This window comes from Saccharopolyspora sp. NPDC049357, assembly GCF_040677225.1.
In the GTDB taxonomy this organism is placed as follows: Bacteria; Actinomycetota; Actinomycetes; order Mycobacteriales; family Pseudonocardiaceae; genus Saccharopolyspora.
This window is the reverse complement of record NZ_JBFAQJ010000003.1, coordinates 172,210-227,521: the sequence shown is the minus strand read 5'-3', so window position 1 is coordinate 227,521 and position 55,312 is coordinate 172,210. Positions and strand designations below refer to the sequence as shown.

Here is a 55,312-nt window from a genome sequence, read left to right as displayed (position 1 = left end):
CGCTGACCATCTTCGCCACCGCGCTGGTGGAGACCGGTTCGACCATGGACACGGTCATCTTCGAGGAGTTCAAGGGCACCGGTAACGCGGAGCTCAAGCTGGACCGCAAGCTCGCCGACAAGCGGCTGTTCCCGGCGGTCGACGTGGACTCCTCCAGCACCCGCAAGGACGAGATCCTGCTGTCCTCGGACGAGCTGGCCGTCACGCACAAGCTGCGCCGGGTGCTCTCCGCCCTCGACGCGCAGCAGGCTCTGGAACTCCTGCAGGACCGGTTGCGCAAGTCGCGCACCAACATCGAGTTCCTGATGCAGGTCGCCAAGACCACCCCGGGCAAGGACGACGACTGATCGTCCCCACCGGAAAGCAGGGCCCGCACCCGAGTGGTGCGGGCCCTGCTTTTTGCGTTGGGGGTGACAGGAAGGTTCCCGTGCTCAGCCCTGCTCAGCGGGGCGGTGACAGGAAGGTTCCCTTGCTCACCGGTGCCGCGCGCTCACGAGGTGAGGTAGTCGGCCTTGTCGCGCGTAGCGGCGTTGCGCATCAGCATCGCCGCGAGCAGGACCGCTGCGATCGGTCCGATGATCAGAGCGGCGCCGATCGGCAGCGTGAAGGCGTCCAGGGCGACCGCGCACGCGACCATCGCCAGCGGATAGGCGATGCGCAGGCTCAGCCGCTGCCAGCGGAAGCGCCACTGCACTTGGTCGGCGCTGAACAGCGCGAGCCCGGCGGCGAAGCCGAACAGCAGCGGAGCCGACAGCGACAGCTCGCTCTGCAGCGTCGGTTCGTTCTGTAACGCCAGCAGGTCGATCAGCGCGGCGACGCCGGTGGCGCTGCCCAAGAAGAGCAGAGGGAGGGACACCCACGACTTGATCGTGAGTTTCCCCAGCACAGCGCAGAACAACACGCGCAAATGATGAACGGTGTTCACGGGGTTGTGCATCTCGGGTGCGCCTGGTCTCGGCAGGCGGTTGCTCTGCTGCGCCGGGCGGTCGCACTGGTGCGACGAGCGGCTCCGGGAATACTGGCCCGAACACCTGCGTTGCAGGTCGCGTGCCGTGGTCTGGCACAATTGAAGGCTGGTTCCGGTCCCGGTTCACCACGCTGCGATGGGCGCGTGGACCCGGCGGCCAAGTTGAGAGGAAAAGCCGTTGAAGAGTGGCATTCACCCCGAGTACGTGGTGACGCAGGTCAACTGCGGTTGTGGCAACAGCTTCACCACCCACAGCACCCGCAAGAGCGGTCAGATCACCGTTGAGGTCTGCTCGAACTGCCACCCGTTCTACACGGGCAAGCAGAAGATCCTGGACACCGGTGGCCGCGTGGCCCGCTTCGAGGCCCGTTACGGCAAGCGCAAGAAGTAGCTGCGCCGACGGCGCCCGCTCTCCGCATCGCGCGTGAGGGCGGGCGCCGTCTTTGCGTGAGGGCCGTCTCGACCGGGGCGGCTTCGTCCCACTTCACAGCCGTCAGGAAAAGGGTCGCCCCGTGGAGACATCGAAGCTCGAAGGCCTGCTCGCCGAGTACGACGATCTGGAGAAGCGGCTGGCCGACCCGAGCGTGCACGTCGACCAGGCGAACGCCCGCAAGCTCGGCCGCCGCTACGCCGAGCTCACCCCCATCGTGCGCACCTCGCGCGAGCTGGACGAGGTTCGCTCCGACCTGGAGACCGCGCAGGAGCTCGCCACCGAGGACGAGGGGTTCGCCGAGGAGGCCGAGCGGCTCGCCGAGCGCATCCCCGAGCTGGAGGACAAGCTCACCGAGCTGCTGCTGCCGCGGGACCCGCACGACGGTTCCGACGTGGTGCTGGAGGTCAAGTCCGGTGAAGGTGGCGAGGAGTCCGCGCTGTTCGCCGGTGACCTGCTGCGCATGTACCTGCGCTTCGCCGAGCGCCGCGGCTGGCGCGCCGAGGTTCTCGACGCCACCGAATCCGATCTCGGCGGCTACAAGGACGCCACTGTCGCGCTCAAGGCCAAGTCCGGCGACAACAGCCCCGACGGCGTGTGGTCGAAGATGAAGTTCGAAGGTGGCGTGCACCGCGTGCAGCGCGTGCCGGTCACCGAGTCCCAGGGACGCGTGCACACCTCCGCGGCCGGTGTCCTGGTCTACCCCGAACCGGAAGAGGTCGAGGTCGAGGTCGACGAGAAGGACCTGCGCATCGACGTGTACCGGTCCTCCGGGCCGGGTGGGCAGAGCGTGAACACCACGGACTCCGCGGTGCGCATCACCCACCTGCCGACGGGCATCGTGGTGTCCTGCCAGAACGAGAAGTCGCAGCTGCAGAACAAGCTGCGCGCCATTCAGGTGCTCAAGGCCCGCTTGCAGGCGGCAGCCGAGGAAGAGGCGGAGCGCGAGGCGTCGGAGACCCGTCGCAGCCAGGTCCGCACGGTGGACCGCTCGGAGCGCATCCGCACCTACAACTTCCCGGAGAACCGGATCTCGGACCACCGGGTCAACTACAAGGCGTACAACCTCGACCACGTTCTCGACGGCGACCTGGACGCGGTGCTCGACGCGCTGCTCGCTGCCGATCGCAACGAGCGCCTTGCGCTCTAAGCTGATCGACGTGACCCGACAGCCACTGCGCTTGGCAATCCTGGAGGCCGAGCGCACTCTTGCGGCGGCGGGCGTGGGTAGTCCGCGCGCCGACGCCGAGCTGCTCGCCGCGCATCTGCTCGGCGTCGAGCGCACCAAGCTCATGATGGTTCCCCTGGTCGACCCGCCGGTCGTGGAGGCGCTGCAGGAACTGGTGGGCCGCCGCGCCGCGCGCGTCCCGCTGCAGCACCTGACCGGCCGCGCCCACCTGGGCGGCGTGGACCTGGAGGTCGGGCCCGGCGTGTTCGTGCCCCGCCCGGAGACCGAGCTGCTGGTCGAGTGGGGTGTCGGTGTCGTGGACGGCGTCGAGCGGCCCACGATCGTCGACCTGTGCTCGGGTTCGGGAGCGCTCGCCCTCGCCTTGGCGCACGTCCGCCCCGACGCGTGCGTGCACGCGGTCGAGAAGGACCCCGCCGCCCTGTCGTGGGCCCGCCGCAACGCCGGCCTGCGGTCGGAGGCGGGGGACACCCCGATCGGCCTCTACTCCGGCGACGTCACCGACCCGATGCTGTTCATGGAGTTGGAGGGCCTGGTCGATCTGGTCGTCTGCAATCCGCCGTACGTCCCCGACGGAACCCCGGTTCCGCCGGAGGTCCGCCACCACGACCCGCACGAGGCCGTCTTCGGCGGCCGGGACGGACTCGACGTCGTCCGCCACGTGGTGGCCTGCGCGGCCCGGCTGCTCAAACCGGGTGGCGGTGTGGCGATCGAGCACGACGACACCCACGGCGGCTCGGTGCCCGCGCTGCTGCGCGCCCGCAGGGTCCTGACCGAGGTCCAGGAGCACCCGGACCTCGCCGGCCGACCCCGTTTCGCCACCGCCCGCCGCACCCACCCGGAGTGACAGGAAGGTTCCCTTCCTCGCGATGAGAAGGGCCCCTGCCCGCCGGGGATCGGATTCCCGGTGATGGACAGGGGCCTCTGGTGAGCGGAAGGTCCCCTTGCTCAGGTCGCGGGCTTGTCGCCGGTGCCTGGGGAGTCGTCCTTCTTCGGCTTCTCGTCGTCTTCGGAGGTGCTGTCCGAGGGCTTCTCGGTGGGTTTCTCGGTTTCGGCTTCCGGCTCTTCTTCTGCTGCCGGGGTCGACGGTTCCGAGCCGACCTTCATGAAGCGGGTCGGTGCGTCGGTGGTCGCCTTCTGCTCAGCGTCGGCGGTCTCGGCGTTGTCGTCGGCAGGCTTCTCCGGGGACTCGGCGTCCGCGGCTTGCCTCTCCGCCGAGTCGCTTTCCGTCGACTCGGTCTTCTCGGCCGGTTTGGACTCCGCCGAATCGGATTCCTCGGCTGGCTCCGACTCCGCCGATTCCGTCTCCTCGGTCGTCTTCGACTCCGCCGATTCGGTTCCCTCCGGTTCCGCGGACTCGGTGGTTCCCGCGACGTCCTCGGTGGACTCGGCGGATTCAGGGGTGCTGCCGACCGGCCCGACCTTCAGCAGCTTGGTCGGGGAGTCCACGCCTTCGTCCTTCGCGGCGGGGGCGTGCGCTTCCTCGGTGCTGGCGGTGTCCGCCGGTTTCGCGGACTCGCCGGCCTTGGGGACCTTCAGCCGGTGCGTCGGGGCCTCCGCGCTCTCATCGCGCTTGGCCGGGCCGTTGGTCCCCTTCTGCGGGGCGATCGCCGGGGTGTTGACGGCGTTGACGAACTCGCGGAGCAGCGCGTTGAACTCGGTGGGGCGTTCGCGGTTGGGCCAGTGGCCCGCCTGCGGCATGACCCGCAGCTGCGCGCCCGGGATGGCGCCCGCCACTGCCTGGGCGGAGGCGACCGGGATCAGGGCGTCCTTCTCGCCGTGGATCACGGTGACGGGGCAGGTGATCCGGTTGAGCTGGGGCAGGTGGTTGATGGTCATCGAGCGGCGGTTGATCGCGTCGGCGTGCCAGTCGGCGAAGACCGAGCGGCGGACGGCGGCTTCGGCCCTGACCTCGTCGACGATGGAGTCCAGGTCCCGCACCGAGGAGGCGTCGGCGAAGAACACCTTGTTCAGCGCGAAGCGGGCCAGGGAGCGGTTGCTCCGCAGCAGCGTGGCGGCCATCCGCCCGCTGAACCCGGTGCGCATCAGCAGGTAGGTGGCCAGGTGGTGCGGCATGCGGTGCTGCACCCCGGTGCTGTCGACGAGCGCGAGCGCGCGCACCCGCTGCGGGTGGCGCAGCGTGAAACCGGTCGCGATGCTGCCGCCCATGGACAGGCCGACCAGGGTGGCCTGCGGGATCCTCCAGGCGTCGAGCAGCCAGCGCAGGACCTCTTCGAAGGTGCGCTGGTTGCCGCGTCCGCGCCACTCGGTGCTGCCGCCCTGGCCGGGCAGGTCGGGGGCGAAGACGCGGTGGTCGGCGGCCAGAACGCCGATGGTGTTCCGCCAGCTCAGCAGGGCGTTGTCGGGTCCGCCGCCGTGCAGCAGAACGATCGGTGGCCCGTCGGTCCCCGCCTTGTAGTAGCGGACCTTGCCGGCCGGGAATTCGATCTGGTCGACCTCGACACCCTGGGGTGGGGCGGTCATCAGTGTTCTCCTCATTTCCGTGCTTCGTCGGTGCCCGTGTTCGGCAGACGCGTGGGAGGTCGGGCTCGTTTCGTGTCCACGGCCACACCCGAATTGATCTCGGGCCGATGCCCCGGTGTTACTCGTAAGGATGCTCCTGGACGGTGATCCGCTGCACCACCTGAAGGGGTCTCGGCGTGGCGTGCCAGGATGCGAGGAGTGAGCACCGTTTTTGACTGCAGCAGTCCGGACAAGCGCAAGGCGGGATTGGCCGCCGCGGCGAACGCGGTCCGCGCCGGCGGGCTCGTCGTGCTGCCGACCGACACGGTCTACGGCATCGGCGCCGACGCCTTCGACGCCGAGGCCGTGCGTTCGCTCCTGGCGGCGAAGGGGCGGGGCCCGGACATGCCCGTTCCGGTCCTCGTGGGGTCCTGGTCCACTGTGGATGGGCTGGTGATGTCGGTTCCGGAGCAGGCTCGCGCGCTCATCGAGGCGTTCTGGCCGGGTGGCCTGTCCCTGGTTCTGCCGCAGGCACCGTCACTGAACTGGAACCTGGGCGAGACCCGGGGCACCGTGAACCTGCGGATGCCGCTGCACCCGGTCGCGCTGGACCTGTTGCGCGAGGTCGGCCCGATGGCCGTCTCCAGCGCCAACCACACTGGTCAGCCGCCCGCCACCAACGCCGAGGAAGCCGAGGCGCAGCTGGGTGACCGCGTGCAGGTGTACCTGGAGGGCGGTCCTTCGGGGGAGGCGGTGGCCTCGACCATCGTCGATCTGACCCAGGGGACCCCTCGGGTGCTGCGGGACGGCGCCGTGAGCAGGGCGGAGTTGTCCGACGTGCTGGGTGTGGAGATCGAAGCGGACCGGTGAGAAGTCCCAGCACCGGGATCGATAGCGTTACAGCGGACACAACGCGGACCAGTCGCCCCCGTCGGGGCGGGCGGCGGTCTCGCCGCTGGGCGCGGTGCGCCGCGGCGACGCCGTTCAGGGGCCGCGATTCTCAAGCGATGAGGAGCGCCGGGTTTGATTACTCCGTCCTGGGGGCTGGACTTCGACTTCGCGCCGCAGCGCGGGTGAGCCACCGGTATGGACTACGCACCCTTCGCCCCGGTCGGACTGCCCGCTCGTGAGTACCTGCTGGTCATGCTCACGGCGGCGGTCACCACGTTCCTGCTGACCGGCCTGGTCCGGTTGCTGGCCATCCGGGTGGGCGCGGTCGCCTACCCCCGTGTCCGCGACGTGCACGTCAAGCCGATGCCGCGGATGGGCGGCGTGGCGATGTACGGCGGTGTGCTGGCCGCGACGTTCCTGGCCGCCAACCTGCCCGCGCTGTCGCGCGGTTTCGCCTACTCCAAGGATTCGCTGGCCGTGCTCATCGCCGGCGGGCTGATCGTGCTGGTGGGCGCGCTCGACGACCGGTTCGAGCTGGATTCGCTGACGAAGCTGGCCGGGCAGGTCACCGCGGCCGGGATCCTGGTGCTCTCCGGTGTGCAGTGGTTCGTGTTCTGGGTGCCGTGGGGCGGCACGGACGGGCACGTCGGTCAGCTGCTGGTGCTGGGCAGCAACCAGGGTCAGCTGCTGACGGTGCTGCTGGTCGTGGCCATGATCAACGCGATGAACTTCGTCGACGGTCTGGACGGGCTGGCCTCGGGCATCGGGTTGATCTCGGCGGCCGCGACGTTCGTGTTCTGCCTGAGCGTGCTTGACCGGCAGAACGGCGACGTCAACGCCTACCCGCCGGCGCTGATCGCGGCGGCCATCGCCGGCGCGTGCCTGGGCTTCCTGCCGCACAACTTCCAGCCCGCGAAGATCTTCATGGGTGACTCGGGGTCGATGCTGATCGGCCTGATGCTGGCGACGGCGAGCACCTCGGCCTCGGGCCGGATCATCTACACCGGCTCCGGGCCGGGCGACACGATCGCGCTGCTCTCGCCGCTGCTGGTGGTCGCGGCGGTGCTGTTCGTCCCGCTGCTGGACCTGATCATGGCGGTGGTGCGGCGGACGAAGGCGGGCAAGAGCCCGTTCCACGCCGACAAGATGCACCTGCACCACCGGCTGCTGGAAATCGGGCACTCGCAGCGCCGCGCGGTGCTGCTGATGTACCTGTGGGCGGCGGTGATCGCCTTCGGCGCGGTGTCGTTGACGCTGTTCAACACGTGGGTCGTCGGCTGGGTCGTGGCCTTGACGGTGCTGTTGGCCGCTATCATTTCGTTGATTCCGCGCATGCGAACCCGAGTCGATCGAGAGTCCTGATGAGCGAAGCATCCGAGCCCGCCACCGGCGAGCGGGCCGAGCCGGAGAACCCGCACGCCGAGGTCGTGCGCAGGTTGGCCACGGCGATGCTGCGCACCGCGGTGTGGCCGGGCGTGGCCACCGTGGTCCTCGGGGCGATCGTGGCGACGGTCCTGGTCGGGGTTCCCGGGCTCGTGGGAGCGCTGATCGGTGGGGTCGTGGCCTTCGGGTCCTCGCTGCTGACCATTTGGCTGATGCGGTTCTCCGGGGGCATGAACCCGCAATTTGTGATGGTCATCGCACTCGGTGGTTATGTCGGCAAGATGCTGGTCCTGTTGGTGGTGATGACGTTGCTGGGAGGCATCGACGCCATCCACCGGGAGTCGTTGGCCTTCACGATGCTGGCAACGGTCATGGTGTGGGCGGGGGCTGAAGTGGTGGCCTTCAAACGCACCAAGATCCCGACCATCATTCCGAGTAACTGAACCGTTCTCACGGCGTAATCCGCACCTGCGGACGGGTGGAACCGCAGGTGTAGCCGACCAGCATGTCGGTAGGCTACTTACCCGCTGGTAAGGTCTCGGCCGAAAGCCTTCCCTGCACAGCGGGTTGAAGGGCACCAGAAGGTAGGCCTTCAGACACCACTGGGTGGGGAGGGCCCCTCCGCGTGCCGGATCGCGTATCAGGTACGTTAAGTGCAAAACGTGACGATTCCCCCGGAAGAGTGAAGTTCGGCCGGGAGAACCGGAAGGAGCCCAGTTGGGCGCGCTGATGCTGGCCGAAGGCGGAACATTCCAGCCGCCGGGCGCCGATAGCTTTTTCCTCCCGCCGATCGCCGGCGGAGTCACCAAGCCGATGGTTCTCGTCGTGGCTTCGGCGATCATCGTGGGCGCCTACTTCCTGATCGCCACCCGAAACCTGAAGCTGGTTCCGGGCAAGGGTCAGTTCGTGGCCGAGTTCGCCTACGAGTTCAGCCGGAACAAGATTGCCCGGGAGCAGATCGGTGCCAAGGACTTCCGTCCCTTCGTGCCGCTGATCTTCGCGCTGTTCACGTTCGTACTGGTGAACAACCTCTTCGGGATCATCCCGATCATCCAGTTCCCCACGATGTCCAAGATCGGTTTCCCGATCGCGCTGGCCGCCGTGGTCTACGTGGTGTTCCACGGGGTGGGCTTCGCCCGGCACGGCTTCCTGGGTTACTTCAAGCACATCATGTTCCCGCCCGGGGTTCCGAAGCCGATCTACCTCCTGCTGGCACCGATCGAGTTCCTGCAGAAGTTCGTCGCGCAGCCGGCCGCTCTCGCGGTCCGAGTGTTCGCCGCGATGTTCGCCGGACACCTCATCCTGCTGGTGTTCACGCTCGGCGGTGAGTACCTGCTCCTCGAGGCGAGCGTGGCGTTCAAGCCCATCTCCGTGGTGGCATTCGCCTTCGCTATCGCCCTGACCTTTGTCGAAGCCCTGATTCAGGTGCTTCAGGCCTACATCTTCGCCCTGCTGACCGCCAACTTCATCGGCGCAGCGCTGGCCGAAGGCCACTGAGGCCTGACACAAATAAAAACCGGGCGACGACAAAGACTTTCCGATCCGAAAAAAGGACCTGTCGATCCGCCCAGATAAAGCGGACCGAGTGAAAGGTAGTGAAAGTGAGCAACATCGTTCTCGCGCAGGCCGCTGAGGCTGCGGGCAGCATCAACCCCGGTCTCGCCGCGATCGGCTACGGCCTCGGCGCCGTCGGCCCGGGCATCGGCGTTGGTCTGATCTGGGCCGCCGTCATCAACGGCACCGCCCGCCAGCCGGAGGCCCAGGGCCAGCTGCAGGGCATCGCCTGGATCTCCTTCGTTCTGGTCGAGGTGCTCGCGCTGATCGGTCTGGTCGTCTACTTCATCGCGTCGGCTGCCTGATCATCTGACGGCTCAACGCGTTGGGAGACGTTGTGGTGAAGACCCAGATGCTGCTCGCCGCTGAAGGCGAGCACAACCCGATCGTCCCGGAGCCCGCGGAGATCGTGGTCGGTCTCGTCGCGTTCGGGCTGCTGCTGTTCGTGCTCTGGAAGTTCGCGGTCCCGCGCTTCGAGAAGATCTACGCGGAGCGCAGCGAGCGGATCGAGGGCGGTATCGCGAAGGCCGAGGCCGCGCAGGCCGAGGCGCAGCGGACCCTGGAGCAGTACAAGTCGCAGCTGGCCGAAGCTCGCGCCGAGGCCGCACGCATTCGCGACGACGCCCGTGCCGAGGGACAGCAGATCCTGGAGGAGATGCGGACCCAGGCTCAGACCGAGTCGGACCGCATCGTCAGCCAGGGCCAGTCCCAGCTGGCGCACCAGCGGGCTCAGATCGTCGCCGAACTGCGTTCCGACCTGGGACGTCAGGCGGTCGACCTGGCCAGCCGGGTGGTCGGCGAGTCCCTGGAGGACGAGGCGCGTCGTCGCGGCACCGTTGACCGGTTCCTCGACGAGCTGGACGCGACCTCGGCCCCGGCCGAGTCGGCCAAGCCCTGAACCTAGTGAAAGGCGCTGAGAGTTGAGCACCCTCGTGAACGCCGCGAGCCGTGAGGCAATGGCAGCGAGTCAGCTGCAGTTGCTGCAGGCCACTGACGGGGCTCAGGCTGCGGAGATCACCGGGCTCGCCGACGAGCTGTTCGGCGTGGCCGCTCTGCTGGGCCGCGAGTCCACGCTCCGTCGGGCGCTCGCCGACGCCTCCACCGACGCGCAGTCCAGGGAGAACCTGGCCCGCGGGTTGTTGGAGCCCAAGGTCGGCGCCCGGGCGCTGCCGGTGATCGTCGAAGCCGTCCGCGCACGCTGGTCCAGCCCGAGCGACCTGGTCGGCGGGCTCGAACAGCTCGCCCGCACCGCGCTGCTGGTGCAGGCCGAGCGGGCGGGTCGCCTCGACGCGGTCGAGGACGAGCTGTTCCGGCTGGGCCGCATCATCGGCTCCGAAGTGGACCTGGAGCGCTTGCTGTCCGATCCCTCCGGGGACCCGGCCAGCAAGACCGCCGTGCTGGACCGGCTCATCGAGGGCAAGGTCGAACCGGTGACCCTCGAACTGGTCCGGCAGCTCGTGGCCCGGCCGCGTGGCCGGCGGGTCAGCGAGGGGCTGGAAGAGCTGGCCGAGCTGTCGGCGAAGCGCCGGGAACGCTCGGTGGCGCACATCCGTTCCGCGTTCCCGCTCAGTGCGGAACAGCAGGACCGGTTGTCGCGCACCCTGCAGCGGATCTACGCCCGTCCCATCGCTCTGCACCTGGAGATCGATCCCGGTGTCGAGGGCGGGCTGCTGATCAAGGTCGGTGACGAGGTCATCGACGGCAGCGTGACGGGACGCCTGCAGACGCTGCGGCGCGACCTGGCCGACTGATGCCGACACCGCGCCCCGGCTTGAAACCGAGCCGGGCGCGCGGTGCGCAACACCAACTCCCTTCCAAGAACTAACCGAGGGCAGGAACGAGACATGGCGGAGCTGACGATCTCGTCGGACGAGATCCGCAGTGCGATCGAGAATTACGTCTCCAGCTACTCCCCGGAGGTCAGCCGCGAGGAGGTCGGGGTCGTCACCGATACCGGTGACGGCATCGCCCATGTCGAGGGCCTGCCTTCGGTGATGACCGAGGAACTGCTGGAGTTCCCCGGCGGCATCTACGGTGTCGCGATGAACCTTGAGGCTCAGGAGATCGGCGCGGTCATCCTGGGCGAGTCCGAGAAGATCGAGGAAGGCCAGGAGGTCAAGCGGACCGGCAAGGTCCTGTCGACCCCCGTTGGCGACAACTTCCTCGGTCGCGTGGTGAACCCGCTGGGTGAGCCCATCGACGGCCTCGGCGAGATCGTCGCCGAGGAGCAGCGCCCGCTGGAACTGCAGGCCGCCACGGTCGTGCAGCGCCAGGGCGTCGGCGAGCCGATGCAGACCGGCATCAAGGCCATCGACTCGATGACCCCGGTCGGCCGCGGTCAGCGTCAGCTGATCATCGGCGACCGCAAGACCGGCAAGACCACGGTCGCGGTCGACACGATCATCAACCAGAAGCAGAACTGGGAGTCGGGCGACCCGACCAAGCAGGTCCGCTGCATCTACGTCGCGATCGGCCAGAAGGGCTCCACGATCGCCGGTGTGAAGCGGTCCCTCGAGGACGCCGGCGCGATGGACTACACGACCATCGTCGCGGCCCCGGCCTCGGACTCCCCGGGTCTGAAGTGGCTGGCCCCCTACACCGGTTCGGCCATCGGTCAGCACTGGATGTACCAGGGCAAGCACGTCCTGATCATCTTCGACGACCTCACCAAGCAGGCCGAGGCCTACCGCGCGCTCTCGCTGCTGCTGCGTCGTCCGCCGGGCCGCGAGGCCTACCCGGGTGACGTCTTCTACCTGCACTCGCGTCTGCTGGAGCGCTGCGCGAAGCTGTCGGACGAGCTGGGCGCCGGTTCGATGACGGGTCTGCCGATCATCGAGACCAAGGCCAACGACGTGTCGGCCTACATCCCGACCAACGTCATCTCGATCACCGACGGTCAGTGCTTCCTGCAGTCGGACATGTTCAACGCCGGTCAGCGCCCGGCCATCGACGTCGGCATCTCGGTGTCCCGTGTCGGTGGTTCCGCGCAGATCAAGGCGATGAAGAGCGTCACCGGTTCGCTGCGTCTGGACCTGGCCCAGTACCGCGAGCTGGAGGCCTTCTCGGCCTTCGCCTCCGACCTGGACGCCGCTTCCAAGGCTCAGCTGGACCGCGGTGCCCGCCTGATGGAGATCCTCAAGCAGGGTCAGGGCGAGCCGCTTCCGGTCGAGGAAGAGGTCGTGTCGCTCTACATCTCCACCAAGGGTCACCTCGACTCGGTGGCGATCGCCGACGTGCGCCGCTTCGAGAGCGAGTTCCTCGCTCACATGCGTCGCTCGCACGAGACCACGCTCAAGGACATCGTCGAGACCGGCAAGCTGTCGGCCGACGGCGAGAAGGTCATCGTGGACGCGATCGAGGAGTTCAAGAAGAGCTTCACCGGTTCGGCCGGTTCCGCCGCGCCGAGCGGCCCGGACGCCGAGGCTCTGGCCGCCGACGAGGTCGGGCAGGAGACCGTGAAGGTCGCCAAGCCCGCCCCGAAGGAGTGACCAGATAAGCCATGGCCAACCTTCGGGAACTCCGGGATCGCATCCGGTCGGTGAAATCGACCCGGAAGATCACCAAGGCGCAGGAGCTGATCGCTACCTCGCGCATCACCAAGGCGCAGGCCAGGGTCGCGGCCTCGCGGCCGTACGCCGACGAGATCACCAACGTCCTGTCCGCGCTGGCTGACGTGAGCACGTTGGACCACCCGCTGCTGACCGAGCGCACCAACCCCAAGCGGGCTGGTGTGCTGGTCGTGACCAGTGACCGGGGTTTCTGCGGCGGCTACAACGCCAACGTCATCAAGGCGGCCGAGGAGCTGCAGTCGCTGCTCCGCGAGCAGGGCAAGCAGCCGGTGCTCTACGTCGTCGGCCGCAAGGGCGAGTCGTACTACCGGTTCCGGCAGCGCGAGATCGAGGCGAGCTGGTCCGGTTTCAGCGACCGGCCCGACTACGCCGACGCCTCCGAGGTCGGCGAGACCCTGGTCAAGGCGTTCCTGGCGGGTGCTGACGACTACCTCGACGACGGTGGTCCGGACGGTAAGCTGGGTGTGGACGAGCTCCACCTGGTGAGCACCGACTTCGTGTCGATGCTGACCCAGAAGCCGACGGTCAGGCGGATCGCTCCGCTGGAGGTCGAGTACACCGACGAGCGCAAGCTCAAGCCCGTCTACGAGTTCGAGCCGGACGCTGAGACGCTGTTCTCCGCCCTGCTGCCGAAGTACATCAAGACCCGGCTGTTCGCGGGTCTGCTGGACGCGGCGGCGTCGGAGCACGCGGCTCGCCGGACGGCGATGAAGTCGGCGACGGACAATGCGGACGAGTTGATCCGCAACCTAAGCCGCGAGGCCAACCAGGCCCGCCAGGCCCAGATCACCCAGGAAATCAGCGAGATCGTCGGCGGTGTCGAGGCGCTCTCGTCCGCAGGAAGTGAGTGACATGACTGCTGCTACTGCCACCAGCACTGGCACGGGCCGCGTCGTCCGGGTGCTCGGCCCGGTCGTGGACGTCGAGTTCCCGCGTGACCAGGTGCCGGACCTGAACAACGCTCTGACCGCCGAGATCACGGCCGAGAGCATGGCCAAGACGCTGACGCTCGAGGTCGCCCAGCACCTGGGTGACAGCGTCGTGCGCACGGTCTCCATGCAGCCCACCCAGGGCCTCGTCCGCGGCGTGAACGTCGTGGACAGCGGCTCGGCGATCTCCGTCCCGGTCGGCGACAAGGTCAAGGGCCACGTGTGGAACGCGCTGGGCCACTGCCTGGACGAGCCGGGCTACGGCTCGGACGCCGAGCGCTGGGAGATCCACCGCAAGGCCCCGGCCTTCGACCAGCTCGAGGGCAAGACCGAGGTGCTGGAGACCGGTATCAAGGTGATCGACCTGCTCACCCCGTACGTGCAGGGTGGCAAGATCGGTCTGTTCGGTGGTGCCGGTGTCGGCAAGACCGTTCTGATCCAGGAGATGATCCGCCGAGTCGCCAAGAACTTCGGTGGTACCTCCGTGTTCGCCGGTGTCGGCGAGCGCACCCGTGAGGGCAACGACCTCTGGGTGGAGATGGACGAGTCGGGCGTTCTGGCCGACACCGCGCTGGTGTTCGGTCAGATGGACGAGCCGCCGGGCACCCGTATGCGCGTGGCGCTGTCCGCTCTGACGATGGCGGAGTACTTCCGCGACGTCCAGAACCAGGACGTGCTGCTGTTCATCGACAACATCTTCCGGTTCACCCAGGCCGGCCAGGAGGTCTCGACCCTGCTGGGCCGCATGCCTTCGGCCGTGGGTTACCAGCCGACGCTGGCCGACGAGATGGGCGAGCTGCAGGAGCGCATCACCTCCACGCGTGGTCGTTCGATCACCTCGATGCAGGCGATCTACGTGCCGGCGGACGACTACACCGACCCGGCCCCGGCGACGACCTTCGCCCACCTGGACGCGACGACGGAGCTCTCCCGCCCGATCTCCCAGATGGGCATCTACCCGGCGGTCGACCCGCTGACCTCCAGCTCCACCATCCTCGACCCGTCGGTCGTGGGTGATGAGCACTACCGCGTGGCCCAGGAGGTCAAGCGGATCCTGCAGAAGTACAAGGAGCTGCAGGACATCATCGCCATCCTCGGTATGGACGAGCTGTCCGAAGAGGACAAGGTGACGGTGCAGCGGGCGCGTCGCATCCAGCGCTACCTGTCGCAGAACTTCTTCGTCGCGAAGCAGTTCACCGGCCAGGAGGGCTCCTTCGTTTCGGTGAAGGAGACCATCGAGGCCTTCGACAAGCTGTGCAAGGGCGACTTCGACCACTACCCGGAGCAGGCGTTCCTGTCCATCGGTGGTCTCGACGACCTCGAGCAGGCGTACAAGAAGCTCACCGAGCAGTGATCTGCCACCCCGCTTGCAAGCCTGGCGGGGTGTGGTGAAAACCGGCGAGCGGGGTCGGGGCCCGACGGGTCCCGACCCCCTTTGCCACTAGGCATTTTCAGCCCGGCCAGTCAAGATCGCCCTGGTGGCGTTGGCTAGACTGCGGGCACACCCGACAAAGGAGACGCGCGTGGCCAACATGTCCGTCCAACTGGTCGCCGTCGAGCGCCTGCTGTGGTCCGGGGAGGCGACCGCGGTCGTCGCGCAGACCACCGAGGGAGAGATCGGCATCCTGCCGGGCCACGAACCGCTGCTCGGTCAGCTGGTCGAGGGTGGCGTCGTGCGCATCACCACCACCGACAAGGAGACCGTGACCGCTGCGGTCCACGGTGGCTTCCTCTCGGTGACCGGTGCCGGCGTGAGCGTGCTCGCGGAGTCCGCGGAGCTGGCGCAGGAGATCGACGTGGCGCAGGCTCGCCAGGACGCCAAGAGCGACGACGAGCTGGCCAGAACGCAGGCGACAGCCCGATTGCGAGCAGCGGGCCACACGGACTGATCGGGCCAGCATGGGTTCGCCGGTCGTGTTGCTCGTCGTAGCGTTCGCGCTGCTGCTGCTCGCCGCTCTCGCGGTGGGGCTGCTGGCCTGGCGACGAGTGCGCGAACTGCGGGTCGGAGGCATCGACGTGGCGCTGCGCGCCACCGATGGCAAAGGACGCGGCTGGCAGCTGGGTGTGGCGCACTACCGGGGCGAGGAATTCGCCTGGTACCGCATCCTGAGCCTTCGCTCCGGCCCGAACTGGGTGATCAACCGGCGAACCGTGGACATCGCCCTGCGACGCGAACCCTCGGTCGCGGAGGCGTACGCGATGCCGAGCGGCTCCACGGTCCTGGACCTCACCGGACCGGACCTGGAGCTGGCGATGAACAGCGACGCGCTGACCGGCTTCCTGTCCTGGCTCGAATCGGCACCACCGGGACATTCGGTGCCGTGGGCGTCCTGAACGCCCGACGATCAACAGCGGGGTCCGACCACGGGCCCCGCTTTTTCGTGCCCTCGGGGCGGAACATGGGAACCTTCCTGCCACTTCTGCCGGACGTGGTGGCAGGAAGGTTCCCATGCTCGCGCGGGTGGCGTTGGACGGTTCGGGTTGCCGAGACTGGTTCCGTGACCGAGAACCTCACGATCAGGCCGGAACCCTTCGAGAGCTGTGATGCCCAGCGTGCGCTGGCTCAGTACGTCGCTGAGCTGGCGGAGCGCTTTCCGGAGGGATTCGATCCGGGTAGGGGCGTGCCGCCTGCTGAGGACGATTTCGCGCCGCCGAAGGGCGTGTTCCTGCTGGTGCGGTTCGCAGGCGAGGTCATGGGATGCGGTGGGCTGCGGACGGAGCCCGACGGCACCGGTGAGATCAAGCGGATGTGGATCTCGCCGGCCTTGCGGGGCAAGGGAGCCGGTCGCGCACTGCTGACCAGCCTGGAAGATCATGCGCGCCGCATGGGGTGCACGCGGGTGCGGTTGGACACCGCGGCCGAGCTGGGCGAGGCCCAGGCCATGTACGCCAAGGCCGGCTACGTCTCGATCCCGGCCTACAACGACAACCCCTACGCCGCGCACTGGTTCGAGAAAACCCTTCGATGACCAGGGGCGCAGCCGATTACGCTGCGAGCGTGCGCATCGAGACCGTCGGCTACGACCACCCCGATTCCCAGCGGCTGATCGAGGCTCTGCAGCAGGAGTACGTCGAGCGCTACGGGGAGCAGGACATGACGCCGGTCGACCCGGCGGAGTTCTCCCAGCCCCGCGGCCTGTTCCTGCTGGGTTACCTGGGCGAGGAGGCGGTGGCCTCCGGTGGTTGGCGGGTGCACGACACCGGTGAGGACGGATTGCGGGACGGCGACGCGGAACTCAAGCGCATGTACGTCGTGCCCGCTCAGCGCGGCAACGGACGGTCCCGGCGGATGCTCGCCGAGCTGGAGTCCACTGCCGCGCTGGCCGGCTGCAAGCGGTTGGTGCTGGAGACCGGCACCAAGCAGCCCGAAGCCATCGGGCTCTACCTCTCATGCGGGTACGAGCAGATCGAGAACTTCGGTGTCTACCGGTGCGACCCTCACAGCCGCTGCTACGGCAAGGAGCTCTAGGCGTTGCCGCCCGGCTTCCACAGCACGTCTCCGTCCGGGTTGGCGACCCTGGCCATGATGAACAGCAGGTCGGAGAGCCGGTTGAGGTACTTCGCGGGCAACGGTGACGTGCGCTCGGAGTCGGCGTCCTGCAGCGCCCAGGCGGAACGTTCGGCGCGGCGAGCCACGCAGCGCGCCTGGTGCAGCAGCGCGGCACCCGGGGTGCCGCCGGGCAGGATGAACGAGTCGAGCTTGCCCAGCCGGGCGTTGAACTCGTCGCACCAGCCTTCGAGCCGGTCGATGTAGGCCTGGGTGACGCGCAGCGGCGGGTACTCGGGATTCTCCACGACGGGTGTGGACAGGTCCGCGCCGACGTCGAACAGATCGTTCTGCACGGCGCGCAGCACGGTCACGACGTCGTCGGCGAGCTCAGCGGTGGCCAGGGCCACGCCCAGCACGGAGTTCGTCTCGTCCACGTCGGCGTAGGCGACCAGGCGCGGATCGGTCTTGTGAACCTTCGAGTTGTCCGACAACCGCGTGGTGCCCGCGTCCCCGGCCCGCGTGTAGATCTTCGTCAGGTGGACTGCCATGCCCACAGCCTAGGCGTGCCCGCCCTAGGCGGAAGCTGGCAGGAAGGTTCCCTCGCACCACATGCACCGCTGCGGCACCGCAGGTGACATGAAGGCTTCCCGCACGTCCACCCGGTGGGAGGAAGGTTCCCTCACGAGCTCGTGACCCGCCCCGATGCGCCATGGGCGGGGGCCGTAACCTCGATCCTCGTGAGTGAGCACTTCCGGGTACGCGGCGGAGCGCGCCTCGTCGGCGCGGTGGACGTGGTGGGGGCGAAGAACAGCGTCCTCAAGCTGATGGCCGCTGCGCTGCTTGCCGAAGGCACGACGACGATCGTGAACTGTCCCGAGATCTTGGACGTTCCGCTGATGGCCGACGTGCTGCGCAGCCTGGGCTGCGACGTGACCATCGACGGCGGCACGGCGCGCATCACCACGCCGTCGACGATCAGCCACGAGGCGATCTCGCCGTCGATGGGGAAGCTGCGCGCCTCGGTGTGCGTGCTGGGGCCGCTCGTGGCGCGCTGCCGCCGCGCCGTGGTGACCCTTCCCGGTGGTGACGCGATCGGTTCCCGTCCGCTGGACATGCACCAGAACGGGCTGCGCAAGCTGGGCGCGACCAGTCACATCGAGCACGGTGCGGTGGTCGCCGAGGCCGAAAACCTGCAGGGCGCGCAGATCTGGCTGGACTTCCCGAGCGTGGGGGCCACCGAGAACATCCTGATGGCCGCGGTGCTGGCCGAGGGAACCACGGTCATCGACAACGCGGCGCGCGAACCGGAGATCGTCGACCTCTGCGTGATGCTCCAGCAGATGGGCGCCAAGATCGAGGGCGCGGGAACCTCCACCTTGACCGTGCACGGCGTCACCGCGATGCGAGCCGTGGAGCACCGCGTGATCGGTGACCGGATCGTCGGTGCGACCTGGGCATTCGCCGCCGCTGCCACTCGTGGCGACATCACGGTCAACGGGGTCGACCCGCAGCACACCAACCTGATGCTGGAGAAGCTGCGCAGCGCGGGTGCGGAGGTGACCACCGGTGAGGAGAGCTTCCGGGTGGTCATGCCGGACCGCCCGAAGGCCGTCGACTACGTGACCTTGCCCTTCCCGGGCTTCCCGACGGACCTCCAGCCGATGGCGCTGGCCTTGTCCGCCGTCGCCGACGGCACTTCGATGATCACCGAGAACCTGTTCGAGTCGCGGTTCCGGTTCATCGAGGAACTGGTGCGGATGGGCGCGGACGCGCGCACCGACGGCCACCACGCGGTGGTGCGCGGTATGGAGCGGTTGTCCAGCGCGCCGGTGTGGGCGACGGACATCCGCGCCGGCGTGGGCCTCGTGCTGGCGGGGTTGTGCGCAGACGGCGACACCGAGGTGTGGGACGTCTTCCACATCGACCGCGGATACCCGAACTTCGTGGAGAACCTCCGCGGGCTGGGCGCCGACATCGAGCGCGTCGCGGACTGATCTTCGTCATCTGTGGCCGGTGGTCCCGATTCGTCCGGGGGCACCGGCCACAGATGTTCCCGGGGGCCGCGGAAGTGCCGGGGACCATGATCATCGGCGCCGGTCCGGGTGGCTAAAGTCCTTCGCGGACCAGGTGAGAATCCGGAAAGGGAACCGATGAGCACCACCACGCGGGTCGGCCGCATCATGACCTTCACCGCGAAACCCGGCCGGGGCGACGAACTCGCCACGATCATGATGCAGGTGGCCGAGGGCTTGCGCGGATCGCTGGGTTGCCAGCTCTACCTGGTCAGCCGTGACGTGGAAGCTCCCGACACGGTGCGCGTCGTCGAAGCGTGGACCGATTTCGCCAGTGCGGACGCGGCCCTGGCCACCACCGTGGCCACGCGACCCGACATCGACCTCAACGACGTGCTGGGCATGCTCGCCGAACCGCCGGAGCAGATCGACCTGAACGCTCTCGGCGGCGTCGGCCTGTGAGTCAGGTGCCGCGGCGTTCGCGCAGCAGGAGCAGGGCGTAGGCGGCGATGGACTGGGCGTCGGTGACCTCGCCGGCGGCGATCATCTTCTCGAACTCGGTTCGGCTGAACCACGCTGTGCGCATGTCCTGCTCCTCGTGCTCGCGTTCGTGCGTGCCCTCGGTGAGCCCGGTGGCGAGGAACACCCGCCCGCGCTGGCTGGACATGCCGGGCGCGACGTCGAGCAGCCCCAGGTCCAGCATGTTCGCCGCGCGCAGTCCCGTCTCCTCGCGCAGCTCGCGGGCGGCGAGCTCACCGGCCTCGACGTCGGCCCGGTCGGGCGCGGTGCCCTGCGGGAACTCCCAGCGGCGCATGCCCAGCGGGTAGCGGAACTGCTCGACGAGGTGCAGCCGATCGCCATCGAGGGGGATGACCAGGGCGTAGTCCGGTTTGTCGATGACCCCGTAGATCCCGGCGGTTCCGTCGTCGCGTCGGACACCGTCCTCGCGCACCGCCATCCACGGATTCGCGTACACCTCGCGGCTGCTGGTCTGCTCCATGCGCCCCATCCTGCCGCTCGGGGGCGCCGGAGGTGAGCATGGGAACCTTCCTGCCACGCCGAGCCCGCGCAGTGCCTGGTGAGGGCTTCGGCGGGTGAAAGGTTCCCCTACTCCGCGGAGCGGTTGAGCTGCGACTTCCGGCGGCCGTAGCCGAAGTACACGACGAGTCCGATGGCCGTCCAGATCGCGAAGGTCAGCCAGGTGACCGCGTCCAGACCGGTGATCAGGTACGCGCACAGCGCGAGGCCGAGCAGCGGGACGAACGGCATCAGCGGGGTGCGGAAGCTGCGCGGGAGCTCGGGACGGGTTCGCCGCAGCACCACGACGCCGATGTTGACCAGGCCGAACGCGACCAGGGTGCCGATGCTGGTGGCTTCGGCGAGCTGGTTGAGCGGCACCACGGCTGCCAGCAGTGCCACGAGGATTCCCACCAACGCGGTGTTGCGGGCCGGAACCGACCGGCGGTTGACCCGCGAGAGCATCCGCGGGACGAGACCGTCGCGCGACATGGCCACCAGGATCCGGGTCTGCCCGTAGAGCACGGTGAGCACGACCGAGGCGATCGCGATGACCGCTCCCAGCGCGAGCACGACCGCGGGCCAGCCCTGGCCGGTGACGGTGCGCAGCGCGGTGGCCAGCGACGCGTCGGACTCGCCCAGCGCGCCGGCTCCGACCGCTGCGACCGCGGCGAAGGCCACCAGCACGTAGATCGCGGTGACGATGATCAGCGACAGGATGATGGCCCTCGGCAGGTCGCGCTCGGGGTTGCGCGCCTCCTCACCTGCGGTGGAGGCGGCGTCGAAGCCGATGAAGGAGAAGAACACCGCGGAGGCGCCGACCGAGATGCCGGCGATCCCGGCGGGGGCGAACGGGGTCAGGTTCCCGGAGTTGAACGCGGTGAAGGCCACCGCCACGAAGAACACGAGCACGGCGATCTTGAGCACCGTGGTGACGGTCGTGGCCCAGGCGCTCTCGCGCACGCCGATCAGCAGCACTCCGGTGGCCAGCAGCACGACGACGGCGGCGGGCACGTTGACGACGCCGCCCTCACCTGGGGGCGCGGCGAGTGCCTCGGGGATGGTCACGCCGATCGTGCCCTGCAGGAACTCGTTGAGGTAGCCGCCCCAGCCGACCGCGACGGCGGCGACGGACACCCCGTACTCCAGCAGCAGGCACCAGCCGCAGATCCAGGCGATGAACTCGCCGAGGGTCGCGTAGGTGTAGGAGTAGGCGGATCCGGACACGGGGACGCTGCCCGCCAGTTCCGCGTAGGACAGCGCCGAGCACAGCGCGGCCAGCCCGGCCAGCACGAACGAGACCACGACAGCCGGACCGGCGGCCGGGGCAGCCTCGGCGAGCACCACGAAGATGCCGGTTCCCAGCGTCGCGCCCACCGACAGGGCCACCAGCGGCACCAGGCCGAGGGTGCGGTTCAGCTCGCTGTGCGATCCCTCGGTGGCGAGCCGTTCGGCGGGTTTGACGCGGAGCAGACTGCGGGCGAAAGACACGAGCGGTAACGGTAACTCCGGTGGTGGGAAGGGGTACGGCGCGGGTCCCGACCGGGTGCGGGTCGTTGATCACCCGTGGGGGTGCTCGACATCGATGGTCACGCCCGTACTCTGTGCCGGGTGCGACTTGTGATTGCCCGCTGCCAGGTGGACTACGTCGGTCGTCTCACCGCGCACCTGCCGATGGCGCAGCGACTGCTGCTGGTGAAGGCCGACGGTTCGGTGTCGGTGCACTCCGACGACCGCGCCTACAAGCCGTTGAACTGGATGAGCCCGCCGTGCTGGCTCATCGAGGACCCCGACGTGTGGACGGTGCAGAACAAGGCCGGCGAGAAGCTGGTGATCACGGTCGACGAGGTGCTGCACGACTCCAAGCACGAGCTGGGCGTCGAGCCGGGTTTGGTCAAGGACGGCGTCGAGGCGCACTTGCAGGAGCTGCTCGCCGAGCACGTGACGACCCTGGGCGAGGGCTGGTCGCTGGTTCGTCGCGAGTTCCCGACCGCGATCGGGCCGGTCGACCTGATGTGCCGGGATGACGGCGGGAAGAGCGTCGCGGTCGAGATCAAGCGTCGCGGTGAGATCGATGGTGTCGAGCAGCTGACGCGCTACCTGGAGCTGCTCAACCGCGATCCGCTGCTCGCCCCGGTCACGGGCGTGTTCGCGGCCCAGCAGATCAAACCGCAGGCGCGGACGCTGGCCGAGGACCGTGGTATCCGCTGCGTGGTCCTGGACTACGACAAGCTGCGCGGCATCGAGCCCGACGAGTACCGCCTGTTCTGAGCCCGGCGGTCACCTGGGATGACAGGAAGGTTCCCCGGCTCCGAAGGGGGCGGCCGCAGGCGGTTTTGCGCGTCCGCACCTGGCTTCCGGAATCCGGGCCGATGATTCCTGCCCGTGAACTGCGGTGATGGCCGAAGAATGTTCGGCGTCGCAGACGCATTCTGAGCATCACCGACCGTCGCCGACCATTGGTCGGTCTTGATCGGAATTGGATCGAATTGGGCGGTGACGGGAATGTTCCCACCATTCCGGTTCCCGTCGGCGTGAACACGCGGCGGTGAGTCCACGTCAGATGACGGGACGCTTTCGGCGGTCGGAGTGACAGAAAGGTTCCCGTGCGCGCGCGCGAGGGGTCAGCGGCGTGCGTGGCCGTTGCAGTCGCAGGGCTGCAGGCGGGGAGTGGACAGCGGCGCGAGCATCGCCGACAGCTGGTGGAGCAGTCCTTCGGGTCGGCGGTCCGCTGATGCCGCGTCCACGTCGGGGCTGGATTCGTCGATCGAGTCTTCCGCGAGTGCGGCGCTGATCGCCAGATCGATCCGGGCGTTCACGGTTCCTCCCCGCAGCGTCGCGAATGCATTCTGTGACCATACCGTCACGGTGCGTCGAAATAGCTGAGGAAGCGCGTATATCACTCGCTTGGACCCGCTCGCTCACGGGGTGCACACGCGTACGACCGGAAAGTCCCCTGCGTGACGCCAGTCGGCGGACGTTCCGTGATCGATTTAGTGTCTTCTCCAACGAATTGATATCGGCTTACGGCTGCCGCCTCATCTGTGCGGTACTGTCCGACCGCTATCGCGAATGTGGTGGTTCTCGTTTGACTTTGTTGGGTCTGTGGGAGGTGGGGCGGCAGTGCTGCTAGCCCAAGGTCAGCTACTCGACGCGAACGGCGTCGACTACGCGTTGTTGGCGCTGTATTTCGCGTTCGTACTGGGGATCGGCTGGCTGGCGAGGCGGGCCGTTTCAACCAGCCTGGACTTCTTCCTCTCCGGGCGCGCTCTGCCCGCATGGGTGACGGGTCTGGCGTTCATCTCGGCGAACCTCGGCGCGATCGAAATCATCGGCATGTCGGCCAACGGTGCCGAATACGGCATGCCGACGATGCACTACTTCTGGATCGGTGCGGTCCCGGCCATGCTGTTCCTCGGTGTGGTCATGATGCCGTTCTACTACGGCTCCAAGGTCCGAAGCGTTCCCGAATTCATGCTCCGGCGATTCGGCAAGGCCGCTCACCTGGTCAACGGCATTTCCTTCGCCCTGGCCCAGGTGCTCATCGCCGGTGTGAACCTGTACCTGCTGGCCAGCATCGTCAACGCGCTGCTGGGTTGGCCGCTGTGGGTGTCGGTGCTCGTCGCCGCGCTGATCGTGCTCTCCTACACCGCGCTGGGCGGTCTGTCCGCCGCCATCTACAACGAGGTGCTGCAGTTCTTCGTGATCGTCGCGGCACTGCTGCCGCTGACCATCGTCGGTCTGGTCAAGGTCGGCGGTGTGCAGGGCCTGGTCGACAAGGTCACCGCCAGCAAGGGTGGCGCCGAGCAGCTGACCGCCTGGCCGGGTGCTGAGCTGACCGGCTTCAGCAACCCCATCCTCAGCGTCATCGGCATGATCTTCGGTCTCGGCTTCGTGCTGTCCTTCGGTTACTGGACGACCAACTTCGTCGAGGTCCAGCGCGCGATGGCCTCCAAGTCGATGTCGGCCGCGCAGCGGACCCCGATCATCGGCGCCTTCCCGAAGATGTTCATCCCCTTCATCGTGATCATCCCCGGCATGATCGCCGCGGTGATCATCCCGGAGATGACCAACTACAAGCTCACCGAGCAGGGTCCGTACGACTACAACGACGCGATCCTGCTGATGATGCGAGACCTGCTGCCCAACGGCATCCTCGGCATCGCGCTGGCTGGTCTGCTCGCGTCCTTCATGGCCGGTATGGCCGCCAACCTGTCGTCGTTCAACACGGTGTTCACCTACGACATCTGGCAGGCGTACATCGTCAAGGACAAGCCGGACAACTACTACCTGCAGATGGGTCGCTGGGTCACCGTCGGCGCCACCCTCGCGGCCGTGGGCACGGCGTTCATCGCCTCCGGCTACGAGAACCTGATGGACTACCTCCAGCAGCTGTTCTCGTTCTTCAACGCACCGCTGTTCGCGACGTTCATCCTGGGCATGTTCTGGAAGCGGATGACCGCGCACGCCGGTTGGTCCGGTCTGGTGCTGGGTACGGCCTCGGCCATCACGGTCTACGCTCTGTCCGAGACCGGGGTGCTGGACCTGCCTGGTCAGGGTGCGAGCTTCGTCGGTGCCGGTGTTGCGTTCGTCGTCGACGTGATCGTCAGCGTCGTCGTCTCGCTGGCCACCAAGCCCAAGACCGATGAGCAGCTGGTCGGTCTGGTCTGGGGCCTGACGCCGAAGGAGGACCTGAAGGCGTCCACCACCGGTGAGGACTCCGGCTGGTACCGGCGTCCGGGCCTGCTGGCCGGTATCGCGCTGATCCTGATCATCGCCCTCAACATCATCTTCGGCTGAGCCAGGACTGGGAGGAAATCTCATGGCTAGTGGAGGTTCGGGGCACAGCGCTGGTGCCTTCGACATTCGCACGGTGATCGCGCTGCTGTTCGGCATCTACGGAGTCGTGCTCGTCGTGCTCGGCTTCATCCAGCCGCAGGCCGAGATCGACAAGGCCGCAGGACTCAACATCAACCTGTGGGCCGGCCTCGGCATGGTGGTGTTCGCGGCGGTGTTCGTCCTGTGGGCTCGCCTGCGTCCGATCACGGTTCCCGACGACGTCGAAGGCGGCACCGCCGCCGAGTGACGTGAGAATCGAACGGGACGGCGTCCGCACTTCACGGTGCGGGCGCCGTTTCGCATTTCGATACCGATTCTGCGGTTCCGGTCCCAGTTCCAAGATCGTCTGGCTACCGTGTCGGCAATGCGCAGCTGTCAAGTGGACCAGCGCGCAACGCTGCGTGTCCAGCACATGAGTCGGGCGGTACAGGACGGTTCTTTCCCGACTCGGTATTTCGTAGGCTGCACGTTGACAATGAACGTCGTAATGGTGGGAGGCCGGCCATGACCCAGACCGCCCGTGGGAACGTCGAAGAGATCGCCAGCGCGCGGTTCGAGACGTTCCAGTCGATCGACCCGCGCACCGGTGAGGTGGTGGGCGAGCATCCGATCCACGATGCGGAGGCGGTCGAGAACGAGGTCGCGGCGGCACGCGAGGCGCAGTCGGCGTGGGATGAGCTCGGCTTCTCCGGCCGCAGGCAGCATCTCGACCGCTGGCGGAAACTGCTGGTCAAACGCCTCGACGAGTTCGCGGGCGTGGTATGCGCGGAGACCGGCAAGCCGCTGGAGGACGCCAAGCTCGAACTCGTGCTGGTCATCGACCACCTCGCGTGGGCCACCTCCAACGCCGAGAAGGTCCTCAAGCGACGCAAGGTCTCGCCCGGCGTGCTGATGTCCAACCAGACCGCCACGGTCGAATACCTCCCCTACGGCGTCGTCGGCGTCATCGGCCCCTGGAACTACCCGGCCTTCACGCCGATGGGCTCGATCGCCTACGCGCTGGCCGCGGGCAACGCCGTGGTGTTCAAGCCCAGCGAACTCACCCCTGGAGTGGGGGAGTGGCTGGTCAAGAGCTTCGCCGAGGCCGTGCCGGAACACCCGGTGTTCCGCCTCGTGACCGGCTTCGGGCAGACCGGCGCCGCGCTGTGCCAGGCCGGTGTGAACAAGGTGGCCTTCACCGGATCCACCGCCACGGGCAAGCGCGTGATGGCCTCGTGCGCGGAGAACCTGGTCCCGGTGCTGGTCGAGTGCGGCGGCAAGGACGCCTTGATCGTCGACTCCGACGCGGACCTGGCCGCGGCCGCCGACGCCGCGGTGTGGGGCGCGATGTCCAACGCAGGTCAGACCTGCATCGGCGTGGAGCGCGTCTACGTGCACGACGCCGTTGCCGACCGGTTCCTGAAGATGGTCAGCGACCGCGCCGCCAAGCTGCGCCCGGGCGGCGAGCCGGGTGCCGACTTCGGTCCCATCACGATGGCCTCGCAGGTCAACATCATCCGTGACCACATCGACGACGCGATCAAGCGCGGCGGTCGTGCGGTGGTCGGCGGACGCGACTCGGTGCGCCCGCCGTTCGTCGAACCCGTGGTGATCGCCGACGTCCCCGAGGACTCGAACGCCATCACCGAGGAGACCTTCGGCCCGACCCTGGTCGTGCAGCGGGTCCGCGACGTGGACGAGGCCGTCGCCCACGCCAACGCCACCAAGTACGGGCTCGGCGCCACCGTGTTCTCCCGCGCCCGAGGCATGGAACTGGCCCGCCGGCTGCGCAGCGGCATGGTCGCGGTCAACTCGGTGATCGCCTTCGCCGGCGTGCCCGCTCTGCCGTTCGGCGGCGTCGGCGACTCGGGCTTCGGCCGGATCCACGGAGCCGATGGCCTGCGCGAGTTCGCCCGCCCGCAGTCGGTGACCCGCACCAAGTTCAAGATCCCGCTCAACCCGATGAGCTTCGCCCGCCCCAAGGGAACCGTTGGCACGGTCGTCAAGCTCATCAAGGTGATGCGCGGCCGCTGAGCGGATCCAGTCCACCACGGTCGGTGTTTTGGCTTGCGCCAGTGGTGACAGGAAGGTTCCCTTGCTCGCATCCCCCGGTGTTCGCCAGGGGGATGCGCGCGGGCGCACGTCCCGGGCAGAGTTGACCGCGCACGGTTGATCGCGTCGAGCCTTTTGGCTTCGGCGGCGGGAGCGCAGGCGAGGAGGCCAACGGGTGAAGAAGATCATCAACGAGCCGGCGGACGTGGTCGCCGAGGCGTTGCGGGGTGTGGCCGCGGCCCACCCGGAGCTGCTTCGGGTGCAGACCGATCCGGCGGTGATCGTCCGCGCTGACGCACCGGTGACCGGCAAGGTCGCGGTCGTCTCCGGCGGTGGGTCCGGCCACGAGCCGCTGCACGGCGGTTTCGTCGGCTCGGGAATGCTCGCCGCGGCCGTCCCGGGCGCGGTGTTCACCTCGCCCACTCCGGACGCGGTGCAGGCGGCCATCACGGCCACCCACGGTGGAGCCGGGGCGCTGCTGGTGGTCAAGAACTACACCGGCGACGTGCTGAACTTCGAGACCGCAGCCGAGCTCGCGGCCATCGAGGACGTCGACGTGCGCAGCGTGATCGTCGACGACGACGTCGCGGTCAAGGACTCCACGCACACCGCAGGTCGCCGCGGGGTGGGCGGCACCCTGATGGTGGAGAAGATCGTCGGTGCCGCCGCCGAGCGCGGAGCGAGCCTCGACGAGTGCGAGACGCTCGCCCGCAAGGTCGTCTCCCAGGTGCGTTCGATGGGCATGGCGCTGACCGCACCCACCGTTCCGCACGCCGGTCAGCCCAGCTTCGAACTCGCCCCCGACGAGATGGAGATCGGCATCGGCATCCACGGCGAGCCCGGCCGCGCCCGCGTGCCGATGGGCACCGCCGACGAGATCGTGGCGCAGCTGCTCGACCCGATCCTGGAAGACCTGCCCTTCGCCGAAGGCGACGACGTCCTGCTGTTCACCAACTCGATGGGCGGCACCCCGCAGCTGGAGCTCTACCTCGCGCACGGCATCGCCGAGCGGCTGCTGGCCGAACGCGGCATCACCGTCCGTCGGCGCCTCGTCGGACCGTACGTGACGAGCTTGGAGATGCAGGGGATGAGCCTGACGCTGCTGAAACTGGACGACGAGCTCACCGAGCTCTGGGACGCGCCGGTGCACACCGCCGCGCTGCACTGGTGAGGAGGAGTCCCGGAATGGGTTGCACCGCACAGGACATCATCGCCGCGCTCAGGGCGGGCGCCGCCGTGGTCGCCGAGCACCGCGACGAGCTGATCCAGCTGGACCGGGAGATCGGCGACGCCGACCACGGCGAGAACATGGACCGGGGATTCCGCGCCGTCATCGCGAAGATCGACACCTCGGAGCCCGAAACCCCGGCTGCCGCGCTGAAACTCGCCGCGACGGTTCTCATCTCGACGGTCGGTGGAGCATCCGGCCCCCTCTACGGCACGGCGTTCCTGCGCGCGGCGTCCGCGGTCGGTGACGAAGAGGAACTCGACGCGGGCGCTGTAGCGAAGGCCCTGCAGGCTGGAATGGAGGGCGTCGTCGCGCGGGGGCGCGCCGAGGTCGGCGACAAGACGATGATCGACGCCCTCTCACCCGCGGTTGACGCCGCCAAGAACACCGCCGAATCCGGGGGTGACAGCGCCAAGGTGCTGGCCGCGGCCGCCGAAGCCGCGCACCAGGGCGCGCAGGCGACCGAACCGCTCGTGGCCCGCAAGGGCCGCGCCTCGTACCTGGGCGAGCGCAGCGCCGGACACATCGACCCAGGTGCGCGTTCCACCGCGCTGCTGTTGACCGCATTCGCCGAAGCCGCAGGAGCCCGAGCATGAGCGTCGGACTGGTCATCGTTTCGCACAGCTCCGGTCTGGCCGAGGGGGTCGTCGAACTCGCCGCGCAGATGGCGCCCGAGGTGCGCATCGTCCCGGCGGGTGGCCTGCCGGACGGTGCGATCGGCACCGACTTCGAGAAGGTCTCGGCCGCGCTGTCCGACGCCGACTCCGGTGCGGGTGCGGTTGTGCTGTTCGACCTCGGCAGCGCGCAGATGGTCGCCGATCTTGCGGTGGAAACCCTCGGAGACCCCGACAGCGCTCTGGTCGTCGACGCCCCGCTGGTCGAGGGAGCCGTTGCCGCAGCGGTTTCGGCTCAAGGCGGCAACGACATGAAGACCGTGGCACAAGCGGCCGAAAGTGCCCGTGGCAGCGCGGAAGCACCGGCGGCTGAACCCGCCGGTGCTGAAACGGACTCGACCGACCAGGTCACCAGGGAACTGGAGCTGACCAACGACGTCGGACTGCACGCCCGTCCTGCCGCCCTGCTGTCCCGCAGCCTCACCGGTCTGCAGGCCACGGTCAAGGTCGCCTTGGGCGACAAGCAGGCCGATGCGTTCAGCGTCCTCGGCCTCATGGGGTTGGGTGCGCGCAAGGGCGACCGGATCACCCTGCTGGCCAACGGTCCCGACGCCGTCCAGGCCGTCGAGCGCATCATCGACCTGGCCGACCGAAACTTCGACGAATAGCCGCTGACCTGTGGAGGGGAACCTTCCTGCCACCGCTGGTGACAAAAAGGTTCCCCTCCGCGCAGGATCGAACGGTGTCGGTGACTGCGTTCCAAGGTCATCGGGGGCTAGGCTGAGTCGATGTCGCCGCGTCGCCTCCGAGGCATGCTGCTGCTCTTCGTGTGCTGGGTGCTGCTCGCCGGTTGCACCGCCCAGAACCCCACTCCGACCGGCGGATCCCAGCCGGCCGACACGAGCGCGCGCACGATGCTCGGCGACATTCGCACCCTCGACCCGTGCACGCTGACAGATCCCGCCGCCTTGCAGCGCTACGGCGTGGTGTCGGATGCCGGGACGGTGTCGCTGGACTACTGCCTGCTGCACCTCAAACCCGACGACCACACGCTCATCCAGCTCGCGGTCGGCGAACTGGTCGGCCCCGAGGCCATCGAGCCGGGGGAACCGGTCGTGCAGCACGGGGCTCTGCGCATCGCCCAGAGCGCTCCCGCCCCCGGGCATTGCACCCGTCGCGTCCAGTTCGGTGACGGCGTCTCGCTCCAGGTCAGTGCCGATCTGCTCAACGGTGATCCCGCCGCCGGGTTGTGCGGCATCGCCGACACCGGAGCGAAGGCCGCCGCCGACGCGGTTCAGCAGGGCCGCGCAGGGCACCGCGACTACCCGTCGAACTCGCTGGCGCTGCTGGACCCCTGCACCGTGCTGGACACCGAGGCGGTGAACCAGGTCCCAGGTTTGGAGGAGGCGCGGCCGCGCCCCGGCATCGCCGGCCACCAGTGCGCCTGGGGAGAGCCGTCCGCTGATGCTCCGCGCGTGCAGTTGCAGCACACCGCAGGGGAACCGCCCAAGCTCCTGCACGGTGCGGCCGTGGAGGAACCGGTGGACGGGCGTCGCACCGTGCTCAGCGTCGTGGGTGGTGATCCGGAGGTTCCCCTGTGCTCGGCGGAGACCGCCCACATCCCGTTCGGTGCCGTCGCCGGTCAGGTCGAGGTCGCCCAACTCGTGGTCGCGCTGCCCGGAATGACGGGTACGGATGCGTGCGACTACGCCCGAGGACTTGCCCGGTTGGCGTGGCCGAGCCTGCCGCCTGCGAATCCGTGAGCACCGAACCCGTTACCGTTGTCGACGTGCCTCGACGCAACCGACAGCAGCGCCAGAAGGGTCTCCGCGCGGACACCAGTCACCGCGGAGCCGGCACCGCCTACGGGGCTTCCCGCGTCGAGCCGGGACCGGACGGCAACTGGATGGTGCGCACCGTTCCCGCTGCTCAGGCCACCAAGGTCTACCGCTGTCCGGGGTGCGACCACGAGATCCAGACGGGCATCGCGCACGTGGTGGCCTGGCCCGAAGCGGAGCTCGGCGGTGTCGACGAGCGCAGGCACTGGCACACCGGGTGCTGGAAGGCCCGAGGCCGTCGCGGCCCCACCCGTCGCTGGTCGTAGCGCGCGTCACTGCTGCGCAGGTCACCACGAGCAGGTCACCCCTTCGTGGCAGGATCGGGTTCGATGAGCACCGAGATCCGCGCCAACACGATGCTGCCCGCCCGCCGGGAGCAGATCACCCTGCACACCGCCGACGGACTGGAACTGATCGGGGAGCTCGCGCTGCCCGAGTCGGGGAAGCTGCGGGCGACGCTGATCTGCCTGCACCCGCTGCCCACCCACGGCGGCATGATGGATTCGCACATCTACCGCAAGGCCGCGTTCCGGTTGCCGGCCCTGGCCGACATCGCGGTGCTGCGCTTCAACACCCGGGGCACCGCCAGCGAGGCGGGACGCAGCCAGGGCAGCTTCGACAACGGGGACTCCGAGCGCTTCGACGTCGCCGCGGCGCTCGAATACGCCGAGTTCAACGATCTGCCCAACGTGTGGCTGGTCGGCTGGTCCTTCGGCACCGACCTGACGCTGGTGCACGGACTGGACCCGCTGGTGGAGGGAGCGGTGCTGATCTCCCCGCCGCTGCGCTGGAGCACCGAGGACCACCTGCGCGCCTGGGGTGATTCGGGCAAACCCGTGCACGCCCTGATCCCCGAGTTCGACGACTACCTGCGCCCGCAGGAGGCCCGCGAGCGCTTCGCGCTCATCCCGCAGGCGAAGGTGACCGGCTTCGACGACACCAAGCACCTGTGGGTCGGCAAGGCGGAGGCGGCGCTGGACGCCATCGTGCAGACCATCACCCCTGATGTCGCGACGCCGCTTCCCCGCACCTGGGACGGCCCGTCGGAGACCCGTCAGGTCACCATCGTCAACTCGTGACCCCGGCCGGTAGGTGACAGGAAGGTTCCCGTGCTCACATCACGGGAGCCGTCGACCGGTACAGGACTTCCGGAACGCCTTCGTGGACTCGTTCCAGCACTCGTTCGAAGCCGAGCTTCTCGGCGACCCGAACCGCCGGAGCGTTGTGCGCGGCGGTGGCGATGACGACGGGGTGCGCGGGGCGGTTGCGATGTGCCCATCGAATGGCCGCGTGTCCCATCTCCGAGGCGTAGCCGTGGCCCCACGCGGCCGGGAGGAACCGGAAGTACAGGTTGAGGACGTTCTCGCCCTCGTCGACGGCGTGCCGGAGGCCTCCGAATCCCAGCACCGCGCGGGTGCTGGTGGCCAGAACGGTCCAGTAGCCGACACCGCAGGTGTCCCAGTCGAGTTGGAAGCGCTCCAGCAGTCGCAGCGACTCGGCCCGGTCACGTCGGCCGAATCCGGAGAGCACGTGCGTCTCCGCGCTGGTGTGCACCTCGACGAAGGCTTCGGTGTCGGCGGGCAGCGGGCGACGCAGCAGCAGTCGCCGGGTTCGTATCTCCGAGGGGTCGGACATCCCACGCACGCTAGCGGGGGCCGCAGCGGTCCGGCAGCCGAATTATCAGGTTGGCGTGCGCGGTGGTGACAGGAAGGTTCCCATGCTCGGCTCGGCCTGTTGCGTGCTGCGGGTGGGGCAGGTCCGGCAGGATGGTTCCCGTGCACTACATCGAATCCGGAGCAGGAACGCCCCTCGTGCTGCTGCACGCCTTCCCGGTGGATGCGCGCATGTGGAATCCGCTGCGCAGTCGGTTGGAGGAGCAGGCCCGGGTCATCACGCCCGATCAGCGCGGGTTGGGGGAGAGCTCCCTCGACGGGACCACGGCGCGGGGAATGATCGACCCACCGGCGGCGCCGCTGACGATCGATCGCCCCAGCGTCGATGTCGCCGCCGCCGACGTCCTGGAGCTGCTCGACCAGCTGGAGTTGTCGCGCGTGGTGCTGGGCGGTTGTTCGATGGGCGGCTACGTGGCCATGGCGGTGCTGCGAGCGGCTCCGCAGCGGGTGGCCGGACTTCTGCTGGTGGACACCAAGGCTCCCGCCGACACCGACGAGCAGCGCACCAACCGGCTCAACGTCGCCTCTCGGGCCGACCAGGAGGGCACTGCCGGCTGGCTCGCCGAGAACATGCTGCCGAACCTGCTGGGCTCGGCCACGCGCGAGAAGCGCCCGGAAGTTGTGGGGGACCTCCGGGCGCTGATCGAAGCGCAACCCGCCGATGGTGTGGCGTGGGCGCAGCGGGCGATGGCGGCCAGGCCCGACAGCCTCGAGACGCTGCGCGCCTTCGACGGGCCCGCGATGGTCGCCGTCGGTGCCGAGGACACCCTCACCCCGCCCGCGGCGGCCCGTGAGATGGCCGACGCGTTGCCGCGCGGTGAGCTCGTCGAGCTGGCCGGTTCAGGGCATCTGCCGTCGTTGGAGGCGCCGGACGCCTTGGCCGACGTGGTGAGGCCCTGGTTGGCCGGCATCGACGTGTGAGCGGCTACCCGTCCTCGCCGTTGTCCTCGTCGGTGGTGCGCTTCGTGGTTTCCGGCTCGTGCTCGTCTCGCCGGAAGCGCTCCGCGGTTTCGCTGGGCAGCAGGAAGTACCTGCCCGAGTCGCGTTGACCGCGTGCGCGGGCGTTCTCCCTGCCTGGGTCCCTGTCCGCCATTGACTGGTCCTCTCCTGGTGCGTCGGCTCGCGGCCGACCTCGTCACAAGAGACACCTCTGCCTGTGATCGATGACGCGGGTGCGGCTGACCAGCGTCGATGCGATCAGCGTTGCTGGTTGGCGTTCACCCGGGTGCTGTTCTGCGGGCGCTGCTCGGACTGCTGTTCACCGGGCACCGGGAGCTGGATCCGGCGGGTCGGCTCGTCCGTCGAGGCCTGCTTGCGCTGGATCTTGTCCGTCGGCTCGTCCACGGACTGCGAGCTGCCTCGTTCCTGACCCGGCGTGCGCTTGGGCAGCCCCGAGCTGGTGACGGCCTGCTCGGCGGGCCGCGAGTCCTTGTTGTTGTTCTCGCCGGTTTCGCGACCGTCGCGGGCGATGGCTTCTTCGGCGTCCTTGCGCGCCTGCTCGCGGGCCTCCACGGCGGCCTTGCGCAGCTTCTCCTCCTCGGCGTCCTCGAGGTCGAGGCGCTCCAGCAGCGGCGTGGTCTGGCCGAGCAGCTCGGCCGCGTCGCGCAGCTTCTTGGCGACGGTGTCGCGCAGCTCGGTGAGCGAGTGCACGTGCTCGTCGGCCTGGGTGAGCCGGCGCTGCACTTCCTCGGTGGTCGCCCCGAGCCTGCGCTGCGCGTCCGCGCGGGTGGCGGTGACCAGGCGCTTGGCCTCGCGGGTCGCGACGTCGATGCGCCTGGTGGCCTCTTCGGTGCACTCGCGGATCATCCGCTCGGACTTCTCGGTGGCCTCTTGGACGAGCCGTTCCGATTCCTGCTTGGCCTCCTGCAGTCGCCGCTGCGCGGCTTCCTTGCTGGAGGCCTCGCGGGCGTTGGCGGTCTCGGTGGATTCGCGTTCGAGCTTCTCGGCGGCCGCGGTGGACTCGCGCTCGAGCTTCTCGGCCTTGGCCGTGGCGTCGCTGACCAGGGTGTTCGCCTGGTCGGTGGCTTCCTGGACGCGGCGGTGGGCTTCGTTGGTGCCCTCGCGCAGCCTGCGGTTGGCCTCTTCGGTGGCTTCCCGAACGCGGCGTTCGGCCTCGGACTTGCTGGTGGCCTCCTGCTCGGCGAGGGTCCGCATGGCCTCGGTGCGGCGGGCCGACATCGCGATCTCGAAGTCCTCTTCCACCTGGGTGCGGTGGGCTTCGGACTCCTCGTCGGCGCGCTTGCGGTTCTCCTCGGCTTCGCGGGTGATGCGCTCGGCCTCGGTCTTGGCGCTGTCCATCAGCGAGCGGTGCTCGGTTTCCATCTCGCTGCGCCGGTGGTCGACCTCGCTGATCAGCCGCTCGTAGCGGGTGCGCAGGTTGACGGCCTCGGCTTCGGAGCGGGAGCGGATCTGCGCGGCGTCGGCCTCCGCGCGGGAGCGGATGTCGGAGGCCTCGTCCTGGGCCAGGCGGAGCATGCGCTGCAGGCGCTCGCTGAGACCTTCGAGTGTTGTCGGCGGCTTGGCCAGCCGGTCGACCTGGCCGCGCAGGCTCTCGATCTCAGAGCGGGCCGACTCGAGCTGCTTGGACAGATCGGCGGCCTGCGACACCGCGGCATCCCGATCCGAGGTCAGGATGCGGATGTCGGCGTCGAGGCGCTCTAGGTGCTCGTCGACCTGGGCGCGGTCGTAGCCGTTCTTACGAGCAAGATCGAATCCCGATCCCAGTGGCAGCAAATCGCGGTCGTCGGCAAGGCCCATGGAAACCAAGCTACCTGGAAGCGGACGTTGTTGTGGGAGGTGCGCCTGGGTCTGGGGAGGTTTTTGCTCACCTCGGTGAAGCCCATCTCGCGGCACCGCGAAGGCAGGTATTGACCGGCTGGCCAACCAAGGACGATGATGAAGTGGTCAAGTCGGACATAACGGAGGTGATCGACGTGGCCGGACGGTCGAGCGCTTCGGCTTCGAAGCCGTGGATTCGCTGGCAGGACTGGGCGGGCGTGGTTTTGGGCGCCTACCTCATCCTTGGCACGATGTGGACGCCGACGAACGGCGGCGCGATGTCGGCGATGATCGTGCTGGGTGCGCTACTGCTGATCGCGAGCGTGTGGTCGCTGGCGATGCCGGGATCGATGACCAGTGAGTACAGCCACATGCTGCTGGGTGTTCTGCTCTTCATCTCCCCGTGGGTCCTCGGCTACGCCGAGTTGATGGGCGCATCGTGGACCTCGTGGATCGCCGGCGTGCTGGCGGTGGTCGTCGGTGCGGCGGCCTTGCCCGAAGCCAACGCGGCGCACCGCGGGGGTGTTGCGGGGCAGCACTGAACCGGTCGAGCCGCTCGAGAGCCCGCGCGCCGCGAGCCTCCCGGGTGGGATGAGGAGGTCGCACTCCTCCCGCGATGTGTCCGATTTGCGCGGGCTCGACAGCGGTGATGACCAGGCAGTGCTCGGTTGCGACAATCGCGCGGTCCGGCGGTAACGTCCGGGCCGCGCTCTTAGTGTTGATCCCGCCATGAGGAGGCCGGGCAGATGTCGAACGAGCTGGGCGAGAAGGCCCGCCGACGCCCGACCACTTCGGATCCGGATGACGATCGCAGCGCCGGCACCAGTGCCAGGGAACGCATCCTGACCGCTGCCGGCGAGCTGTTCGCCGAGCACGGTTTCAACGCCACCCCGACGTCCCGCATCGCCGAACGCGCCGAGGTGCCCAAAGGGCTCATCCACTACTACTTCCGTCGCAAGCAGGACCTGCTGTCCGCGCTCGTGGAGCGGCTTCCCGAAGAGGAAGTGGAATCCGAAGGCCTCGTCGTGCGCGGCGACGTCGCGGGCAGTCTGCGACGCCTCGTCGGCGAACTCGACGCCCGGCTCGAATCGTCGATGCTGCTCAGCCACCTGCTGTGGCGGGAGGCCGACACTCACGACGCGGTCCGGCAGGCCATGCAGCAGCGGTTCGGGGTGGTCGTCGAGCAGATCCGGCGGGTCATCGAACTGGCCCTGCCGCCCGGCCTGGCCGGCTGTGACATCGAAGCGGCCGCCGTGCTGCTCGCCCGCGTGATCAACCACCGCCACTCCGTCGCCCGCCACCGCACCGAGGACGACGAGCTCGACCGCGAGATCGGTTTCATCGCCAGAGCGCTCGAACTGGGCGCGGGCTCGCGCGCCGTGAAACCCGCCTGAACGGACCCCGGCCTTGTGACTGCCGTGTTCGCCGCGCTAGAAACTCCCGCAGGCGATCACCGCGGAGGTTGGGGTGGGCATTGGGCGCGTTCGGTTATCCCGTCGGCAAGGGCTGCTGGCCACCGGCTTCGGCATCGCGGGAGCGGGTGCGATGACCTCGGTCGTCGACGCCTCACCGGACCCGGCGACCTATCCGGTCACCGGGCTCAACGACGAGGTCGAGCTGATCGAGGACCGCTACGGGATCCCGCACCTCTACGCCGACAGCGAGGACGACGTGTTCCTCGCGCAGGGCTTCAACGCGGCGAGGGAACGTCTCTTCCAGATCGACCTGTGGCGGCGACGCGGGCTCGGCCTGCTCTCCGAGGTCCTCGGCCCCGACTACGTCGAGCAGGATCGCGCCACCCGGCTGTTCCTCTACCGAGGTGACATGGATGCCGAGTGGACGCGCTACGCCGACGACGCGCAGCACATCGCCACCCAGTTCGCCCACGGCATCAACGCCTACCTCGACTGGCTCGACGCACACCCCGAGCGCATGCCCGAGGAGTTCGGCATCCTCGGCTACCGGCCGGCCCGCTGGGATCCGGCCGACGTGGTGCGCATCCGCAGCCACGGCCTGACCCGCAACCTGGAGAGCGAGGTCGAGCGAACGCGGGTGGTGTGCGCCGCGGGCGTGGAAGCCGACCTGATCCGCCAAGGGCTGGAACCCGATCACCGCACCGTCGTCCCGGACGGATTCGACCCGTGCGCGCTTCCCGCCAAGGTGCTCAAGGTCTTCGACCTGGCCACTCAGGACGTCGAGTTCAAGGAGAACTCCATCCGGCGCGTGCCGCGCGACGCGACCACCGAGGGCAGCAACAACTGGGTGGTGAGCGGGACACGCACCGCGACCGGGCGTCCGCTGCTGGCCAACGATCCGCACCGCGCCTATTCGGCTCCCTCGCTTCGCTACATCGCGCACCTGTCCGCGCCCGGCCTGGACGTGATCGGAGCCGGTGAACCCGCCCTGCCGGGAATTTCCATCGGGCACAACGGAACGGTCGCGTTCGGACTGACGATCTTCCCGATCGATCAGGAAGATCTCTACGTCTACCAACTCGACCCGGCCGACCCCAGCCGATACCGCTACGGCAGCGGCTGGGAGGAGATGACGGTGCTGCGCGAAGAGGTTCCGGTGCGCGGTGCGGCCGGACGCGAGGTGGAGCTGACCTTCACCCGGCACGGGCCGGTCATCCACGTCGACCGGACGCGCAACCTCGCCTACGCGGTGCGCACCGCCTGGCTGGAACCCGGGATGTCGCCCTACTTCGGCAGCATCGCCTACATGCGGGCCGAGAACTTCACCGAGTTCACCAGGGCCATGCGGAACTGGGGTGCCCCGACCGAGAACCAGGTCTACGCCGATGTGGAGGGCAACATCGGATGGGTTCCCGGTGGCCTGGCGCCCAAGCGGGTCGGCTACGACGGGTTGCTCCCCGTCCCCGGTGACGGCCGGTACGAGTGGGACGGTTTCCACTCAGGGGACGATCTGCCGAAGGTGTTCAACCCGGACGAGGGCTTCATCGCCACGGCGAACCAGTTCAACCTCCCGCCCGAGCACGAGCAGATGGGGCTCGGGTACGAGTGGACCAACCCGTTCCGGTACCAGCGGATCGTGGAAGTCCTCTCCCGGCAGCGCAAGCACACCATCCGGGACTCGGAGCTGCTGCAGACCGACCAGCTGTCCATCCCCGCTCGGCGACTCCAACACCTGCTGTCGCGGTTGGACAGCGGCGACGCCGACCTGCGGCGCGCGTTGCGGATGTTGCGCGACTGGGACGCCGTGCTGGGAGCGGATTCCAACGCCGCCGCGCTGTTCGAGGTGTGGTTGTCCAAGCACCTCGGACCCGGATTCGCGCGTGCAGCGGTGCCGAAGGCAGCCGAGCACATCGACACCGTCGACAACCTGGTCATGCTCACCGAGCTGGAGAACCCCGGTCGCTGGCTGCCGGACGCAGCGGCCCGCGATCGGCTGCTGCTGGACACCCTGCGCACGGCCTACGCCCAGGTGCAGGAGCTGCTCGGCCGAGGGGAATCGAGTTGGCGGTGGGGCCGGCTGCACCACAGCCTCTTCGAGCACCCGGCCTCCGACGCGCTCGACCCGGTCCAGCGCGAGCGTTTCGACGTCGGTCCGCTACCGCGCGGTGGTTCGTCGGCGACGGTGAACCAGTCGTCCTACCGCGTCAGCGACTTCCGCCAGACCAACGGTCCGTCGTTCCGGATGGTGCTCGACGTCGGCAACTGGGACTACTCGGTCGCGGTGAACACACCGGGTCAGTCCGGCAACCCGTCGGATCCGCACTACCGGGACCTCGCCGAGAGCTGGCGGGACGGAACCTACTTCCCCTTGGCCTACAGCCGCGAAGCCGTCGAGGAGATCGCCGAACGCCGAATCCTCCTGGTCCCGGCCTGAATCTTCCCGCGACGGCCGGGCCGGGAGTGGGAGAAAGGTTCCCATGCGCCCAACCGAGGTGACGAGCGACGGGTCCACATCGGACCCGTCGCTCGTTTCGTCAGTGGCCGTGAGGTGCCGGCTCGACCAGTTCGACGAGGACGCCACCGGCGTCCTTGGGGTGCACGAAGTTGATGCGGCTGTCCGCGGTGCCGCGGCGGGGCTGGTCGTAGAGCAGGCGCAGTCCCTTGGCGCGCAGCGCTTCCATCGCGGCCTCGACATCGGTGACCCGGTACGCGAGTTGCTGCAGGCCCGGGCCGTTCTTGTCGAGGAACTTGGCGATGGTGGAGTCCTCGCGCAGCGGTGCGAGCAGCTGGATCTGGGTGGCCCCGGTGGTGTCTCCGGGTGCGCGCAGCATCGCCTCGCGGACGCCCTGCTCCGCGTTCTCCTCGGAGTGGGCGACTTCCAGGCCGAAGGTGTCCCGCTGGAAGGCGATGGCCTCGTCGAGGTCGGGGACCGCGATGCCCACGTGATCGATTGCCGTGACCAGGTCGTTCAGTTCCGCTCGCATGGCCGCAGCGTAGTCGTAGCGGAAACGTTGGGAAAAGCGGCGAAATCGGCGGCCCGAATTGCCCCAACAGGCGGAGTCGAGTGATCTGTACCAGAGGCGAGCATGTGGCGAATTCACATGGAAGGGGCAGACATGGTCAAGGCGCAACGAAATCGCAGACTCGCCGTCGTCCTGGTCGCATTCGGGATCGCCGCTGGTACGGCCACGCCGGTCGCGCTCGCCGCAGGCGGCGACGGAACCATCAGCGGAGGTGGCGGTCCCAACCCCAACGCCGAGCGGATGAGCAGGGATCGCGGCTGGGTGGTTCCCTTCGCGCCGCTGCACTTCGGTGCCGCAGCCTACGAGGCGGTGAAGACCGCGGCCAGCACCGCGGCCGGGAAAGCCGACTGCGGCATCAGCGCTACCGCGGCCACCTACCTGACGTTGTCCCCGACCTGGCCCGAAGTGTCCCCGTCCGGCGCTTCGCCATCGCCGATGACGTTGTCCCGCTACGACGACCAGACCTCGCTCGCCGACCCCGAGCAGCGCGCCGAAGGTCTGTTCTTCAACCCCGGCGTCGGCATCTGGCAGCTCGACTCGGCGGGCCTCGGTGCGAAGGAGACGGCCGCCACCGCCATCGACAGCTCCACCGCCGCCGCGACGATGGCTCCCCACATGGTCGACGAGTACTGCTCGGCCATCAACAGCGGTTCCAGCGAAGCCCAGGCCCGCGCAGCTGCGTGGGGCCCTTGGAACGCGTGTGGCTCGGGTGCCTGCGAGGACGTCTACCAGCGGCTCGAGGCCGACGGAGTCACCAAGGACGCCGACGTCGACCGCTACGGCGGCGCCGAGAAGCGCACGTGCACCTTCGAAGGAGCCGAGTACGACTGCCTGTACGTCGACCCGAGCGCGGCGCAGGGCGAAGACGCCTGGACCGCCCCCGACTACGGCCCCGCGCCGCTCCCCGCGCCCTTCTACGCCTTCACCTACGAAGAAGGCGGCGTCGACTACGAGGTCAGGTACTGGATGAAGGGCGACTCCGGTGCCTCCACCGACGTGTCCGCGTCCCGGGAACTGGGCGTGGACGCGCGCAGCAAGCTGTCGTGGGCCGAGGAATCGACCCTGTGCGACACCACGACCGGCACCGGCAACTGCTGACGCCGCCCGGAGTTGGGCCGGTGTGAGCAAGGGAACCTCCCTGTCACCCCGGCCCGGTCGAAAACCGCAGGACGGGAACCTTCCGCTCACCGGCCCGCGCTGCTTATGGCGGTCGTCACAGCCGGTGCTCGCGACCTTCGCGGGTATGGTCCCGATGGCGTTCGCGGGTGATGATGGGTTGCGACGCCGATGACTTGGTGTGTCGACGATGACCGGGAGGCAGTCGTGGGTAGTTCTGTGATCGTTGCGGGCGCGCGAACCCCGATGGGGCGGTTGCTCGGTTCGCTCAAGGACTTCTCCGGTGCGCAGCTGGGTGGGGTCGCCATCAAGGCCGCGCTGGAGCGCGCGGGTGTCGCGCCCGATCAGGTGCAGTACACGATCATGGGTCAGGTGCTGACCGCCGGGGCCGGGCAGATCCCGGCCCGTCAGGCCGCCGTGGCCGCCGGTATTCCGATGGACGTGCCCGCGCTGACCATCAACAAGGTCTGCCTGTCCGGGCTCGACGCGATCGCGCTGGCCGATCAGCTCGTCCGAGCAGGTGAGTTCGACATCGTCGTGGCCGGTGGCCAGGAGTCGATGACCCAGGCGCCGCACCTGCTCACGGGATCGCGCGAGGGCTTCAAGTACGGCGACGTCAACATGCTCGACCACATGGCCCACGACGGGCTGTTCTGCGCGTTCGACCAGGTCGCGATGGGTGTCTCGACGGAGAAGTACAACTCCCGCTACGGCATCACCCGCGAGGAGCAGGACGCGTTCGCCGCTCGTTCCCACCAGCGCGCCGCCGCGGCGATCGAGTCCGGTGTGTTCGCCGAGGAGATCGCGCCGGTGGAGGTCCCGCAGCGCAAGGGCGACCCGGTGGTGGTCGGCACCGACGAGGGCGTGCGTGGCAACACCACCACCGAGACCCTGGGCAAGCTGCGCCCGGCCTTCTCCGCCGACGGCACGATCACCGCGGGCACGGCCTCGCAGATCTCCGACGGCGCCGCCGCGGTCGTGGTGATGAGCAAGGCCAAGGCCGACGAGCTGGGCCTGGACTACCTGGCCGAGATCGGCGCCCACGGCGTGGTCGCCGGCCCCGACGCCAGCCTGCACGAGCAGCCCTCGAACGCGATCACCAAGGCCTGCCAGAAGGCCGGCCTCGACGCCACCGGACTGGACCTGGTGGAGATCAACGAGGCCTTCGCGGCGGTCGGCATCGTCTCGACCCGCCAGCTCGGCATCGACGAGGACAAGGTCAACGTCAACGGCGGCGCCATCGCTCTCGGCCACCCGATCGGCATGTCCGGTGCCCGTCTCGCGCTGCACCTCGCCCTCGAACTCAAGCGCCGCGGTGGCGGCACGGGTGCCGCAGCGCTGTGCGGCGGTGGCGGGCAGGGAGACGCCCTGCTGCTCACGGTCCCCTCGGCCTGATCAGGGCATCCCCGAACAATCCCCGATAGGTACCCGGGGATTTGCCCACCTACATGATCAACTGTCTGGTTCGTGACTACCCTGGACCGCATGAAGTGGCTTCCAGGGGGATGGCAACGAGCTGACTGGAGCGAGCCGACGCGCACGATCCCGCGCGGCACCGCTCGATACACCTCGGGGCGCCAGGCGGCGGAACCTCATCCGCCGCCGGCCGGGGCACCCGCGCCCACGATGCTGGGTGCTGACGCCCACGACATCGACGTCAGCTCCGCGAGCTTCCGCTCGCTGCTGATCGGTGGCGGCATCAGCGGCCTGGGCACCGTGCTGATCGCGGCGGCGCTGGTCAACAACGGCAGCACCGCGGGCATGTGGTTCTGGCAGCTGGTCTTCGGCGTGGCGTTCCTGTGGTTCGTGATGGGTTCGCGCGGGATGCTGCGCGGCCGAGGGTTCCTGATCGACCGCAGCGGCTTCTACGCGCGCACCATGGGTGAGGTCGTCGGCGTCGACTGGCGTGAGATCAAGGCGGTCGGCATCGGCGCCCTGCCGTGGATCGAGAACAAGCGGCCGGTGAACCCGGAGCGCCGCCGCGCGCTGGAGATCTACCCGGCCGACGCTGGCTTCATGGACCGGCATCCCGAGCTGGACCGCTGGCTGGTGGAAGAACCGCCGACCGTCCAGGGCCTGCCGCCGGACCGCTACCGGTTCCACCTGCCGCCGTTCAGCCGCCTGCCGAAGGACCTGGAGGCCGCGGTCAAGGACATCGCGCCGCAGAAGTGGGTGGGCCAGTACCGGCGTCACCTACCGCGACCGCCGCAGGGCTGATCGGCTTCGAGCCCCAGGCTGTCGAGCGGGTCACCGGCGCTGAGCTGCGGATCGTCGACTGCGAAGGTCCGCGCCACGCCCCGGCCCGTCGCGGCGGTTTCGAAGCGGACGGTGACCCGGCCGTGCCCGGCGCCCTGCACCCAGCCGTGCCCGTGCTCGCTGTGCAGGACGTCGTCGCCCGCCCGCCACTGCCGTGACGACGGCTGCGCGGCTTCCGTCGATTCGGGCGTCTCCGGCTCGGGTTCCGGGTTCTCCTCCGGATCGGCGGGGTGGTCGAACAGCGACTCCTGCTCGGAGTTGGCCAGTCCCGAGTAGGAGACGCCGACCAGGCGCACGGGTGTTCCCGGCGGCACGGCGATCGGCAGGAGGCGGCGGGCCGCGGCCGCCAGGGTGTGCAGTTCGCTGGTGGCCGAGGAGAACGTCTCGGCCCGGCTGATCGTGGTGAAGTCCGAGTCGCGGACCTTGAGCGTCACGGTCCGCGCGGCACGGCCCGAGGACACCAGCCGCCGGTGCGCGTTCTCGGCCTGGCCCATCACCTCGCCCAGCAGCGTCCCGCGGTCGTTGATGTCGTGGTCGAAGGTCGTCTCGGCGCTGACCTGCTTGGCTTCGGCGCGCTCGGCGACGGGGTGGTCGTCGATGCCCTGCGCGAGCCGGTGCAGCTCGGCGCCGATCGCCTGGCCGAGCAAGGACGTCACGTCCTGCGGGTGCAGGGCGGCGAGCTCACCGATCGTGTTGACCCCGATGCGGTGCAGCTTGGATTCGGTGACCGGTCCGATCCCCCACATCTTGCGCACCGGAAGCGCCCACAGCAGTTCCAGCTGCTCATCGGGCGGCACGACCAGCATCCCGTCCGGTTTCGCCAATCCCGACGCGATCTTCGCGAGCTGCTTGCCCGGTCCTGCGCCGATGGAGGCCACCACCCCGACTTCCCCCAGCACCCGGGCTCGCAGCGCACCGGCGAACTCCTCGACGCGGTGCACGGAAGCACCGGCGAGTTCGGAGGGTTCCATGAACGCCTCGTCGACCGACACCTGCTGCACGACGTCGGAGACCTCGCGCACGATGCCCAGCACGTGCCGGCTCACCGCCTGGTAGACGCGGAAGCGCGGCGGCAGGACCACGGCCACCGGGCAGCGGCGGCGGGCCTCGGCCGTCGGCATCGCCGACTTCGCCCCGTACTCGCGGGCCTCGTAGCTGGCTCCGGCGACGGTGCCCCGCGGCCCGAGCCCGCCGACCAGCACCGGGCGACCCCGCACGGTGGGGCGGGTGAGCTGCTCCACGGACGCGAAGAACGCGTCCATGTCCATGTGCAGCACCCACCTCATGGGACTCATTGAACTCGAACTGGCCGACAACGGCCCGCAAGGCACGGTTGTGAGCGCCGTCTCCGTTGTGGTTCGTCCGGTGGGTGGGGTGAAGGTCGTCCTGCGGTCACCTCGTCCGGCGCTGGCCGGTGCAGGGGAACCTTCCTGTCACTCCCGGGCCGAGTTCAGCGCAGGCGGGACCAGGCGTAGGTGGTCATGGCGTCGCGGAGGTAGGAGGCCATGCCCTTGGGCTTGCGCCGTTCGATGCGGTGCCGGAACTTCGGCTGGTTGACGTACATCTCGGCCAGCCGCAGGTAGGAGGCGCGGTCGGGCGTCCAGAAGTGGCCGAGCCACTGGTAGTGCTCGTGAACGATCTGCTGGGTTCGGGGATCGTTGCTGGGCACGCCGGTGGCGAACAGCTCGGCGACGGCGGAGCTGATGCGCTGCCAGTCCTCGCCGATCTTGCGGGCCACGGCTTGCTTCTGCGCCGGGCTGAGGTTCCCGGCGCCTGCGGGGGTGAGGTTTCCGATCAGCGCGGTGCCGTCCTCGACGGCCTCGGTCTGTTCGAGAGCTGCGCTCCCGGACAGGTTGTTCGGCTGCACGGCATCCCCCTTGTTTCGATCACGCGCGCACAGCGCCTTCTGCCACGACCAACGGGCAGTGATGCATCAAGACTCTTTCGAGCGAAATGCGTCAACTGCCCGTGGCACAGTAGCGGAGACGAATGGCTGCGGTGCGTGATCTACCGGATCCGCGACCACTCTGTGATTGCGCTGCGGAATCTTCCGGGGGAGGGGACTTCACTCCGGCCGATCTTCGTCCGGTTCTTCCTTCGGGGCGGTTTCGCGCGGTGCGAGGAACACCACGCCCCGGTCCAGATCCAATGGACCACCCGGGTCGTGGTCACGGGACACGCCGTCCTGGTCGCCCTCGTGCTTGAGCTTGCGACCGGGGAACATCTCACCGATTGCGGCCATGACCCCACCGTAACCGCGACCTGCGGTGATGCACAGCGTTGAGCGAAAGGTTCCCATGCTCGCGGCCGCGCGGACGGCGCCGAAACGTCGGTGCCCGCCTCGTGTGGGACGAGACAGGCACCGATCGGTCACCGGTTCAGCACTGCGACTTGTAGAAGTACTGGGCCTGCTGGTCCAGGTTGTCGCGCGTGATGGAGATCATCTCGGTCTTCGTCTCCCGCTCCACGGGCTGGCCCTTGGTCGCCGCGATGGCGCGCTTGACGCCCTCCTGGCCGATCTTGCCCGGGTTCTGGGCGATGAGGGCCTGCACCCGACCGTTGCGCAGGTCGTCGACCTGCTTCGGGCTCGCGTCGAAGCCCACCAGCTGCACCTGACCGGACTTGCCCGCGTTGGACAGCGCCGTGCCCGCCCCCTCACCGGTGTTGAGGTTCGTGCCGAACACGCCCACCAGGTCGGGGTTGGCCGCCAGCGTCGAGGACACGATCTGCGCGGCCGTGGCCGGCTCGTTCTCGGTGTACTGGGTGGGCAGCAGCTTCAGGTTCGGGTGCTTGGCGATCTCCTCCTCGAAGCCCTTGGCGCGCTCGTCCGTCGTCGAGGTGCCCGCCTTGGTGTTGAGCGCCAGCACCGAGCCCGGCTTGCCGCCCAGCAGTTGCGCCAGGGTCTGCGCCGCCAGCTGCCCACCGGCGTAGTTGTCCGACGACAGCGACGTGACCGCGATGGAGCGGTCCTCCAGCGCGGTGTCGACCTCCACGACTTGGATGCCGTTGCCCTTCGCCTGCTGCAGCGGCGCGGCCAGGGCCTTGTCGTCGGTCGGCGCGATGATCACCGAACCCGGCTTGCCGGCGACGATGCCGCCGAGGATCTGCGACTGCTCCGCTTGCTCGAACTTCTCCGGAGCCTGCACGTTGAGCTGATAACCCTGCGCGGCGGCTTCCTGCTGCGCCGCGCATTCGATGGAGACGTAGAACGGCTCACCGCGCTGACCGGTGATCAGCGCAAGGTTCTTGTTGTTCGGGTCGGTCTGCCCGCCAGTGCCCCCGATCTGCCCGGAACCGCAGCCGGCCAGCAGCAGCGCCGCGGCGCCTAACGCCAACAGACCCTTGTGCGTTCTCATCGAAACAACCTCCACACGACTCTGTGTTGAAAAAGGCTTGGGTTTCAAAGGGTTCGGTTCAACGGTTGTTGCGGGCTCGACGCCGGCGCTGGTCCAGGTAGACCGCGACGACCAGGACCGCCCCGACGGCGATCGGCTGCCAGAACGGGCGAACACCGGCCATCACGAACCCGGCGTCGAGCACCGCCGGGATGAAAACGCCGATGACACTGCCCAGAATCGTCCCGATACCGCCGAACAGGCTGGTGCCACCCAGCACCACGGCGGCGATCGAGTTGAGGTTGTCGTTGCTGTGACCGCTGATCGTGGTCGTGCCGAAGTAGGCCAGCGACATGAAACCGGCCAGCCCGGCCAGCACGCCGGTGAGCGTGTAGACGGCGATGAGGTGGCGGGTGACCTTGATGCCACTGCGTCGCGCGGCTTCCGCGTTCGAGCCGATCGCGTAGGTGTAGCGGCCGAAAGCGGTGGTGTGCAGCAGCCACATCGCCAACAGCGTGATGATCGCGGCCAGGATCACCAGGTTCGGCACCACGCCGAAGGACGTTCCCGTGCCCATCGTGGTGCGCAGGGTGGAGGGAACCGTGCGCACGTCGATGCCGTTGGTCAGCAGCTGCGCAGCACCCAGCGCCGCACCGAACGAGCCGAGCGTGACGATCAGCGCGGGCACTCGCGCCACCGCGACCAGCAGCCCGTTGAGCAGACCCCACGCCGCGCCGCCGATCAGCGCCGCCACCAGGCCGATCGCGATGACGCCCCAGCCCGCGCCGGTGGCGTCGCCGCCGCTGAGCGCCTCCATGGTCATGGCCGAGACGACCCCGGCGAACACCAGCACCGAACCGACCGACAGGTCGATGCCCGAGGTGATGATCACGAAGGTCATGCCCACCGCGAGCATCAACAGGGGCGCGGCCTGCACCAGCAGGTTCTGCACGTTGAACAGGGTCAGGAACGCGTCCGGGCGCAGTGCGCTGAACAGGGCGCAAAGCACCACCAGCACCAGACCGGTCCACACCGTGTTGGAACCGGCCAACCGGGAACGCAGGCTCACGGCGGGCTCGTCGGGGGTTTGCTGCACCAACTTCTCGGCGGAGGTCTCCTGCGAAGTGGACATCAGCTCGCGTCCTCCTGAGACAGCGCCCCGGTCATCGCACCGACCAGGTCTTCCAGCTTGGCTTCGGCGGCGTTGAACCGGGCGACCCGGCTGCCTAAGCGCAGCACTTCGACGCGGTCGGCGACCGAGAGAACCTCGGGCATGTTGTGGCTGATCAGAACGACCGCCATGCCGGTGTCGCGAACCCGGCGGACGACGTCGAGGACGCGTTCGCGCTGCACCACGCCCAGCGCGGCGGTCGGCTCGTCGAGGAACACCAGCCGGCTCGCCCACGCCACCGACCGAGCCACCGCGACGCTCTGGCGCTGTCCGCCCGAGAGCGCCCCGATCGGCACGGACAGGTCGGGAAGCGAAACGCCGAACTTGGCGAACTGCTCGGTGGCTTCGGCGCGCATCTTGGCCTTGTCCAGCATTCCGAGCTTCCCGAGCAGGCCCGGCCGCCGGATCTCGCGCCCCAGGAACAGGTTCGCGGCCGGGTCCAGATCGGGGGCCACGGCGAGGTCTTGGTAGGCGGTTTCGATGCCGTGACCGCGCGCGGCGGTCGGCGAGTCCAGCGACGCGGTCTTGCCGTCGACCAGGATCTGGCCGGAATCCGGCTGCTCCACCCCGGAGAGGCACTTCACCAGGGTCGACTTGCCCGCACCGTTGTCGCCGATGAGCGCGACCACCTCGCCCGGATGCACGGTGAAGTAGGCGCCTCGCAGCGCTTCGACGCTGCCATAGCGCTTGACGAGATCACGTGCTTCGAGAAGTGGTTCGGTCATGCGCGGCTCCCAGCTGATGGTGGTCTGCACAGCACGGTGGTGAGGTCGCCTTCCAAGCGGGTCTGCCCGGCGGCGTGCGGCACGACGGCGGTGGCTCCGCGCCGCAGCGGTAGGGGGGAACCGTTCGCGCAGTGCAGTTCTCCGCTGCCGTCGAGAACGATCAGCACTCCGAAGGACGGGTCGAGTTCCGCCGAGCCGTGCAGGCGGTCGGCGCGGAAGAAAGGTGCCGCGTCCTCGGCGAGGAGAGGAACGCGTCCTTCACCCAGTTCGCCGGTGCGCTTGATCAGCGACGCGAGGAGGGCGTCGTCGAAACCGGAGTGGTTGACCGTCTCCAGGGCGGTGGCGGTCTCCAGGCCGAGGAACGCGCCTTCGGCGTCGGTCAGGAACCCCTGCCACTCCAAGGTGATCGAGAAGTCGGTGGGCTGCTGCAGTTCGACGATGAACACCCCGGCGCCGATGGCGTGCGGAGTTCCGGCGGGCACGTGCACGGTGTCGCCGGGCTTGACCGGGATCTCGTTGAGCGAGCCCAGCATCGCCGAGGAGTCCTGGGTGCGCACCCACTCGGCCACCGTCTCCGGCGTCACGTCATCCCGGAAACCCAGGTACACGACGGGATTCGCGCCATTGGTGCCCACCACGATCCACGCCTCGGTCTTGCCGAACCGAGAACCCAGGTGCTGCTTGGCGAACACGTCGTCGGGGTGGCAGTGCACCGGCAGGCGCTGCCCGGCGTCGAGCAGCTTCACCAGCAGTGCGGTGCTCTCGCCGTACGCCGACACGTGATCGGCGCCCAGCCAGGACTGGGGGTCGGCGCTGGCCACGTCGCGCAGCAGCCGGCCGTCGGGCAGCCGGGACAGCCCGGACTCGTCCTGCCCGAACCGGGTGGTGGTGGAGGCGACCCAGTCTTCGGGGCCGAACTCGCGGTCATCTCCGCCGCCGCGCAGCGCGGCGATCGACGCTCCACCTCGGTAGAACTGCCGGGGTTGGTTCGCCGGCAGCACCGTTGCTCGCGCGGATGAAGAACTGTGGACGGAACTCAACGAACTACCTCTCCAGATCCTCGGACCAGCAGCCTGGTCGGGACGACGACGCGGCCGGGCGGCGACGTGTCGCCGTCCAGCCGCGCGAACAGCAACTCGGCCGCGGATTTGCCCAACGCCCATGTGTCGTGGGTGACCACGGTGATCGGTGGATCCAGCAGGTCGGCGAGTTCGAAGTCGTCGAAGCCGACCAGTGCTGGACGAGCGGGTCGCCCCGCGAGCGCGCGCAGCGCGTGAATGGTGATCCGGTTGTTGCCGGTGACCAGGGCGGTGGCCTCGCGCAGCGGGCCCGACAGGGTCTCGGCGACGGACTCGTCGGTGTGCGGGCCCATCACGACCAGGTCGGATGGGAACGGCACTCCGGCTTGCGCGCATCCCTCGCGGAACCCGCGCAGTCGTTCGGCGGCGGTGTGGATCTCGGGGGCGTCACCGAGGAAGCCGATGCGGCGGTGGCCGTGCTCGGCGAGGTGCCGGGCGGCCTGGGCGGTTCCCCCTGCGTTGTCGATGAGCACCGAGTCGGCGACGAGGTTGCCGGGCGGGCGGTCGACGAAGACCACCGGCGTGCCCGCGTTGATCTCGTGCGCGATGTAGCCGTGCTGGTGACCTGCGGGAACGACGATCAGCCCGTCGACGCGGCGCGCGCAGAACCCCAGCACCAGCTCTCGCTCGCGCGTCGGGTCCTCGTCGGAGGACCCGGTGAGCACCTGCTTGCCCTGCACACGGGCGATTTCCTCCACGGCTCGGGTCAGCACCGAGTAGAAGGGGTTGGCCAGGTCTTCCAGGACCAGCCCGAGGGTGCCGGTTCCGGTGCCGCGGCGCAGGTTCCGGGCGCTGACGTTGCGGCGGAAGCCGAGCTGGTCGATCGCTGAGAGCACCCGTTGCGCGGTTGTCGGGTGGACGCCGGGCTCGGCGTTGACGACGCGGGAGACCGTTTTGATGCTCACGTCGGCCAGCCGCGCGACGTCGGTCATGGTGGCGCGGCGGACGTTCCTCGAGTCAGACAACGTTGTCATGGCGGAGTGGATTGGACCTCACGTTCGAGCGCTTTGTCAATGCCGTGCTTCCACTTCTGCTGCGCTCGGTCGCCCGCCTTGCACCACCCGGACCAACATCGGCAAGGGGGCGGATTTGTGGCCTTCAGACGCGGGGTGGTGACAGAAAGGTTCCCTTCCTCGCGGCTCAGGGCCTCGCCGAGGGGCGGGTCAAGGATTCGGACGGTCGCAACCGGTGCGCTGATCGGTGGTCGCCGGTGACCAAAACCGACAGGAACGGCGCCGCGCATTGACCTCGAACGCAGCGGGCCGCGACCGTGGGCTCGCGTGGCTTGACAAGGTTGTCCAGGTGCGGAGAAGACGATGCTTCCAGGCATGTCCAGAAGGTCCGTGTTGCGCGCGTTGGGCGTGGTCGCCGCGGCAGGCGGGATGTTCGCGACCGCGTCGGTGCCGGGGTCGGCGCGGCGGGATTGGAAACCGGCCGCCGACGCCGTTCGTGGGGAGTACCTGTGGGCGTGGCGCCAGTACGTCGAACGCGCCCTCGGTGCCGACCACATCAAGCCCATCTCGGGTGGCAGGGAAGATTTCTTCGTCGAAGGTCATTCGGTCGGGCTGAGCCTCGTCGAAGCGGTGGACACGCTGTGGCTGATGGAGGCGGACGCCGAAGTCGCCCAGGCCGTGCAGTGGATCGTCGACGACCTGGACTTCGACATCGACGCTCCCTTCCAGGTCTTCGAGACCAACATCCGCATGGTCGGAGGCCTCGCCGCCGCCTACCACTGCACGGGTGATCAGCGGCTGCTCGAACGGGCCAAGGACGTCGCCGACCGGCTGCTGCCGGCCTTCACCCGATCCCCGACCGGACTGCCCTACCGGTACGTGAACCTGGCGACCGGGCAGGTCAGCGACCCCGAGACCAACATCGTCGAGATCGGCACCTACATCGCCGAATTCGGCGTGCTCTCGCAGTGGACCGGTGACAACCGCTATTACGACCTGGCGAAACGAGCGATGCGCGTCGCCTACGACAAGCGCACCGAACTCGGCCTGTTGCCGCACGACATCAACGCCGAGACCGGTCGATGGCGGAACCGCCAGGCGACGGTCGGGCCGCCCGGGGACTCCTACTACGAGTACCTCTGGGACGGGTACCGGCTCTTCGGCGACCCCGAGCTCAAGCAGTGGTACGACACGCTCACCGACGCGATCCTGTCGAAGCAGGCTGAACGGCATGACGGGCTGCTGTGGTTCCCGCAGGTGGACGCCTTCACCGGCGAGGTTCTCAGCCGGGAGCAGAGCGTCCTCGCCGGCTTCTACGCCGGACTGCTCGCCGAGTCCGGCCACGTCGCTGAAGGACGCGCCTACCACGACGCTTTCAACGCGGTGCAGGACCGGTTCGGCGTGATCCCGACCTTCGTGGACTACTCGACGATGACCGCCACCCGCGTCGACAACGCCTTGCGGCCGGAGTTCGCCGACTCCGCGCTGATGCTGTGGCTGGCCACCGGCGACGAGGTGTTCCGCGAACGCGCCCACACCCACTTCGAGAACATGGTGGCCACGTCGAAGACGACCTTCGGTTTCGCGTCCCTGACCGACGTCACCGCCACTCCACCGTCCCAAGAGGACACTTGCCCGGGCTACTGGTGGTCGGAGCAGATGAAGTACTACTGGCTGCTGTTCTCCGACACCCCTCGCCTGGACTACCGGGACAACTACTTGAGCACCGAGGCGAACCTGCTGCGCGGGGCGCGGCGCTGAGGTGAGGATGGGAACCTTCCTGCCGCCGGTGGTGCGAGAAAGGTTCCCATCCTCGCTCCGCCACACCGATACCCTGGGGCCATGGCTGATCATGTGCAGGTGGTGACCACCACCGACTCCGAGGAGTCCGCCGCAGAACTCGCGAGGGGCGTCGTGGAAGCTCGGCTGGGGGCGTGCGTGCAGGTCGTGCCGATACGCAGCTTCTACGTGTGGGATGGCGCGGCGCAGGACGATCCGGAGTGGCAGCTGCAGATCAAGACCTCCAGCGGCCGGCTGGAGGCCCTGATCGGGCATCTGAAGGCCCATCACGGCTACGACGTGCCGGAGATCATCGTGACGCCGATCGTCAGCGGGAACCCCGACTACCTGACCTGGGTCGACGAGCAGACGACTCCGGCGTCTTCGTGACGCGCGCCACCGGGCACACTCGCTAGAGGTGCCGTGCAATCGGAAGTGGGGTCGACGTGCCGCGTAGCTATGGCGGGTGGTTCCGGCTGGTCGCGATCGCTGAAGCGTTCTCCTGGGCGGGACTGCTGGTGGCGATGGCGTTCAAGTACGGGCTCGGGATGCCGCTGGGCGTGACCATCATGGGTTCGGTCCACGGGGCCATGTTCACCGCCTACGTGGTGACCACCCTGTTCGTGTTCAGCCCGCTGCGCTGGGGCTTCTGGCCGTTGGCGTTCGCGTTGGTGGCGTCGGTGCCGCCGCTGGCCACGGTGTGGTTCGAGCGTTGGGCCAACCGCCGCGGGATGCTCACCGTGCCCGAGTCCGACGCCCCGACATTCTGGGGTCGCGTGCGCTACGTGCTCAAGGAGCTGAACTAGAAGTCGCCCGCCGCGTGGCGGACCTTGCCGAGCAGTTCGGTGAGCTGCTGGGTCTGGCGTTCGGTGATGCCGCCCAGGCCGAAGTCGATCTCGGTGACCGCATCGGTCGCCTTCTGCATCAGGTTCCGGCCCTCTTCGGTGATCTCCACCAGGGTGGTGCGCCGGTCGGTGGGGTGCGGCACGCGCCGGACCAGGCCGTCCTGTTCGAGCCTGTCGACGATGTTGGTCACGCTGGTGGGGTGCAGCTGAAGCCGGTCGCCCATGACGCGCATCGGCAGGCTGCCGCGCTTGGAGAACGTGAGCAGCACGAGGGCTTCGTAGCGGGCGAAGGTCAGGTTGTGCGCGCGCAGGGCGTTGTCGACGGCGGACTGCAGGATCTGCTGCACGCGCATCACGCTTGTCACCGCGGCCATCGTCGTGGACGGGCCGATCCGCTCTGCCCAGGTCTCGGCCGCGCGCGCGATGGGGTCGAAGGGCAGTGGACCACGGGAGCTCATAGCGTCCGACGCTAGCAGCGAGAGCGAGCACGTCTGAGGGCTGTGCTGCTACTACTGGTTCCGGGACTCATGTGACGTGGACGAACCGATGGGAGCAGACGTGCTGGTGGCCTTCAGTGTTGCCCCGAGCGGGGCTGGTGAGAGCGACAGTGTCAGCGAGGCGGTGGCCGCTGCGGTGAAGGTGGTCCGGGAATCCGGTCTGCCGCACGAGACGACCTCGATGTTCACCACGATCGAGGGCGAGTGGGACGAGGTCATGGACGTGGTCAAGCGCGCCACCGAGGTGGTTTCGGCGCACTCGCCGCGGACCAGTCTGGTGCTCAAGGCGGACATCCGTCCGGGGCACTCCGGGCAGCTGCGGTCCAAGGTCGAGCGGGTGGAGCAACATCTTCGGGAACAGTAGGTGAACGCGAAACGGGGATGGTGTCCTCATCGACACCATCCCCGTTGATCACGTCAGGCTCGACTGACGTCAGCCCTTCGGGTGGTCGACGACCGGGGCGTTGACGCACTCGGCGGTCTGCGGCGACAGAATCGGGACGGCCGCGCCGATGGCAGCACCGACGTTGTTGCCGCAGGCCTGCACCGGCACGGCGCTGACGTTGTTGTCGTCCAGCAGGTTGACGCCGTCGTTGTCGGCGGTGTCCGCGAACGCGGTGCTGCCCAGGGTCACGATGCTGAGGGCGGCGACGCCGGCGGCACCGGCAACACGGGTTGCAATACGCACTTTTTCGAACCTCTCGTTGAACTACTGGCCGAAGGTCCCCCACGAGAGACCCCGCAGCCCGCGAGATGACCACAGTCCCTCGCAGGCTCTGTGTCCTCTTCGGCGATCACCACCGGAGGACATGAGGGTTTGACCGCCTACGCCACCTGATCGAGTGGCTTCGTTCACCGATTCGAATTGATCTCTGGAGCTTGGGCGTGTCGGGATGAGCGAATTCGGTGACCACTTCGCCGCCTGTACGTGACCTTGGGGCGGGTGGTGCGAGGAAGGTTCCCTTCATCGCCCGCCCACGCGCCACGCCGCTGGTCGGCCGTGTCAGGATGGGACTGTGACGAGGCCGGATCCACGCCAGAACGCAGCAGCGATGTCCGCCGCGATGGCGGGCGCAGTCGACCTGTCGGCACTCAAGAGCCGTGCCGAGGCCGCAGCCAATTCCGCAGCGCAGCCGCCCAGCGGTGGCGGCGACGGTGCGGCCGGGCAAGCGCACCCGGCGATCATCGAGGTCACCGAGGCCGATTTCCAGGCCGAGGTCGTCGAGCGGTCCATGCAGGTACCGGTCGTCGTCGATCTGTGGGCCACCTGGTGCGAGCCGTGCAAGCAGCTCTCCCCGGCGCTGGAGAAGCTCGCCCGCGAAGGCAACGGCGCTTGGGTGCTGGCGAAGATCGACGTCGACGCGAACCCGCGGATCGCGCAGCTGTTCCAGGTGCAGTCGGTGCCGATGGTGATCGCGGTGGCCGGTGGGCAGCCGGTCGACGGCTTCGCCGGTGCGCAGCCAGAGCCGCAGCTCCGGGAGTGGATCAGCTCCCTGCTCAACGCCCTGCGCGACCAGCTGCCCGGAATCCGGGCGGCCGAGGAGGGTGCTTCCGAGGTCGAGCCCGAAGAGGAGCCCGAGGACCCGCGGTTCACCGCCGCCGAGGACGCCTTGGAGCAGGGCGACTTCGCCGCCGCCGAGGCCGCCTACCAGCAGATCCTCGACAGCGAGCCGAACAACGAGCAGGCCAAGGCCGCCCTCATGCAGGTGCGCTTCATGGCCCGCGCCGAGCAGGCTGACCCGTCGGCGATCGAGCGCGCCGACGCCGCCCCGGACGACCTCGATGCCCAGATCGCGGCCGCTGACGCGGAGGTCGCGTTCGGCAAGGTCGACGAAGGCTTCACCCGCCTGATCCAGGCGGTCAAGCGCACTTCCGGCGACGATCGCAACCGGGTTCGCACGCACCTGGTCGAGATGTTCGAGATCTTCCCCGAGGGTGACGAGCGGGTCGCCAAGGCCCGCCGCAACCTGGCCAGCGCGCTGTTCTGATCTTTCCCACCACGATCGCCCTCTCCGCCGCCCACCGGTGGGGAGGGCGACCGTGTTTCGTGAGCGAAAGGTTCCCCTGCTCCACGCTCCGGGCCCGGCTCGACCGGTCAGGCAGGGGTCACGAGCCGCTCGCGCAGGGTCGCCGGGCCTTCGTCGCCGAGCCCTGACGTCCGCAGGTAGTCGGCGAAGTCGCGGCCGTTGACGACCTCGTCGAGGAGCCCGCGTTCGGTGGCGTCGT

Annotated in this window: 63 protein-coding genes (2 of these 63 running past the window's edge); 42 read left to right on the top strand and 21 right to left on the bottom strand. The window is 68.6% G+C overall.

Going from position 1 to position 55,312, the window contains the following annotated elements; translation table 11 throughout:
- Positions 1-347, top strand: partial view of a transcription termination factor Rho gene (gene rho / locus AB0J91_RS04300; RefSeq protein WP_363864038.1) — the 3' portion only. 1,531 nt of this gene lie to the left of the window's left edge; only the last 347 of its 1,878 coding nucleotides appear in the window; its start codon lies beyond the left edge, outside the window; its stop codon occupies positions 345-347.
- 143 nt (positions 348-490) lie between these two features.
- Here rho and AB0J91_RS04295 read toward each other — a convergent pair whose 3' ends face one another.
- Positions 491-856 (bottom strand): hypothetical protein, encoded by a 366-nt coding sequence (locus AB0J91_RS04295; RefSeq protein WP_363864036.1) that lies wholly within the window; start codon positions 854-856, stop codon positions 491-493.
- A 289-nt stretch (positions 857-1,145) separates the two neighbouring features.
- Here AB0J91_RS04295 and rpmE point away from each other — a divergent pair, with 289 nt between their 5' ends.
- The 3 genes from rpmE (at position 1,146) to prmC (ending at position 3,430) form a co-directional block, all read left to right on the top strand.
- Positions 1,146-1,358 carry a 50S ribosomal protein L31 gene (rpmE, locus tag AB0J91_RS04290; protein WP_093413636.1) on the top strand — a complete coding sequence of 71 codons (213 nt, stop codon included), beginning with the start codon at positions 1,146-1,148 and terminating at the stop codon, positions 1,356-1,358.
- 121 nt (positions 1,359-1,479) lie between these two features.
- Positions 1,480-2,547 (top strand): peptide chain release factor 1, encoded by a 1,068-nt coding sequence (prfA, locus tag AB0J91_RS04285; RefSeq protein ID WP_363864034.1) that lies wholly within the window; start codon positions 1,480-1,482, stop codon positions 2,545-2,547.
- A 10-nt stretch (positions 2,548-2,557) separates the two neighbouring features.
- Positions 2,558-3,430: a peptide chain release factor N(5)-glutamine methyltransferase gene (gene prmC, locus AB0J91_RS04280; protein ID WP_363864032.1), complete on the top strand. Its 873-nt coding sequence runs from the start codon at positions 2,558-2,560 to the stop codon at positions 3,428-3,430.
- Between the two features lie 101 nt (positions 3,431-3,531).
- Here prmC and AB0J91_RS04275 read toward each other — a convergent pair whose 3' ends face one another.
- Positions 3,532-5,067: an alpha/beta fold hydrolase gene (locus AB0J91_RS04275; protein ID WP_363864030.1), complete on the bottom strand. Its 1,536-nt coding sequence runs from the start codon at positions 5,065-5,067 to the stop codon at positions 3,532-3,534.
- Between the two features lie 198 nt (positions 5,068-5,265).
- Between AB0J91_RS04275 and AB0J91_RS04270 the strand changes: the two genes are divergently transcribed.
- The 14 genes from AB0J91_RS04270 to AB0J91_RS04205 all read left to right on the top strand — a co-directional run bounded on the left by AB0J91_RS04270 (position 5,266) and on the right by AB0J91_RS04205 (position 16,841).
- Positions 5,266-5,916 (top strand): L-threonylcarbamoyladenylate synthase, encoded by a 651-nt coding sequence (locus AB0J91_RS04270; RefSeq protein ID WP_363794051.1) that lies wholly within the window; start codon positions 5,266-5,268, stop codon positions 5,914-5,916.
- A 216-nt stretch (positions 5,917-6,132) separates the two neighbouring features.
- Positions 6,133-7,299: an MraY family glycosyltransferase gene (locus AB0J91_RS04265; protein WP_363794053.1), complete on the top strand. Its 1,167-nt coding sequence runs from the start codon at positions 6,133-6,135 to the stop codon at positions 7,297-7,299.
- Positions 7,299-7,763, top strand: coding sequence for a hypothetical protein (locus tag AB0J91_RS04260; RefSeq protein WP_363864028.1), 465 nt, complete (start codon positions 7,299-7,301; stop codon positions 7,761-7,763). Before AB0J91_RS04265 ends, AB0J91_RS04260 begins: the two co-directional genes overlap by 1 nt.
- Before the next feature lie 274 nt (positions 7,764-8,037).
- Positions 8,038-8,817, top strand: coding sequence for a F0F1 ATP synthase subunit A (atpB, locus tag AB0J91_RS04255; RefSeq protein ID WP_132672362.1), 780 nt, complete (start codon positions 8,038-8,040; stop codon positions 8,815-8,817).
- 104 nt (positions 8,818-8,921) lie between these two features.
- Positions 8,922-9,179 carry an ATP F0F1 synthase subunit C gene (locus AB0J91_RS04250; protein WP_029534827.1) on the top strand — a complete coding sequence of 86 codons (258 nt, stop codon included), beginning with the start codon at positions 8,922-8,924 and terminating at the stop codon, positions 9,177-9,179.
- A 35-nt stretch (positions 9,180-9,214) separates the two neighbouring features.
- On the top strand, positions 9,215-9,772 hold the full coding sequence (locus AB0J91_RS04245) for a F0F1 ATP synthase subunit B (RefSeq protein WP_132672502.1): 558 nt from the start codon (positions 9,215-9,217) through the stop codon (positions 9,770-9,772).
- Positions 9,773-9,794: 22 nt separating this feature from the next.
- Complete coding sequence (locus AB0J91_RS04240) at positions 9,795-10,625, top strand: F0F1 ATP synthase subunit delta (RefSeq protein ID WP_363794057.1); 831 nt, start codon at positions 9,795-9,797, stop codon at positions 10,623-10,625.
- A gap of 93 nt (positions 10,626-10,718) precedes the next feature.
- Positions 10,719-12,362, top strand: coding sequence for a F0F1 ATP synthase subunit alpha (gene atpA, locus AB0J91_RS04235; RefSeq protein WP_132680260.1), 1,644 nt, complete (start codon positions 10,719-10,721; stop codon positions 12,360-12,362).
- An 11-nt stretch (positions 12,363-12,373) separates the two neighbouring features.
- Positions 12,374-13,294: a F0F1 ATP synthase subunit gamma gene (locus AB0J91_RS04230; protein ID WP_363794059.1), complete on the top strand. Its 921-nt coding sequence runs from the start codon at positions 12,374-12,376 to the stop codon at positions 13,292-13,294.
- Position 13,295: 1 nt separating this feature from the next.
- Entirely contained in the window at positions 13,296-14,726 is a 1,431-nt protein-coding gene (atpD, locus tag AB0J91_RS04225; RefSeq protein WP_132618887.1) for a F0F1 ATP synthase subunit beta, read from the top strand.
- 169 nt (positions 14,727-14,895) lie between these two features.
- A complete protein-coding gene (locus AB0J91_RS04220) occupies positions 14,896-15,261 on the top strand; it encodes a F0F1 ATP synthase subunit epsilon (protein ID WP_363864026.1) in 366 nt (121 codons plus the stop codon).
- 10 nt (positions 15,262-15,271) lie between these two features.
- Positions 15,272-15,706: a DUF2550 domain-containing protein gene (locus AB0J91_RS04215; RefSeq protein WP_363864024.1), complete on the top strand. Its 435-nt coding sequence runs from the start codon at positions 15,272-15,274 to the stop codon at positions 15,704-15,706.
- A gap of 164 nt (positions 15,707-15,870) precedes the next feature.
- Positions 15,871-16,341, top strand: a complete 471-nt coding sequence (locus AB0J91_RS04210; RefSeq protein ID WP_363864022.1) for a GNAT family N-acetyltransferase — start codon at positions 15,871-15,873, stop codon at positions 16,339-16,341.
- 29 nt (positions 16,342-16,370) lie between these two features.
- A complete protein-coding gene (locus AB0J91_RS04205; RefSeq protein WP_363864020.1) occupies positions 16,371-16,841 on the top strand; it encodes a GNAT family N-acetyltransferase in 471 nt (156 codons plus the stop codon).
- Here AB0J91_RS04205 and AB0J91_RS04200 read toward each other — a convergent pair.
- Positions 16,838-17,410, bottom strand: a complete 573-nt coding sequence (locus AB0J91_RS04200) for a cob(I)yrinic acid a,c-diamide adenosyltransferase (protein ID WP_363864019.1) — start codon at positions 17,408-17,410, stop codon at positions 16,838-16,840. The two genes, AB0J91_RS04205 and AB0J91_RS04200, sit on opposite strands and share 4 nt — an antisense overlap.
- 189 nt (positions 17,411-17,599) lie before the next feature.
- Here AB0J91_RS04200 and murA point away from each other — a divergent pair, with 189 nt between their 5' ends.
- Positions 17,600-18,856, top strand: a complete 1,257-nt coding sequence (gene murA / locus AB0J91_RS04195; RefSeq protein ID WP_363864017.1) for a UDP-N-acetylglucosamine 1-carboxyvinyltransferase — start codon at positions 17,600-17,602, stop codon at positions 18,854-18,856.
- A 156-nt stretch (positions 18,857-19,012) separates the two neighbouring features.
- Positions 19,013-19,336: an antibiotic biosynthesis monooxygenase gene (locus tag AB0J91_RS04190; protein WP_132680254.1), complete on the top strand. Its 324-nt coding sequence runs from the start codon at positions 19,013-19,015 to the stop codon at positions 19,334-19,336.
- Between the two features lies 1 nt (position 19,337).
- Here AB0J91_RS04190 and AB0J91_RS04185 read toward each other — a convergent pair whose 3' ends face one another.
- A complete protein-coding gene (locus AB0J91_RS04185) occupies positions 19,338-19,874 on the bottom strand; it encodes an NUDIX hydrolase (RefSeq protein WP_363794071.1) in 537 nt (178 codons plus the stop codon).
- Positions 19,875-19,981: 107 nt separating this feature from the next.
- Positions 19,982-21,382 (bottom strand): amino acid permease, encoded by a 1,401-nt coding sequence (locus tag AB0J91_RS04180; protein WP_363864016.1) that lies wholly within the window; start codon positions 21,380-21,382, stop codon positions 19,982-19,984.
- Positions 21,383-21,502: 120 nt separating this feature from the next.
- Here AB0J91_RS04180 and nucS point away from each other — a divergent pair, with 120 nt between their 5' ends.
- Complete coding sequence (gene nucS / locus AB0J91_RS04175) at positions 21,503-22,162, top strand: endonuclease NucS (protein ID WP_132680251.1); 660 nt, start codon at positions 21,503-21,505, stop codon at positions 22,160-22,162.
- Between the two features lie 353 nt (positions 22,163-22,515).
- Here nucS and AB0J91_RS04170 read toward each other — a convergent pair whose 3' ends face one another.
- Positions 22,516-22,710 (bottom strand): hypothetical protein, encoded by a 195-nt coding sequence (locus AB0J91_RS04170; RefSeq protein WP_363864014.1) that lies wholly within the window; start codon positions 22,708-22,710, stop codon positions 22,516-22,518.
- Positions 22,711-23,017: 307 nt separating this feature from the next.
- Here AB0J91_RS04170 and AB0J91_RS04165 point away from each other — a divergent pair, with 307 nt between their 5' ends.
- The 9 genes from AB0J91_RS04165 to AB0J91_RS04125 all read left to right on the top strand — a co-directional run bounded on the left by AB0J91_RS04165 (position 23,018) and on the right by AB0J91_RS04125 (position 31,520).
- Positions 23,018-24,691 (top strand): sodium:solute symporter family protein, encoded by a 1,674-nt coding sequence (locus AB0J91_RS04165; protein ID WP_363864121.1) that lies wholly within the window; start codon positions 23,018-23,020, stop codon positions 24,689-24,691.
- A gap of 22 nt (positions 24,692-24,713) precedes the next feature.
- Positions 24,714-24,977 carry a hypothetical protein gene (locus tag AB0J91_RS04160; RefSeq protein ID WP_132680248.1) on the top strand — a complete coding sequence of 88 codons (264 nt, stop codon included), beginning with the start codon at positions 24,714-24,716 and terminating at the stop codon, positions 24,975-24,977.
- 257 nt (positions 24,978-25,234) lie between these two features.
- Positions 25,235-26,743: an aldehyde dehydrogenase family protein gene (locus AB0J91_RS04155; protein ID WP_363864012.1), complete on the top strand. Its 1,509-nt coding sequence runs from the start codon at positions 25,235-25,237 to the stop codon at positions 26,741-26,743.
- Between the two features lie 193 nt (positions 26,744-26,936).
- Positions 26,937-27,932: a dihydroxyacetone kinase subunit DhaK gene (gene dhaK / locus AB0J91_RS04150; RefSeq protein WP_363794081.1), complete on the top strand. Its 996-nt coding sequence runs from the start codon at positions 26,937-26,939 to the stop codon at positions 27,930-27,932.
- A gap of 14 nt (positions 27,933-27,946) precedes the next feature.
- Positions 27,947-28,585: a dihydroxyacetone kinase subunit DhaL gene (gene dhaL / locus AB0J91_RS04145; protein WP_363864010.1), complete on the top strand. Its 639-nt coding sequence runs from the start codon at positions 27,947-27,949 to the stop codon at positions 28,583-28,585.
- A complete protein-coding gene (gene dhaM / locus AB0J91_RS04140) occupies positions 28,582-29,271 on the top strand; it encodes a dihydroxyacetone kinase phosphoryl donor subunit DhaM (protein ID WP_363864008.1) in 690 nt (229 codons plus the stop codon). Before dhaL ends, dhaM begins: the two co-directional genes overlap by 4 nt.
- A 120-nt stretch (positions 29,272-29,391) precedes the next feature.
- Positions 29,392-30,366: a DUF3558 family protein gene (locus AB0J91_RS04135; protein ID WP_363864006.1), complete on the top strand. Its 975-nt coding sequence runs from the start codon at positions 29,392-29,394 to the stop codon at positions 30,364-30,366.
- 26 nt (positions 30,367-30,392) lie between these two features.
- Positions 30,393-30,707, top strand: a complete 315-nt coding sequence (locus AB0J91_RS04130) for a hypothetical protein (RefSeq protein ID WP_363864005.1) — start codon at positions 30,393-30,395, stop codon at positions 30,705-30,707.
- 63 nt (positions 30,708-30,770) lie between these two features.
- Positions 30,771-31,520: an alpha/beta hydrolase gene (locus AB0J91_RS04125; protein WP_363864003.1), complete on the top strand. Its 750-nt coding sequence runs from the start codon at positions 30,771-30,773 to the stop codon at positions 31,518-31,520.
- 34 nt (positions 31,521-31,554) lie between these two features.
- Here AB0J91_RS04125 and AB0J91_RS04120 read toward each other — a convergent pair whose 3' ends face one another.
- On the bottom strand, positions 31,555-32,076 hold the full coding sequence (locus tag AB0J91_RS04120; RefSeq protein WP_363864001.1) for a GNAT family N-acetyltransferase: 522 nt from the start codon (positions 32,074-32,076) through the stop codon (positions 31,555-31,557).
- Between the two features lie 140 nt (positions 32,077-32,216).
- On the opposite strand from AB0J91_RS04120, the gene AB0J91_RS04115 reads away from it, so the two are divergent.
- On the top strand, positions 32,217-33,035 hold the full coding sequence (locus tag AB0J91_RS04115) for an alpha/beta fold hydrolase (RefSeq protein WP_363863999.1): 819 nt from the start codon (positions 32,217-32,219) through the stop codon (positions 33,033-33,035).
- Between the two features lie 4 nt (positions 33,036-33,039).
- Here AB0J91_RS04115 and AB0J91_RS04110 read toward each other — a convergent pair whose 3' ends face one another.
- Both AB0J91_RS04110 and AB0J91_RS04105 read right to left on the bottom strand, forming a co-directional pair.
- The gene (locus AB0J91_RS04110; RefSeq protein ID WP_363863997.1) at positions 33,040-33,207 is read right to left on the bottom strand and encodes a hypothetical protein; all 168 of its coding nucleotides are present in this window, start codon (positions 33,205-33,207) and stop codon (positions 33,040-33,042) included.
- A 104-nt stretch (positions 33,208-33,311) separates the two neighbouring features.
- Positions 33,312-34,871, bottom strand: a complete 1,560-nt coding sequence (locus AB0J91_RS04105; protein WP_363863995.1) for a M protein — start codon at positions 34,869-34,871, stop codon at positions 33,312-33,314.
- Between the two features lie 110 nt (positions 34,872-34,981).
- On the opposite strand from AB0J91_RS04105, the gene AB0J91_RS04100 reads away from it, so the two are divergent.
- The 3 genes from AB0J91_RS04100 (at position 34,982) to AB0J91_RS04090 (ending at position 38,741) form a co-directional block, all read left to right on the top strand.
- Entirely contained in the window at positions 34,982-35,434 is a 453-nt protein-coding gene (locus AB0J91_RS04100; RefSeq protein ID WP_363863993.1) for an SPW repeat protein, read from the top strand.
- A gap of 204 nt (positions 35,435-35,638) precedes the next feature.
- Complete coding sequence (locus AB0J91_RS04095) at positions 35,639-36,286, top strand: helix-turn-helix domain-containing protein (RefSeq protein WP_363863991.1); 648 nt, start codon at positions 35,639-35,641, stop codon at positions 36,284-36,286.
- Positions 36,287-36,359: 73 nt separating this feature from the next.
- Positions 36,360-38,741, top strand: a complete 2,382-nt coding sequence (locus tag AB0J91_RS04090) for a penicillin acylase family protein (protein WP_363863989.1) — start codon at positions 36,360-36,362, stop codon at positions 38,739-38,741.
- A 100-nt stretch (positions 38,742-38,841) separates the two neighbouring features.
- Here AB0J91_RS04090 and mce read toward each other — a convergent pair whose 3' ends face one another.
- Positions 38,842-39,291: a methylmalonyl-CoA epimerase gene (mce, locus tag AB0J91_RS04085; RefSeq protein ID WP_132680236.1), complete on the bottom strand. Its 450-nt coding sequence runs from the start codon at positions 39,289-39,291 to the stop codon at positions 38,842-38,844.
- Positions 39,292-39,423: 132 nt separating this feature from the next.
- On the opposite strand from mce, the gene AB0J91_RS04080 reads away from it, so the two are divergent.
- The 3 genes from AB0J91_RS04080 (at position 39,424) to AB0J91_RS04070 (ending at position 42,663) form a co-directional block, all read left to right on the top strand.
- On the top strand, positions 39,424-40,428 hold the full coding sequence (locus AB0J91_RS04080) for a hypothetical protein (RefSeq protein ID WP_363863987.1): 1,005 nt from the start codon (positions 39,424-39,426) through the stop codon (positions 40,426-40,428).
- Positions 40,429-40,653: 225 nt separating this feature from the next.
- Positions 40,654-41,841, top strand: coding sequence for an acetyl-CoA C-acetyltransferase (locus AB0J91_RS04075; protein WP_363863985.1), 1,188 nt, complete (start codon positions 40,654-40,656; stop codon positions 41,839-41,841).
- A gap of 90 nt (positions 41,842-41,931) precedes the next feature.
- A complete protein-coding gene (locus AB0J91_RS04070) occupies positions 41,932-42,663 on the top strand; it encodes a hypothetical protein (protein WP_363794113.1) in 732 nt (243 codons plus the stop codon).
- Here the strand turns inward: AB0J91_RS04070 and AB0J91_RS04065 are convergent.
- From AB0J91_RS04065 to AB0J91_RS04030, 8 genes are all read right to left on the bottom strand, one after another.
- The gene (locus AB0J91_RS04065; RefSeq protein ID WP_363863983.1) at positions 42,636-43,988 is read right to left on the bottom strand and encodes a DNA polymerase IV; all 1,353 of its coding nucleotides are present in this window, start codon (positions 43,986-43,988) and stop codon (positions 42,636-42,638) included. The two genes, AB0J91_RS04070 and AB0J91_RS04065, sit on opposite strands and share 28 nt — an antisense overlap.
- A 164-nt stretch (positions 43,989-44,152) precedes the next feature.
- Positions 44,153-44,569, bottom strand: coding sequence for a TipAS antibiotic-recognition domain-containing protein (locus AB0J91_RS04060; RefSeq protein WP_363863981.1), 417 nt, complete (start codon positions 44,567-44,569; stop codon positions 44,153-44,155).
- Positions 44,570-44,767: 198 nt separating this feature from the next.
- On the bottom strand, positions 44,768-44,944 hold the full coding sequence (locus AB0J91_RS04055) for a hypothetical protein (protein ID WP_363863979.1): 177 nt from the start codon (positions 44,942-44,944) through the stop codon (positions 44,768-44,770).
- Between the two features lie 136 nt (positions 44,945-45,080).
- On the bottom strand, positions 45,081-46,058 hold the full coding sequence (locus AB0J91_RS04050) for an ABC transporter substrate-binding protein (RefSeq protein WP_363863977.1): 978 nt from the start codon (positions 46,056-46,058) through the stop codon (positions 45,081-45,083).
- 58 nt (positions 46,059-46,116) lie between these two features.
- On the bottom strand, positions 46,117-47,169 hold the full coding sequence (locus AB0J91_RS04045) for an ABC transporter permease (RefSeq protein ID WP_363863975.1): 1,053 nt from the start codon (positions 47,167-47,169) through the stop codon (positions 46,117-46,119).
- Positions 47,169-47,933 carry an ATP-binding cassette domain-containing protein gene (locus AB0J91_RS04040; protein ID WP_363863973.1) on the bottom strand — a complete coding sequence of 255 codons (765 nt, stop codon included), beginning with the start codon at positions 47,931-47,933 and terminating at the stop codon, positions 47,169-47,171. The genes AB0J91_RS04045 and AB0J91_RS04040 overlap by 1 nt, the downstream gene beginning before the upstream one ends.
- A complete protein-coding gene (locus tag AB0J91_RS04035) occupies positions 47,930-48,934 on the bottom strand; it encodes a class I mannose-6-phosphate isomerase (RefSeq protein WP_363863971.1) in 1,005 nt (334 codons plus the stop codon). The genes AB0J91_RS04040 and AB0J91_RS04035 overlap by 4 nt, the downstream gene beginning before the upstream one ends.
- Before the next feature lie 35 nt (positions 48,935-48,969).
- The gene (locus AB0J91_RS04030; RefSeq protein WP_363864119.1) at positions 48,970-49,944 is read right to left on the bottom strand and encodes a LacI family DNA-binding transcriptional regulator; all 975 of its coding nucleotides are present in this window, start codon (positions 49,942-49,944) and stop codon (positions 48,970-48,972) included.
- A gap of 396 nt (positions 49,945-50,340) precedes the next feature.
- On the opposite strand from AB0J91_RS04030, the gene AB0J91_RS04025 reads away from it, so the two are divergent.
- The 3 genes from AB0J91_RS04025 to AB0J91_RS04015 all read left to right on the top strand — a co-directional run bounded on the left by AB0J91_RS04025 (position 50,341) and on the right by AB0J91_RS04015 (position 52,550).
- Positions 50,341-51,726, top strand: a complete 1,386-nt coding sequence (locus tag AB0J91_RS04025) for a glycoside hydrolase family 47 protein (protein WP_363863969.1) — start codon at positions 50,341-50,343, stop codon at positions 51,724-51,726.
- 81 nt (positions 51,727-51,807) lie between these two features.
- Entirely contained in the window at positions 51,808-52,134 is a 327-nt protein-coding gene (gene cutA / locus AB0J91_RS04020) for a divalent-cation tolerance protein CutA (RefSeq protein ID WP_363863967.1), read from the top strand.
- A 56-nt stretch (positions 52,135-52,190) separates the two neighbouring features.
- Positions 52,191-52,550: a DUF3817 domain-containing protein gene (locus AB0J91_RS04015; RefSeq protein WP_363863965.1), complete on the top strand. Its 360-nt coding sequence runs from the start codon at positions 52,191-52,193 to the stop codon at positions 52,548-52,550.
- On the opposite strand, the gene AB0J91_RS04010 is transcribed toward AB0J91_RS04015, so the two are convergent.
- A complete protein-coding gene (locus tag AB0J91_RS04010; RefSeq protein ID WP_132672322.1) occupies positions 52,547-53,047 on the bottom strand; it encodes a MarR family transcriptional regulator in 501 nt (166 codons plus the stop codon). The genes AB0J91_RS04015 and AB0J91_RS04010 overlap by 4 nt on opposite strands.
- Positions 53,048-53,147: 100 nt before the next feature.
- On the opposite strand from AB0J91_RS04010, the gene AB0J91_RS04005 reads away from it, so the two are divergent.
- A complete protein-coding gene (locus AB0J91_RS04005) occupies positions 53,148-53,450 on the top strand; it encodes an MTH1187 family thiamine-binding protein (RefSeq protein ID WP_363794175.1) in 303 nt (100 codons plus the stop codon).
- A 69-nt stretch (positions 53,451-53,519) separates the two neighbouring features.
- Here the strand turns inward: AB0J91_RS04005 and AB0J91_RS04000 are convergent, their stop codons facing one another.
- Positions 53,520-53,774 carry a hypothetical protein gene (locus tag AB0J91_RS04000; protein ID WP_363794135.1) on the bottom strand — a complete coding sequence of 85 codons (255 nt, stop codon included), beginning with the start codon at positions 53,772-53,774 and terminating at the stop codon, positions 53,520-53,522.
- Positions 53,775-54,138: 364 nt separating this feature from the next.
- Here AB0J91_RS04000 and AB0J91_RS03995 point away from each other — a divergent pair, with 364 nt between their 5' ends.
- Positions 54,139-55,074: a tetratricopeptide repeat protein gene (locus tag AB0J91_RS03995; RefSeq protein ID WP_363863963.1), complete on the top strand. Its 936-nt coding sequence runs from the start codon at positions 54,139-54,141 to the stop codon at positions 55,072-55,074.
- A gap of 107 nt (positions 55,075-55,181) precedes the next feature.
- On the opposite strand, the gene AB0J91_RS03990 is transcribed toward AB0J91_RS03995, so the two are convergent.
- On the bottom strand, positions 55,182-55,312 hold the 3' end of the coding sequence (locus AB0J91_RS03990; RefSeq protein WP_363863961.1) for a tyrosine-protein phosphatase. Its footprint extends 589 nt past the window's final position; the window shows 131 of its 720 coding nt (coding positions 590-720); its start codon lies beyond the right edge, outside the window — the gene reads right to left on this strand; it ends in the stop codon at positions 55,182-55,184.

Coding starts and splice junctions, on each gene's coding strand:
- AB0J91_RS04010 (WP_132672322.1), bottom strand. CDS start 53,047: ATGAGCTCCCGTGGTCCACTGCCCTTCGACCCCATCGCGCGCGCGGCC.
- dhaL (WP_363864010.1), top strand. CDS start 27,947: ATGGGTTGCACCGCACAGGACATCATCGCCGCGCTCAGGGCGGGCGCC.
- AB0J91_RS04025 (WP_363863969.1), top strand. CDS start 50,341: ATGTCCAGAAGGTCCGTGTTGCGCGCGTTGGGCGTGGTCGCCGCGGCA.
- AB0J91_RS04215 (WP_363864024.1), top strand. CDS start 15,272: ATGGGTTCGCCGGTCGTGTTGCTCGTCGTAGCGTTCGCGCTGCTGCTG.
- AB0J91_RS04045 (WP_363863975.1), bottom strand. CDS start 47,169: ATGTCCACTTCGCAGGAGACCTCCGCCGAGAAGTTGGTGCAGCAAACC.
- AB0J91_RS04260 (WP_363864028.1), top strand. CDS start 7,299: ATGAGCGAAGCATCCGAGCCCGCCACCGGCGAGCGGGCCGAGCCGGAG.
- AB0J91_RS04080 (WP_363863987.1), top strand. CDS start 39,424: ATGGTCAAGGCGCAACGAAATCGCAGACTCGCCGTCGTCCTGGTCGCA.
- AB0J91_RS04155 (WP_363864012.1), top strand. CDS start 25,235: ATGACCCAGACCGCCCGTGGGAACGTCGAAGAGATCGCCAGCGCGCGG.
- AB0J91_RS04135 (WP_363864006.1), top strand. CDS start 29,392: ATGTCGCCGCGTCGCCTCCGAGGCATGCTGCTGCTCTTCGTGTGCTGG.
- AB0J91_RS04190 (WP_132680254.1), top strand. CDS start 19,013: ATGAGCACCACCACGCGGGTCGGCCGCATCATGACCTTCACCGCGAAA.
- AB0J91_RS04160 (WP_132680248.1), top strand. CDS start 24,714: ATGGCTAGTGGAGGTTCGGGGCACAGCGCTGGTGCCTTCGACATTCGC.
- AB0J91_RS04055 (WP_363863979.1), bottom strand. CDS start 44,944: ATGGCCGCAATCGGTGAGATGTTCCCCGGTCGCAAGCTCAAGCACGAG.
- AB0J91_RS04265 (WP_363794053.1), top strand. CDS start 6,133: ATGGACTACGCACCCTTCGCCCCGGTCGGACTGCCCGCTCGTGAGTAC.
- AB0J91_RS04185 (WP_363794071.1), bottom strand. CDS start 19,874: ATGGAGCAGACCAGCAGCCGCGAGGTGTACGCGAATCCGTGGATGGCG.
- mce (WP_132680236.1), bottom strand. CDS start 39,291: ATGCGAGCGGAACTGAACGACCTGGTCACGGCAATCGATCACGTGGGC.
- AB0J91_RS04040 (WP_363863973.1), bottom strand. CDS start 47,933: ATGACCGAACCACTTCTCGAAGCACGTGATCTCGTCAAGCGCTATGGC.
- atpD (WP_132618887.1), top strand. CDS start 13,296: ATGACTGCTGCTACTGCCACCAGCACTGGCACGGGCCGCGTCGTCCGG.
- AB0J91_RS04095 (WP_363863991.1), top strand. CDS start 35,639: ATGTCGAACGAGCTGGGCGAGAAGGCCCGCCGACGCCCGACCACTTCG.
- cutA (WP_363863967.1), top strand. CDS start 51,808: ATGGCTGATCATGTGCAGGTGGTGACCACCACCGACTCCGAGGAGTCC.
- AB0J91_RS04125 (WP_363864003.1), top strand. CDS start 30,771: ATGAGCACCGAGATCCGCGCCAACACGATGCTGCCCGCCCGCCGGGAG.
- AB0J91_RS04200 (WP_363864019.1), bottom strand. CDS start 17,410: ATGGCAGTCCACCTGACGAAGATCTACACGCGGGCCGGGGACGCGGGC.
- AB0J91_RS04050 (WP_363863977.1), bottom strand. CDS start 46,058: ATGAGAACGCACAAGGGTCTGTTGGCGTTAGGCGCCGCGGCGCTGCTG.
- AB0J91_RS04110 (WP_363863997.1), bottom strand. CDS start 33,207: ATGGCGGACAGGGACCCAGGCAGGGAGAACGCCCGCGCACGCGGTCAA.
- AB0J91_RS04230 (WP_363794059.1), top strand. CDS start 12,374: ATGGCCAACCTTCGGGAACTCCGGGATCGCATCCGGTCGGTGAAATCG.
- AB0J91_RS04275 (WP_363864030.1), bottom strand. CDS start 5,067: ATGACCGCCCCACCCCAGGGTGTCGAGGTCGACCAGATCGAATTCCCG.
- AB0J91_RS04120 (WP_363864001.1), bottom strand. CDS start 32,076: ATGTCCGACCCCTCGGAGATACGAACCCGGCGACTGCTGCTGCGTCGC.
- atpA (WP_132680260.1), top strand. CDS start 10,719: ATGGCGGAGCTGACGATCTCGTCGGACGAGATCCGCAGTGCGATCGAG.
- AB0J91_RS04030 (WP_363864119.1), bottom strand. CDS start 49,944: ATGACCGACGTCGCGCGGCTGGCCGACGTGAGCATCAAAACGGTCTCC.
- dhaM (WP_363864008.1), top strand. CDS start 28,582: ATGAGCGTCGGACTGGTCATCGTTTCGCACAGCTCCGGTCTGGCCGAG.
- AB0J91_RS04105 (WP_363863995.1), bottom strand. CDS start 34,871: ATGGGCCTTGCCGACGACCGCGATTTGCTGCCACTGGGATCGGGATTC.
- AB0J91_RS03995 (WP_363863963.1), top strand. CDS start 54,139: ATGTCCGCCGCGATGGCGGGCGCAGTCGACCTGTCGGCACTCAAGAGC.
- AB0J91_RS04070 (WP_363794113.1), top strand. CDS start 41,932: ATGAAGTGGCTTCCAGGGGGATGGCAACGAGCTGACTGGAGCGAGCCG.
- AB0J91_RS04065 (WP_363863983.1), bottom strand. CDS start 43,988: ATGAGGTGGGTGCTGCACATGGACATGGACGCGTTCTTCGCGTCCGTG.